General features: G+C 38.9%; 38 protein-coding genes (2 of these 38 cut by a window edge). 28 read left to right on the top strand and 10 right to left on the bottom strand.

Features of this window, described 5'->3' with window-relative positions:
* Nucleotides 1-2,354, bottom strand: partial view of a chemotaxis protein CheB gene (locus R2Q70_RS17610; protein ID WP_316808858.1) — the start only. The gene continues 2,473 nt to the left of window position 1, outside the view; 2,354 of the gene's 4,827 nt are visible here — the first part of the coding sequence; it begins with the start codon at nt 2,352-2,354; its stop codon lies off the left edge, out of view.
* Between the two features lie 4 nt (nt 2,355-2,358).
* Nucleotides 2,359-3,888 carry a GAF domain-containing protein gene (locus tag R2Q70_RS17605; RefSeq protein WP_316808857.1) on the bottom strand — a complete coding sequence of 510 codons (1,530 nt, stop codon included), beginning with the start codon at nt 3,886-3,888 and terminating at the stop codon, nt 2,359-2,361.
* Nucleotides 3,889-4,168: 280 nt separating this feature from the next.
* Between R2Q70_RS17605 and R2Q70_RS17600 the strand changes: the two genes are divergently transcribed.
* On the top strand, nt 4,169-4,942 hold the full coding sequence (locus R2Q70_RS17600) for a glucose 1-dehydrogenase (RefSeq protein ID WP_316808856.1): 774 nt from the start codon (nt 4,169-4,171) through the stop codon (nt 4,940-4,942).
* Between the two features lies 1 nt (nt 4,943).
* Here R2Q70_RS17600 and R2Q70_RS17595 read toward each other — a convergent pair whose 3' ends face one another.
* Together R2Q70_RS17595 and mnmA are read right to left on the bottom strand one after the other, a co-directional pair.
* On the bottom strand, nt 4,944-6,761 hold the full coding sequence (locus R2Q70_RS17595; RefSeq protein WP_316808855.1) for a glycoside hydrolase family 15 protein: 1,818 nt from the start codon (nt 6,759-6,761) through the stop codon (nt 4,944-4,946).
* 147 nt (nt 6,762-6,908) lie between these two features.
* The gene (mnmA, locus tag R2Q70_RS17590) at nt 6,909-8,000 is read right to left on the bottom strand and encodes a tRNA 2-thiouridine(34) synthase MnmA (RefSeq protein ID WP_316808854.1); all 1,092 of its coding nucleotides are present in this window, start codon (nt 7,998-8,000) and stop codon (nt 6,909-6,911) included.
* Nucleotides 8,001-8,629: 629 nt separating this feature from the next.
* Here mnmA and R2Q70_RS17585 point away from each other — a divergent pair.
* Nucleotides 8,630-10,915 carry a GH92 family glycosyl hydrolase gene (locus R2Q70_RS17585; protein ID WP_316808853.1) on the top strand — a complete coding sequence of 762 codons (2,286 nt, stop codon included), beginning with the start codon at nt 8,630-8,632 and terminating at the stop codon, nt 10,913-10,915.
* A gap of 159 nt (nt 10,916-11,074) precedes the next feature.
* Here R2Q70_RS17585 and R2Q70_RS17580 read toward each other — a convergent pair whose 3' ends face one another.
* Nucleotides 11,075-12,262 (bottom strand): DUF1624 domain-containing protein, encoded by a 1,188-nt coding sequence (locus R2Q70_RS17580; RefSeq protein WP_316808852.1) that lies wholly within the window; start codon nt 12,260-12,262, stop codon nt 11,075-11,077.
* 444 nt (nt 12,263-12,706) lie between these two features.
* On the opposite strand from R2Q70_RS17580, the gene R2Q70_RS17575 reads away from it, so the two are divergent.
* The 18 genes from R2Q70_RS17575 to R2Q70_RS17490 are packed head-to-tail and all read left to right on the top strand — an operon-like array spanning nt 12,707 to nt 40,214.
* On the top strand, nt 12,707-13,315 hold the full coding sequence (locus tag R2Q70_RS17575) for a DUF4255 domain-containing protein (RefSeq protein ID WP_316808851.1): 609 nt from the start codon (nt 12,707-12,709) through the stop codon (nt 13,313-13,315).
* Entirely contained in the window at nt 13,312-14,418 is a 1,107-nt protein-coding gene (locus R2Q70_RS17570) for a hypothetical protein (protein ID WP_316808850.1), read from the top strand. The genes R2Q70_RS17575 and R2Q70_RS17570 overlap by 4 nt, the downstream gene beginning before the upstream one ends.
* Nucleotides 14,419-14,436: 18 nt before the next feature.
* Nucleotides 14,437-16,215: a phage tail sheath family protein gene (locus tag R2Q70_RS17565; RefSeq protein ID WP_316808849.1), complete on the top strand. Its 1,779-nt coding sequence runs from the start codon at nt 14,437-14,439 to the stop codon at nt 16,213-16,215.
* A 3-nt stretch (nt 16,216-16,218) separates the two neighbouring features.
* A complete protein-coding gene (locus tag R2Q70_RS17560; RefSeq protein ID WP_316808848.1) occupies nt 16,219-17,649 on the top strand; it encodes a phage tail sheath family protein in 1,431 nt (476 codons plus the stop codon).
* Between the two features lie 21 nt (nt 17,650-17,670).
* The gene (locus R2Q70_RS17555) at nt 17,671-18,105 is read left to right on the top strand and encodes a phage tail protein (protein ID WP_316808847.1); all 435 of its coding nucleotides are present in this window, start codon (nt 17,671-17,673) and stop codon (nt 18,103-18,105) included.
* A gap of 8 nt (nt 18,106-18,113) precedes the next feature.
* A complete protein-coding gene (locus R2Q70_RS17550) occupies nt 18,114-18,569 on the top strand; it encodes a phage tail protein (RefSeq protein WP_010602701.1) in 456 nt (151 codons plus the stop codon).
* A gap of 4 nt (nt 18,570-18,573) precedes the next feature.
* Nucleotides 18,574-18,735, top strand: a complete 162-nt coding sequence (locus tag R2Q70_RS17545) for a DUF5908 family protein (RefSeq protein ID WP_316808846.1) — start codon at nt 18,574-18,576, stop codon at nt 18,733-18,735.
* Between the two features lie 2 nt (nt 18,736-18,737).
* Nucleotides 18,738-19,460, top strand: a complete 723-nt coding sequence (locus R2Q70_RS17540; protein ID WP_316808845.1) for a hypothetical protein — start codon at nt 18,738-18,740, stop codon at nt 19,458-19,460.
* 3 nt (nt 19,461-19,463) lie between these two features.
* Nucleotides 19,464-21,191 (top strand): type VI secretion system tip protein VgrG, encoded by a 1,728-nt coding sequence (vgrG, locus tag R2Q70_RS17535; protein WP_316808844.1) that lies wholly within the window; start codon nt 19,464-19,466, stop codon nt 21,189-21,191.
* Between the two features lie 2 nt (nt 21,192-21,193).
* Nucleotides 21,194-21,469 carry a PAAR domain-containing protein gene (locus R2Q70_RS17530; RefSeq protein WP_316808843.1) on the top strand — a complete coding sequence of 92 codons (276 nt, stop codon included), beginning with the start codon at nt 21,194-21,196 and terminating at the stop codon, nt 21,467-21,469.
* A gap of 2 nt (nt 21,470-21,471) precedes the next feature.
* Nucleotides 21,472-21,891, top strand: a complete 420-nt coding sequence (locus R2Q70_RS17525; protein ID WP_316808842.1) for a GPW/gp25 family protein — start codon at nt 21,472-21,474, stop codon at nt 21,889-21,891.
* Between the two features lie 3 nt (nt 21,892-21,894).
* On the top strand, nt 21,895-25,200 hold the full coding sequence (locus R2Q70_RS17520; RefSeq protein ID WP_316808841.1) for a hypothetical protein: 3,306 nt from the start codon (nt 21,895-21,897) through the stop codon (nt 25,198-25,200).
* Nucleotides 25,200-29,138, top strand: coding sequence for a hypothetical protein (locus R2Q70_RS17515; protein ID WP_316808840.1), 3,939 nt, complete (start codon nt 25,200-25,202; stop codon nt 29,136-29,138). The genes R2Q70_RS17520 and R2Q70_RS17515 overlap by 1 nt, the downstream gene beginning before the upstream one ends.
* Nucleotides 29,139-29,150: 12 nt before the next feature.
* The gene (locus R2Q70_RS17510) at nt 29,151-32,819 is read left to right on the top strand and encodes a hypothetical protein (protein WP_316808839.1); all 3,669 of its coding nucleotides are present in this window, start codon (nt 29,151-29,153) and stop codon (nt 32,817-32,819) included.
* 10 nt (nt 32,820-32,829) lie between these two features.
* Nucleotides 32,830-34,314 (top strand): contractile injection system tape measure protein, encoded by a 1,485-nt coding sequence (locus R2Q70_RS17505; protein ID WP_316808838.1) that lies wholly within the window; start codon nt 32,830-32,832, stop codon nt 34,312-34,314.
* A complete protein-coding gene (locus R2Q70_RS17500; protein ID WP_316808837.1) occupies nt 34,281-35,660 on the top strand; it encodes an ATP-binding protein in 1,380 nt (459 codons plus the stop codon). Before R2Q70_RS17505 ends, R2Q70_RS17500 begins: the two co-directional genes overlap by 34 nt.
* A gap of 3 nt (nt 35,661-35,663) precedes the next feature.
* Nucleotides 35,664-39,650, top strand: coding sequence for a DUF4157 domain-containing protein (locus tag R2Q70_RS17495; protein WP_316808836.1), 3,987 nt, complete (start codon nt 35,664-35,666; stop codon nt 39,648-39,650).
* Nucleotides 39,651-39,653: 3 nt separating this feature from the next.
* Entirely contained in the window at nt 39,654-40,214 is a 561-nt protein-coding gene (locus tag R2Q70_RS17490) for a hypothetical protein (RefSeq protein ID WP_316808835.1), read from the top strand.
* A gap of 38 nt (nt 40,215-40,252) precedes the next feature.
* Here the strand turns inward: R2Q70_RS17490 and R2Q70_RS17485 are convergent, their stop codons facing one another.
* On the bottom strand, nt 40,253-41,251 hold the full coding sequence (locus tag R2Q70_RS17485; protein WP_316808834.1) for an SH3 domain-containing protein: 999 nt from the start codon (nt 41,249-41,251) through the stop codon (nt 40,253-40,255).
* A gap of 486 nt (nt 41,252-41,737) precedes the next feature.
* Here R2Q70_RS17485 and R2Q70_RS17480 point away from each other — a divergent pair, with 486 nt between their 5' ends.
* From R2Q70_RS17480 to R2Q70_RS17465, 4 genes are all read left to right on the top strand, one after another.
* Nucleotides 41,738-42,814 carry a glycoside hydrolase family 76 protein gene (locus tag R2Q70_RS17480; protein ID WP_316808833.1) on the top strand — a complete coding sequence of 359 codons (1,077 nt, stop codon included), beginning with the start codon at nt 41,738-41,740 and terminating at the stop codon, nt 42,812-42,814.
* A 12-nt stretch (nt 42,815-42,826) separates the two neighbouring features.
* Nucleotides 42,827-44,251 (top strand): glycoside hydrolase family 125 protein, encoded by a 1,425-nt coding sequence (locus R2Q70_RS17475; protein WP_316808832.1) that lies wholly within the window; start codon nt 42,827-42,829, stop codon nt 44,249-44,251.
* 157 nt (nt 44,252-44,408) lie between these two features.
* The gene (locus tag R2Q70_RS17470; RefSeq protein WP_316808831.1) at nt 44,409-45,596 is read left to right on the top strand and encodes a GAF domain-containing sensor histidine kinase; all 1,188 of its coding nucleotides are present in this window, start codon (nt 44,409-44,411) and stop codon (nt 45,594-45,596) included.
* Complete coding sequence (locus tag R2Q70_RS17465; protein WP_316808830.1) at nt 45,593-45,784, top strand: hypothetical protein; 192 nt, start codon at nt 45,593-45,595, stop codon at nt 45,782-45,784. The genes R2Q70_RS17470 and R2Q70_RS17465 overlap by 4 nt, the downstream gene beginning before the upstream one ends.
* Before the next feature lies 1 nt (nt 45,785).
* On the opposite strand, the gene R2Q70_RS17460 is transcribed toward R2Q70_RS17465, so the two are convergent.
* The gene (locus tag R2Q70_RS17460) at nt 45,786-46,139 is read right to left on the bottom strand and encodes a nuclear transport factor 2 family protein (protein ID WP_316808829.1); all 354 of its coding nucleotides are present in this window, start codon (nt 46,137-46,139) and stop codon (nt 45,786-45,788) included.
* Nucleotides 46,140-46,254: 115 nt separating this feature from the next.
* Between R2Q70_RS17460 and R2Q70_RS17455 the strand changes: the two genes are divergently transcribed.
* Together R2Q70_RS17455 and R2Q70_RS17450 are read left to right on the top strand one after the other, a co-directional pair.
* Complete coding sequence (locus R2Q70_RS17455) at nt 46,255-47,472, top strand: sterol desaturase family protein (protein ID WP_316808828.1); 1,218 nt, start codon at nt 46,255-46,257, stop codon at nt 47,470-47,472.
* On the top strand, nt 47,462-48,154 hold the full coding sequence (locus tag R2Q70_RS17450; RefSeq protein WP_316808827.1) for a lysoplasmalogenase: 693 nt from the start codon (nt 47,462-47,464) through the stop codon (nt 48,152-48,154). The genes R2Q70_RS17455 and R2Q70_RS17450 overlap by 11 nt, the downstream gene beginning before the upstream one ends.
* Before the next feature lie 237 nt (nt 48,155-48,391).
* Here R2Q70_RS17450 and pbpC read toward each other — a convergent pair whose 3' ends face one another.
* Together pbpC and R2Q70_RS17440 are read right to left on the bottom strand one after the other, a co-directional pair.
* Nucleotides 48,392-50,770, bottom strand: coding sequence for a penicillin-binding protein 1C (gene pbpC, locus R2Q70_RS17445; RefSeq protein WP_316808826.1), 2,379 nt, complete (start codon nt 50,768-50,770; stop codon nt 48,392-48,394).
* A gap of 167 nt (nt 50,771-50,937) precedes the next feature.
* The gene (locus R2Q70_RS17440; RefSeq protein ID WP_316808825.1) at nt 50,938-56,529 is read right to left on the bottom strand and encodes an alpha-2-macroglobulin family protein; all 5,592 of its coding nucleotides are present in this window, start codon (nt 56,527-56,529) and stop codon (nt 50,938-50,940) included.
* A gap of 79 nt (nt 56,530-56,608) precedes the next feature.
* On the opposite strand from R2Q70_RS17440, the gene R2Q70_RS21915 reads away from it, so the two are divergent.
* Nucleotides 56,609-56,668, top strand: a complete 60-nt coding sequence (locus tag R2Q70_RS21915; RefSeq protein ID WP_410478387.1) for a hypothetical protein — start codon at nt 56,609-56,611, stop codon at nt 56,666-56,668.
* 161 nt (nt 56,669-56,829) lie between these two features.
* Nucleotides 56,830-57,252 carry a nuclear transport factor 2 family protein gene (locus tag R2Q70_RS17435; protein ID WP_316808824.1) on the top strand — a complete coding sequence of 141 codons (423 nt, stop codon included), beginning with the start codon at nt 56,830-56,832 and terminating at the stop codon, nt 57,250-57,252.
* An 85-nt stretch (nt 57,253-57,337) separates the two neighbouring features.
* Here R2Q70_RS17435 and R2Q70_RS17430 read toward each other — a convergent pair whose 3' ends face one another.
* On the bottom strand, nt 57,338-57,671 hold the 3' portion of the coding sequence (locus tag R2Q70_RS17430; RefSeq protein WP_010602288.1) for a hypothetical protein. 71 nt of this gene lie beyond the right edge of the window; the window shows 334 of its 405 coding nt (coding positions 72-405); its start codon lies off the right edge, out of view; the stop codon is at nt 57,338-57,340.

Below are 57,671 nucleotides of genomic sequence, written 5' to 3'. Positions count from 1 at the left end.
ACCGATTGGATATCGAGGTTAAGATTTTCAGCCTTAATGTTATTTGAAATGTGTTCAATGGAACGGCCAATGTCGGCTTCAATCAAATTAACCATGCTGATTGCTGCGGCATTAAACTTCCGGATGAACATGCCCGAATCAACGAAAATCTGACCGATATCCGTGCTACGGAAATAATTATCTAAGTCATCGTTTAGCTCAATTAATTCTTTAATTTTTACCTGATGCTCCGTATTTAAAGTGTGCAATTCTTCATTCAGCGACTGAAGTTCCTCATTGCTGGATTGTAACTCTTCATTGGCAGAAAGTAACTCCTCATTGGTAGACTGGAGTTCCTCATTAGTGGTTTCCATTTCCTCAACCGCCAGCTGAAGGTTATTCCGGGTTTCATTTAGTTCAGCCTCCAGCTCAAAAATGTATTCATTTTGGTCGCCATCAGGATAAGCCACCATGCCCAAATCATCCTTATCTGGAATCGTTTCCAGGGTGCTTTCCCCAAAAATAATCATGGTAGAACCGCTGGTGTTTTTCTCTTCAGGCGGTTGTATAGAAATATTTAGGTAAGTTTCTTTACTTCCGTTCGTGAATCTAACACGTTTAAGGTGGGTACTCTTGTTGTCTTTCCAGGCTTTTCTTAATGCCGTATTCAAAATGATCGAAATTTCTTTCGGCACCATTTTTAAGATGTTGAGCTCGATTTTATCTTTAGGCAAGGAGAGAAATTGCCGGTAGTCGCCAATCGCATCTTGCATGATGTAAGATTTATCGACATATATGCCCACGTAACCCAAGTCTCTGGTTAGAAATTGGTTGAATGATTTTTCAATCGGACTAACAGAAAAATCGTTAGCATGGGCATTCTTTTTATCCTGAACAGAAAGCGATCTCGACCCTGTATTGTAAGTGTTGTAAGTAGAATAATTGATCGTTCCAGTTTTCTGGTAAATCTTCCATTTGCTCGAAACTTCTGTTAACCCCGCTTTTAATGATGATGCGGTTTCGCTCGAACCCAACATTAAGTAACCGCCAGAAACCAGAGAAAAGTGAAAAATAGAAAGGATTTTTTCCTGCAAAATGCTGTTTACGTAAATAAGCATATTGCGGCAGGTTACCATATCATTTTTGATGAATGGCGGCGATTTAATCACATCATGTTTGGCAAAAACTACCTGTTTACGTATGGAAGCAACAACGCCGTAAAATTTCCCATCCTGAGCGAAATATTTTTTAAAGTATTTCGCAGGAATCTCTTTACTGATATTTGATGGATATTGGTTTCTTGAGGCAATTTCGATACTTTTTTCATCAATATCAGTAGCGAAAATTTTAATGTCTATTTTCTTTCCTGATTTGGCAACACTCTCATTCGCGATAACGGCAACGGTATAGGCTTCCTGGCCGGTACTGCAGGCACAAACCCATATTTTTAAAGTATCACCGTCTGATTTTTGTTCAATAATTCGGGCAATCTGATCTGCAAATGCCTCAAAGGCACCTTTATCTCTGAAAAATTTTGTTACGCCTATTAAAAAATCCTGGCCCAAAATGGCCACTTCTTTTTGATTGGTTTTTAAATATTGAACGTATTGGTCGAGCGTTTTAATGTTATGCTCATTCATCCTTCGGCCAATCCTCCTGATGATGGTTGGCGTTTTGTACAAGTTAAAGTCGTTTCCGCTTTGCAGATGAACCATTTTGAAAATTTCATCTAAAAGCTGCTCGTTTATTTTGCCATTTTCAAGCACCTTGATCGGCTCTTCATTCACATAGTTAAAAAGTTCATAGTGCATTTCTGGAGCAGATAATACATGATCGACATTGCCTGATGAAATGGCGCTGTTTGGCATGCCATCAAACTTTGCGGTAGATGGCTCCTGAGCGATGACCATACCTCCATATTCTTTTATCGCCTGGATGCCTTTTGTGCCGTCCGTCCCGGTTCCGGAAAGAATGATTGCAATTGCCTTCTCTTTTTTATCCTTTGCAAGCGTATACAAAAAGTGATCAATAGCGGTATTAGGAGCCTTAATGTGCGACTTCTCTGCCAGTTTTAAACGGCCCTGGCTTACCGTCATTAATTTATTGTTAGGAATGATGTAAACACAATCCTGCTGAATGGCCATGTCGTTTGCAGCTTCAAACACCTTCATGTGGGTATGTTTAGCTACGAGCTCAACCAATAGACTTTTATAATCTGACGACAGATGCTGAATAACCACAAATGAGAAACTCGCATTTGTAGGCATATGATCAAAGAATTCATGTATGGCTTCTAAACCACCCGCCGAAGCTCCAATTGCAACAATGTATTTATCGTATCTTTTTGACGTCGCTTTAGTCACCTGATCAGTCATTCGTTTAGTTGTAAATTTGTTTTGCCTTAAATTCAAATAAGAAATTTCTTAATGATTCGGCCATTTCAATTTCAGTTTTTTTCCAATCGTCTGATTGGCCATAAATGGTTTGCAACCAAAGTTTGAAAGAGTTACGCGGATGGTAATTTACCCCGTCTTTTTCAAATGTTATTGCCTGGTTTGGATCACCTCCCCATTTAATGTTCTGGATTACTTCCGGTCTGAAACATAATAAAAAGTCGCCTTTCCCTGCATCTATTGGAATTGCTAACAGCCCACTTGCTACTTCTGGATAGGCCTTCGCTTCTTCATAAGTTTCGCTTAAATTCTGGCTTGCGAATACCTTATTTATGCCTTTTCCTTCAAGCCATAACACCAGGTTTTCTAATTGGTCCATTTCTGGTACAATTCCAGTCGTTTTAATTTTGCCATTTAGGCTTAGTGCTGCACCAGTAGCATTAAACAACGAAAGTAGGTTTTGGTTTTCGTCAGAAAATATTCCCTTAGCAATATCATCTTCAGCGTAGATGAAGTCTGTGAGCACCGTACGTTGTTGCAGCAACCGCGTACTGCTCGCTAATTCTTCGTGTTTGATAATAGCGGATATACGATAAGATATTTCCAGACTTAACCAGTCAAAAATTGACCGGCTTTCTACGCTTAAATATTTACTTGTGATGTGGTGACAAGAGATTAAACCCCATAAAACGCCGTCGATAACCACCCGAATTGACATTGATGCGGTTACATTCATATTGGCCATATATTCCAAATGTACCGATGCCACGCTGCGCAAATTACAATCAGACAAATCTAAAAAACCATTACTTACCGGATTAATTACCGGAAAAAGCTTAATGGTTTTGTAATTTCTGTTCGGAATTAACCTGAAAGGGTTTTTAAGATAGAGTGCCCTGGCTTGCTTGGGCACATCAGATGCAGGAAAAGTTTGCCCGAGATAACTTTCCAGTTCTCCTGTTATTTCTTCAGCGATAACCGTTCCGTTCCAGTTTTTGTCGAAACGATACATCCTGATCCCATCAAAACCCGATATTTTACGGATTTCTTTAATGCTGGCCTCACAGACTTCTTGTAGGCTTTCGGTACTTTCTAAGGTTGAAATGAACGATCTCACCCCCTGAAACACCGCTGTGAAACTACGTTCAGGTTCCTCATCAACCTTTTCTATTTCTAAAATGATCAAATCCTTTTTTACATGCGCAAGAATATTCACTGGGATTGTAGCCGAAGCAGCAATTAACGGAAATTGAAAAGGCAACCGGGTTCTTATGCCTTTGCTGATTTCGAGCTTAAATTGACTTAGGTTTTCTGAAGATAAATAATCTTTAAAGTTCGTTCCAATACTTTCTTTCGCAGGTTTTGCAATAATCGACTCGATATTTTCGCTCACCTGGATAATATCGAGTGATGCAATTTCCAGAACGATTAAAAATCCGAAATCCTGTATCGAGTTGGTTTGATGAATGGCAAGATTTCCGCAAAATTCTGCATCGTAGTTTTTATTTTGAGTCATTTTTAATTTTTATGCATTTCAAATTTCAGCACTAATCAATCATGTATTTACTATTGAGAATATGCAACTGAAAAGAGACATTGCAATAGCCAAACGAAAATAGGGATCAGATTATCTAAACGTATAAAAATATACAAAACCGAAATAAAAACCATTTTTTATAACGAAAATGCTACTCCTTTCGCGTGGTAAAAAGCAAATGCATCATTATCCCAGGCATTTAGTTTTATATCCGTTAAAACATTCTTAGCTAAAATAACTTTTATTCTTAAAAAACTTTATGATGAATCGTTTCGAAAATAAAATAGCATTAGTTACAGGAAGCAGCCAGGGTATAGGCGAAGCTTGCGCTTTACGCTTGGCAAAAGAAGGCGCAGATATTATTCTTAACGGGCGCAAATTTGATGAAAGGGGTGAGGAATTAATCGCAAAGATTGAAAAGATGGGTAGGAGAGTTAAATTTTTAGCTGCCGATGTAAGCAAAACCAAAGATGTAATCAAACTTGTTGATGATGCCGTTGAGGTTTTCGGGTCGCTTGATATCCTCATCAATAATGCGGGACTGGAAAAGAAAGCAGATTTTTGGGAAGTAACCGAGGAAGATTATGACATCGTAATGGATACCAACCTAAAAGGTGTTTTCTTTGGTGTTCAGGCTTTTGTGAAATATTGCAAGAGGGAGAAAAGAGCAGGTACAATTATTAACATGAGTTCGGTACATGAGGAAATTGTGTTTCCTCACTTCGCGGCATATTGTGCAAGCAAGGGCGCCATGAAGATGTTAACCCGAAATTTGGCTACCGAATTGGCACCATTAAATATCCGGATCAATAACGTTGCTCCCGGTGCTGTCACTACACCGATCAATCAGGATCTGCTAAATAATAAAGAGCAGTTAGAAAAATTGTTAGAGAACATCCCAATGAGAAGAATGGGTAAAGTAGAAGATGTTGCTGCGGTAGTTGCTTTTTTAGCATCAGATGAGGCTGGTTACGTTACCGGATCAACCTATTTTGTAGATGGCGGCTTAACCTATCATTACGAAGAACAGTAAGTTAAAGCTTACTTGTTCTTCGTCCAATCTGTTTATTTAATTCAACAGCCGCACTAATCAGTGCAAGGTGGGTAAATGCCTGAGGGAAATTGCCCAAATGTTCGCCTTTTTTGCCAAGTTCTTCGCTAAAAAGCAGCAGGTGATTGGAATAGCCAATCATCTTTTCGAAGTTTTCTACAGCCCGTTCCACTTCTCCGCTTTTGGCCAATGCCTCGATAAACCAAAACGAACACATGTTAAAAGTGCCTTCCTCTCCATCTAAACCATCAATTTTGGTCATTCCGTTGTTATAGCGGTAAACCAATACATCTACTAAAAGTTCTTCATCAATCGCCTTCAAGGTTGATAACCATCGTGGTTCAATAGGTGAGATGAAATGCGTAAGTGGCATCAGCAGAACGCTTGCATCAACATGTTCTGCACCTTTGTACTGCACCCATGCGCCTCGTTTTTCGTTCCAGAAATTATGATAAATATCGTTATAAATATCACTTCTAACCTGGTGCCATTCGTTCTCCGGATAAGGGAAGGAGCGATGTTCAGCAATTTTAATGGCCCGGTCCATGGCTACCCAACACATTAACCGGGTGTGCAGAAACTGTTTTTTCTCACTTCTGATTTCCCAAATGCCATGATCAGGTTTTTTCCAGTTCTTAATGACCTGAACAATCTGTTTCTCTATCAGCGTCCAGAATTCATAGGTAATAGGCTTATAAGATTTGTTATAAATGTAGATGGTATCGATCAACTCACCATAAATATCGATTTGCAACTGCGTGGCTGCCTCGTTGCCAATTCTTACGGGTTTTGAAGCACGATAACCTTCCAGGTGTTTCAGTTCTTTTTCATGGAGTTCGGAATTTCCATCAATCTGGTAAACAAGCTGCAAATCAATGTTTTGGCAGAGGTTAAAAATCCAGTCGATAAAGGCTGTTGCTTCATCAAAGAAGCCCAATTTCAAAAATGCATACATGGTAAAGGCCGCATCACGAATCCAGGTGAAGCGATAATCCCAGTTTCGATTTCCGCCAATCGCTTCGGGCAAACCAAAAGTAGGCGCAGCCACCGCAGAGCCAAATTCCGCAGAAGTAAGAAGTTTAAGCGTAATCGCCGAACGCCGTATTAACTCACTATATCTTCCGTCATAACTCGTTTTGTTAATCCATTTCACCCAAAAATCTTTGGTTTGATGGTAGGCATCCTGCTGATAAAATTCCAGCGCTTGCCCTTGCTGATCTTGCGGTAAAAATTCCAGAACGATTGTAGCCACTTCGGTTTCGTTTAAGGTAAACTCGGCGTAACCATTCTTTTTTCTAACCTTAAGTGCTTTATCAGATAACATCTTGATCTGAAGTTTTTCTTCGGCAGATGTAAATCTGATTTCTTTTTCAAGGCATTCAACTTCGTGATCACTTTCTGAATAACCAAATCGGGGAACACAGCTCACTTTAAATTTAATGCTTCCCCTAACGGTTTTGATTTGCCTCACAATCGCACTGGTTAATTCCTTATTTCCTTTTTGAATGGGCATGAAATCGGTTAGCTCCGCTATGCCCGAATCAGAAAAATATCTCGTCAGTAAAATTGCCGTTCCCGGTAAATAAAGTTGTTTGCTGGTAAAGTTCTTTAGTTCTGGTTCTACTGCGAAAAATCCTCCACGCTGTGAATCCAACATCGTAGCAAATACAGTTGGCGAATCAAATTTAGGCGCACACATAAAATCGATTGATCCCTGCAACGAAACCAATGCAACGGTTTTAAGGTTTCCGATAATTCCGTAATTCTCTATGGGTTGAAAGGGCCTGCGGGTATGATTCATGTAGTATTGCTTTTAAACTTTCATTTATAAAGGAAATTTTAAAGCTTTTTGTTTGATGAACTACAGAATAGGTTAGCGCAATATAGAATATGCAGGCAAAAAAAATCCCAACCGGTTGGTTGGGATGTATATGATTTATTGCCATACTTAAACCAGGAATCCGCCTCCCAGTAAATCGTTGCCTTCATAAAACACAGCCGATTGGCCAGGAGCAATCGCCGATACATTGTGATCAAAAACCACACGCATCCTGTCCTTTTCCTGAACAATGGTACTTAACATACCAGCATCTTTATAACGAATTTTGGTTATTACATCGTTCATTGGCTCTTCAATACTTGCATATTTAATCAGGTTAATGTTACGAACCATGGCTTCTTTGCGTTCCAACTCTTCGGCTCTGCCTAAAACAACCGTATTGCTTTCCGGTAAAATTTGGGTCACAAACATCGGTTCGCCAAAAGCAACGCCCAAACCTTTACGCTGACCAATGGTATAAAAAGGATAACCTTTATGTTGACCTACAACCATTCCATTACTTAAAATGAAATTTCCGCCGGCAACCTTATCTTCCAAATCTTCAACTTTGTGTTTCAAGAAAGCCCTGTAATCATTATCGGGTACAAAACAAATTTCGTAACTCTCTGATTTTTTTGCCAGTTCTTCCTGCCCCATATCCAAAGCCATCTGCCTGATCTCTGATTTCGCAAAACTGCCTAAGGGAAATTTAGTACGCGAAAGGTTTTCCTGAGAAACACCCCACAGCACATAAGATTGATCTTTGTTTTCGTCTTTACCTTTAGAAATTACATAACGGCCGCTATCTTGCTGGCGAATGTTGGCATAATGCCCTGTTGCAATAAATTCACAGTCGAGTTTATTGGCACGTTTTAGTAAAGCTTCCCATTTAATATGCGTATTACATAATACGCAGGGGTTTGGTGTTCTGCCTGCTAAATATTCATCAACAAAGTTATCGATTACATAATCGCCAAATTCATCACGAATATCTAAAATGTAGTGCGGAAAACCGTAATTTACCGCAAGTGTACGGGCATCATTTATACTATCTAAAGAGCAACATCCGGTTTCTTTGCTACTGCCGCCGGCACTGGCATAATCCCAGGTCTTCATGGTTAAGCCAATAACTTCATAACCTTGCTCATGCAACATTACAGCTGCTACCGAACTATCAACCCCGCCACTCATGGCAACCAGAATTCTACCGTGTTTACTCATTTTAAAATAATAGGATGCAAAAATAAGGTTTATTTACCTGAAATTATTTAAAGCAAGTCAGTTACTTGTAAAAAGCTAAAGCGAGTTTTATTGTAAAGCAGCACCTGTGTCGTTATTAATGTTCGTCCAGCTTTTCGCTCATACGCCTGCAGGCCTTATGCTCATGGGCCGGTATCCGCTTCAATCTGGTTTATTGCACAAAAAACTGTGCTATAAACTTTCTTTCCTGGCGATCGTCATTGCGAGGTCCGGTTTTTCATCGGAACGCGGCAATCTCTTTTTAGTAAATGATCGTGCAAATAAAATTGCTTGAATCGATGAGAATCGATTTCGCAAAGACGGCTTGAATGAACCATATCATGATGTGAATATCATTTAGGGCGATCGTCATTGCGAGGTCCGGTTTTTCATCGTAACTCAGCAATCTCTTTTTGGTAAATGATCATGCAGATAAGATTGCTTCAATCGATGAAAAATCGATTTCTCAAAGACGGGTTGCGTGACGTGTCTTATCGCAACTTTGTATTTTTTATGTTGGTTAAACGATTTAGTCAAAGTTTATATGCACATTCGCATTTTAATTAATACCTTAGAATTTTCAAACAAAATACAATCAATTTTTTCAGAATATGATTAAAAAAATTATCCTGCCTTGTCTTCTTTTGTCATCATTCGTGGCATCGGCTCAGCAGAATTTGGTCCAATATGTTAAACCAATCATTGGAACTTCGAAAATGGGACACACCTATCCTGGAGCAACTGTTCCTTTTGGCGCAGTACAATTAAGTCCTGAAACAGATACTTTATCTTACGAAGTAAATGGCAAATACAATGGTGATGTTTACAAATATTGTGCAGGTTATAAGTATGAAGATAAAACCATAACGGGTTTCAGCCATACGCATTTCAGCGGAACCGGTCACTCAGATTTGGGCGATTTTCTGATCATGCCTACACAAGGTAAACTGCAATTAAACCCAGGCACTGCCGATAACCCTAAAGGGGGTTACCGTTCGGCCTATTCACATGCCAATGAAAAAGTTGAAGCTGGTTATTACAAAGTAAAACTTGATGATGATAACATTACAGCTGAATTAACAGCTACCAATCGTGTTGGCATGCATCAGTACACTTTTCCAAAATCAGATCAATCACATATCATTTTAGATTTGATGGCTGGCATTTATAACTATGAAGATAAAACGGTGTGGACCTACGTTCGCGTGGTTAACGATACCTTAGTAACTGGTTATCGCCAAACCAATGGATGGGCAAGAACCAGAACGGTTTATTTTGCCATGAGTTTTTCGAAGCCATTTAAAAGTTATGGCAGAAAAAGTTACGATGCCAAACAAGCTTACCGAGGTTTTTGGGGCAAGTTTAACCAGGATCAAAACTTCCCGGAAATTGCTGGTAAAAAGTTAAAAATGTATTTTGATTTTGATACGCAGGAAGGCGAAAAAGTGAAAATCAAGTTTGCACTATCGCCGGTGAGTCAGGAGAATGCTTTGCAAAACATGCGTACCGAAATATCTGGCTGGGATTTTGAGAAAGTGAAAACGCAGGCTCAAAGCACCTGGAACAAAGAGTTAAATAAAATCCAGGTCAACACCTCAAACAATAATAAGATTAATTTCTACACAGCGCTATACCATTCATTTATCAACCCAACAACCTATACCGATGTAAATGGAGAATACAAAGGTTTAGATCAGGGCATACACAAGGCTGAAGGTTTCACTAATTATACCACATTTTCTCTGTGGGATACTTACCGGGCGCTGCATCCTTTCTTTAACATCACACAGCCAGGCAGAAGTAACGATATGGTAAAATCGATGATGGCGCATTACGATCAAAGCAGTTTGAAGATGTTACCGATTTGGTCGCATTATGCCAACGATAACTGGTGTATGAGTGGTTATCATAGTGTTTCGGTTTTAGCTGATGCAATTATTAAAGGAACTTACAATGGCGATGCCAACAAAGCATTAGATGCCTGTGTAACGACAGCGAAGCACCGCGACTATGAAGGAATCGGTTATTATATGGACAAAGGATATATCCCTGCTGAACGAAGTGGTGTTTCTGTTTCCAATACGCTTGAATATGCCTATGATGACTGGGCCATTGCACAGCTGGCGAAAAAACTGAACCGCATGGATGTGTATAATGAATTTATCAAACGTTCGAATAACTGGAGAAATAATTATGATAGTGCTTCAGGCTTTATGCGTCCACGTTTGGCAGATGGTACTTTCAAAAAAGCGTTTGATCCGAAGGATACAGAAGGGCAGGGTTTTATCGAAGGAAATAGCTGGAACTATAGTTTCTTTGTTCCTCATGATCCGACTTCTTTGGTTGAGGTAATGGGCGGGAAAAAGAAATTTGCAGCTCGTTTAGATTCATTGTTTAGCATGCATTTGCCGGATGAGTTTTTCGCCCATACAGAAGACATTACACGTGAAGGTATTATTGGTGGTTACGTTCATGGAAATGAGCCGGCACATCATGTGGCCTACCTTTACAACTGGACAGATGAAGTGTACAAAGGTCAGGCTCAAATCCGCCACATTTTAAACATGCAATATAAACCTACTGCCGATGGTTTGGGTGGAAATGATGATTGCGGCCAGATGAGCGCCTGGTACATGTTTTCGGCAATGGGATTTTATCCGGTTGCACCAGGCTCTGATGTATATTCATTAGGTAGCCCTTTGGTTAACAATGCTGTTATCAATTTAGAAAACGGAAAAACATTCACTGTTGAGGCAATTAAACAAAGCGATAAGAATGTTTACGTTCAAAAGGTTCTGTTAAATGGAAAGGAAATTACCAACCATCAGATTAAACATGCTGATATTACCAATGGAGGAAAGCTTACATTTTACATGAGCGCAAAACCTAAAAAATAATATTTCAAATCATCCCGATTGAGGTATCAAACCGCTGGCATTTGTCAGCGGTTTTTTTTTGTATTTGAGGAGCATATCGCAATCCTCAACGCTTATAAATTTGCTGTTATTTCCGTTTAGCTTCAATCTCGAGAAAGTTATTGAAGATTTACGTCAAGTTTAAACGTACCGTAACCACCACTGCTTATGTGTTTCCTTGTATTTTTTAAACCATTTGCAGGGTAAATAAAGTGCTGCAACAACGGCAATCCAAATTAAATAAACCATGGTTAAACTAAACCCAAACGCAGTTGGGCGAAACCAAAACGGAACCTGAACGATTTGCGCATTAATGAAACCTGTTGCATAAAAGGCAATGACTAAAATGGTGTGCAATAGGTAAAAGTGAATGACATAGTAGAAGAAAGGCACTGCTCCATAAACCGCTGTAATCCGAGTAAACAAATTGCTTACTTTCTCTGTGAAAGCCAGAAATAACATTGCAATACCGATGGTCATGGCGGTATATTGTAATGACGGCGGGTATTTACTCACGTTAAAAAATGACATTAGGTTTTTAAAAAAATCATGATATTCTTTTCTCGGAGCAGGGTCGCCGTATAAATTAATGAACCTCAGAAAAAGAAATAGAAAAATAGTCAGCGAGCCAGTAATCATCAGATTTTGTTTCCTGGTTTCTTCCGAGTATCCCCGTTTGTACCAGGCACCAATGCTATAGCCGATGAACATAATTCCTGTCCAGGGTAAAATGGCATAAAATACCCCAAGTAGATGGTTATTATCTAGAGGAACAACTGTTCCAAAAGCGGTAAAGAATACTTTAAGTAGCAAAGCCAAACCCTCACTTTCAGGTGGCGGAAAAAGGTTGAAAATATTGTGTCCGAAAACAAGTATCAATCCAATAATTAAAACTGCTTTATAGGAAATTCGGCTAATTAAGCCCAAAAGGATCATGCTCCAGCCAATTACCCAGATTACCTGCAAAATAATAAAGTTGTAAAAGGGATTAAACGTTAAGCCTAGCGAAATGATAACAATTTCAACTATGATTAACCATATACCACGTTTTAACAAAAAAGCATTTGCTTCGGCAGGTGTTTTATGCTGAGATGACAAATATGCAGATAAGCCAGATAGAAAAACAAATATCGGGGCGCAAAAATGGGTGATCCACCTCGTGAAAAACAAAATCCCCGTTGTCGTTTGTGGATCAAGCGGATTTGCCGTCATGGCTTCAATGTGAAAAAAATCACGGGTATGGTCAAGCGCCATAATGATCATTACAATACCGCGTAGAATATCGATCGACAATATACGCTTTGATGGGAGGGATGAATCAATAGTCATGATATCAGTTTTTCTACGATAAAGATAACAAATTGGATTTTTTAATTAGTGCGATTACACACTTAACTACAACTAGCATTTCATTGGCATATAATCCATTATTTAAAAAAATGTATGTATAGTTATACAATTAATCTATTGATTAATAGATGGTTAACGGCTGGTTTTGTCGTTTTATATTTTTACTTCAAAAATTTCGCCTATAAAATTCGATAGTTTGTGTGTTCATTCTTAATAGGAATAATTTTTCAAGTTGTTGATAACTAATATTTTAATTGATTTGTTCTATTTGAAAATATTGCAATAGTATCCGGATTCGAAGATTTTGCAGTTCCATTTCGGTTGATAACTTTTTTTTAATTTGTTAATAACTATTGTCGGTTTCGTGTATAAGTTTATGATAATCATTTGCTTAACTGTCTAACCTACAATATTTTTTCGTTTATGATTAACACCGCTCTTGATTTTATTTCGAAAGAAATTAATGGCTATTTGAACAATATTGCCGGAACAACTAATGAAGATTTTATTGTTGTTTCGAGTATTGTTTATGATGGTAAATTAGCTATTCCTGATAAAACCCTGGGCTTAACCCTAATGAACATCGAGGAAGACAGGGCAGCAAAAGATCAACGGGTAACTGTACGAAATATGCAAGGCGATATTGAAACCCGTAACCCTGATATTTACCTCAATCTTTTTGTACTCATCTCTGCAAATTTCCATTACGAAGAAACTGAATCGCCAAGGCTGGATTATCTGGAAGGATTGAAACGCCTTTCTCAGGTTATTTCATTCTTTCAAGGGAAAAGTGTTTTTACGCAAGCAAATTCTCCATTACTTGCACTTACCGATAGCAAAATAGAGCGATTAAGTGCAGAACTTTTTAGTTTCAATTTCGAGCAAATGAACCATTTCTGGAGCATTATTGGTCATAGCTATCTGCCATCGGTACTCTATAAAATACGGATGTTAACCATTCAGGAAAATGTACAATTGGCACCTGACGGAATAGTTGAAAATATTGTATTACAAACCAAAATAAGATCATGACGGTCTATCGTAAACTATTTTCCGTTAATGTGCTTCACAACTATTACGAAGATGGTTTGTGTCAGGATCTGGACTTTATACCAGCCAACAGTTCGCGTGTACTCATGCGAAACCAGCGTTGGATATACAGGGCGTTTGATGCCGGCTTTAATCTAATTTGCGAGCTGAATGAAGATGAGAGGGCGAAGATTAAGATAGAGGAGCGCAATCTATACTTCGGAATTAGTTTAAAACAAGCCGCTAAGTTTTTAGCCGTTACAAATTTAGATGAGGCAAGTCCACAGAAAAATTTTTTAAGCAATAAGAAGATTTATTTAACGAATAATGGATTAAATACAGGTCTTAATTACAGCATTCTTGATGCAATTGCTGGCGATTTGCTAAATTTTAGTTTTGATTTGCCAGGCCCTGAAGAAGTCACATTACGGTTGAATTCCGTTTCAAAAAACAATTTAATAATTGATTACGATAGCAACGGAACGCCCATAGCAAGTCCATACAAAATCAAAAAAAGTAAAGATGGAAGCTTTGGAAAGTTAATAAACCTCTCAAAACTGCCAGATGGATTGTACACCATTTCGGTAAAAAATGCAGCCGATTCTGGAAGCGACTTATTGACGTATAAAATTTTTAAAAGCGCTGAACTTCAAGCACAATCTACTTTTGGCGTTTTGGATATTAAGCTACCAGCAATTGATGCAGTGATCGTGGAGACAAAGTTTTCAATCAGTTTTACCAGGAAAGAAACCTTCTGGAAATACTATGTGATCAATCAAAGTGGTATTGATTTGGAAGATTTCAACCTTTTTGTAAAGGATAAAAGTGCAGATGGCGATACAGGCGGTAATCCGGTTTACAATAATTACACTTTCGTTGGAAAGCCAGTTCCAGCTGATGACCATGATCCCATCAATAAAATAGCTGATGTACCCATTGTGCTGTTCAAAAGCAATATCAAGATTCCGTTTTTCGAGAAAGTAAAAACGGGTTTGGAGTTGAGTAAAAAAGATGGTTCAACTGAAGTGGTCCTTTCCAAAAATTTGCCTAATCCAATGCCTGAAAAGCAGGCGGGAGAGGAGAGTAAAGTTTATGTATATGTTTAAAAAATAAATCATTAAGATATGGCGCTAACATATAAACATCCAGGGGTTTATGTTGAAGAAATTTCAACAATTCCTCCTTCCATTGCACAAGTAGAAACTGCAATACCGGGTTTTGTTGGTTATACCGCAAAGCGAGAAAAAAACGGAATTCCGTTTGATGTCAATGTGCCATTGCGCATCACCTCCTTACTGGAATTTGAACAACATTTTGGCGCTGCATATCCAGAAGTACTGGAAATAACGATAGAAAACCCCGAAAATGGCTCAGCATTACCAAAAATTGTAGTTTCCCCAGCAAGCACATTATCAGGCTATTTGCTTTATTACCACGTGAAAATGTTTTATGAAAACGGTGGTGGCCCATGTTTCATCATTTCTACCGGAACTTTTAAAGCGGTGCCTGCGTTGGATAAATCAGAATTAAAAAACGGATTAGATGCTTGCGAAAAGGAAGATGAAATAACCTTATTGGTTATTCCTGAGGTTGTAGGTTTATCTTCTGCCTCGCAAATAAAGGAACTAAATGATGCCATGCTCGCCCAATGCGCCAAGCTGCAAGATCGGTTTGCCGTTCTTGATGCACCACAGGCAAGCCTAACTACACCAATTTCGGTGGCTGATAAATTTAGGAGCGACTTTATCAGTTCAGATAATTTAAAATACGGTGCGGTTTACTATCCGCAAATACAAAGTGGTGCAATCTACAACCGTACTGCTGATGAAAATATCGTAATTACAAAGGATAACCGTGGCGGTGACAACGCAGGTATTTATAAATCTTCAGGAGATACAAAAAAGCCCATTACCGATGTGGTTAAACCTGCAGCGCAAGTAGCTATCGCAGCAACTACAAAAGTCACGATAGATGCTGTCCCGACAGAAAACCAGTCGATTAGCATCGCTGGCATCAGCCTAACATTTGGAACGGATGGAATCGCGATCGACGGCAACACAACGGCGACAGCAAAAAGTTTAAAGGATGCCATCGTTGCGCACAACGATCTGAAGTTATTGGTTAATGCCGAATCAGTAGGTAAGGTAGTTACCATTACTGCTTTAGAAGCTGGCACTAGCGGAAACAATATTTCAATCGTGTATGACCCAAAAGGCGGAGCAATTGCTGTGAAATTAGATTCACCAACCTTAACCGGAGGTTTCGATAATGTGGATTTTGTGCTGTTTAATCAGATCAAAGCTGCGTTAAATGCGTATACGGTTCCGCTTTATCCGTCCGGCATGATGGCAGGTGTGATGGCCAGAGTTGATAACGAACGTGGCGTGTGGAAGGCGCCTGCAAATGTAAGTATCAGAACCGTAGATAAACCTGTAGTATCCATAAGCGATGAAGAACAAGACTATTTAAATATTGATCCAACCGGAGGTAAAAGTATCAATGCCATTAGGAAATTTGCAGGAAGAGGCACTTTGGTTTGGGGCGCCCGAACCTTGGCGGGAAATGACAACGAATGGCGATATGTTCCGGTGAGGCGACTTTTCATCATGGTAGAAGAAAGCATTAAAAAGGCAACCGAGTTTGTGGTGTTTGAACCAAATGATGCCAAAACCTGGCTGCGGGTGAAAACCATGTGCGAAAACTTTCTGAATCAGTTATGGCGACAGGGAGCGCTGGCCGGTGCAAAGCCTGAACATGCCTACTTCGTCAACGTTGGTTTAGGCATCACCATGACCTCGCTCGATATTCTGGAAGGCAGATTGATCATCGAAATTGGAATGGCTGCGGTTCGTCCGGCAGAGTTTATCATTTTGAAATTTTCTCATTTATTAGCAAAATCTTAAAAAATGGCAAAGAACTATAAAACCCCAGGCGTTTATATTGAGGAAATCAGTAAACTTCCTGCATCTGTGGCTCCGGTTGAAACGGCTATACCAGCTTTTATGGGTAGAACAGAAATTGCTAAAGATGAAAATGGAGACGATATTTTCCCAGGTGTAAATAAACTTCCTACACCCATTCGGATTACTTCTTTTTTAGATTATCAAAAGTATTTTGGTGGGCCAAATTCAGAGGCTGAAGTATTTAAAACAACTGGTTTACCCACTATACAGGATGTGATTGTTGATGGCAAAGTACAAAACAGAGCGATTACCTGTAATGCCAGAAAAGAATCGGCAAGTGGCATGTACATGTATTATACTTTGCAAATGTATTTCGGAAATGGCGGCGGCCCCTGCTATATTGTTTCAAGCGGAAGCTATACCACAGATTTTGATAATCCAGAAGGAAGTGCTTGTTTGGCGGCAGTTGCAAAGGTTGATGAGCCAACATTACTGATCTTTACCGATCGACACAAAAAAAATACTGCTTCCAAATCGGGGTATAAGGATTTGTACGATAGCGCCCTGGCTTTATGCAATAGGCTGCAAGATCGAATTGCCATTTTCGATGCCTGGAAGCTTTCTTCAGTTCCACATGATGATGCTAAAATTATCAGGGATGATGTGAGCACTGCCGATTTAAAATATGGTTGCGTTTATTATCCATGGTTACAAAGTACACTGAACTACGGTTACAATGAAAATGATATCCTCATCAAACACAATGGGGCTTATGATGGGAAAAGTTTATCAGCCATAAAAGCAATCGACCTGAATACCTATCGGCTTTTAAAAGCTGAAATTGATAAGAATTTTATCGATTTACCTCCATCGGGGGCAGTAGCTGGTGTAATGGCCCGGGTTGATAGTAACCGTGGCGTATGGAAGGCACCCGCAAATGAAAGTTTAAGGATGGTTACTGGTCCCTCGGTAAGGGTAACCGCCGAACAGCAGGAAAATTTAAATATCGATCCGACTACAGGAAAATCAATTAATGTAATCCGTTTTTTTACCGGCAAAGGAACTTTGGTTTGGGGTGCAAGAACACTTTCAGGAAATGATAATGAGTGGAGGTATATCTCGGTAAGGCGCTTTTACAATTTTGTGGAAGAAAGTATCAAAAAAGCAACTGAATTTGTGGTATTCGAACCTAACGATGCCAATACATGGCTACGGGTTAAAGCCATGTGCGAAAATTTCCTTAATCAGTTATGGCGGCAAGGTGCGTTGCAAGGAGCAAAGCCTGATGATGCATTTTTCGTTCGAATAGGGCTAGGCATTACGATGACTTCACTTGATATACTTGAGGGAAGAATGAATGTCGAGATTGGTATGGCAGTGGTTCGCCCGGCAGAATTTATCATTCTGAAATTCTCACATAAATTACAGGAATAACCTATTATAAATCTAAATATTATGGCAAATAATTATCCATTGCCGGTTTTTCACTTCCAAGTGGAATGGGGCGGCTCAAGAATTGGCTTCACGGAGGTTAGTGGTTTAACGGTAGAAACGCAGTCAATCGACTACCGTGAAGGTAGCTCGCCAGAGTACCACGTTACCAAAATGCCTGGCATGCAACAGTATGCAGCAATTTCAATGAAAAGAGGCATTACTAAAGGTGATAATGAACTTTTTCAATGGTTTAATACCGTAAGCTTAAATAAAATTGAGCGTAGAGATTTAACCATCAGCCTGCTTAACGAGAGCCATGAACCTGTTGTGGTTTGGAAAGTACGAAACGCATGGCCATCAAAGGTTGATGGGCCCACGCTTAACTCAACAGGGAATGAAGTGGCTATAGAAACGGTAGAGCTTGCACACGAGGGTTTGAGTATTGAATTTACATAGCAGTTGTTATGGTTGCGAAATATCCTCCGGTAGGTTTTCATTTTTTGCTTCGTATTGAAGGACTTGAACTTCAGTATCCGGGAATGCCGGATATTGGTTTTACAGATGTAACAGGTTTGGAGGCAAATATTGCCACAGAGGAATATAAGGAGGGTGGTGAAAATCGCTTTGCGCATAAACTACCAACGGCAATCACCTATAGCAACCTCACCCTTAAACGAGGCATGTTGATCGGTTCTTCAGCGATGAAGTGGTTTAAAGAGAGTGTTGAATCTTTTACGTTTAAACCCAGAGACATTACGTTAATCCTTTTAAACGAAGACCATACTCCGCTGCAGGCCTGGAATTTTGTAAATGCCTACCCAATAAAATGGGCTGTTGAAGGTTTTAATGCCCAGCAAAACGGAATCGTAATTGAAAGCATTGAATTTGCCCATCAATATTTCAGACGAATAGATATTTAAAGATATGCCAGTTGAAATAAGAGAACTTAACATTACGGCAACGGTGACCAATAATGTTGCCGGCTCAGCACCTGCAAGCCCATCAGGACAAACAGCTACCGACCGGAAAATGAAAAAAGCACTGGAAGAATTGAAGCAACAGGTTAAAAATAAAAACGAAAGGTAATTATGGCACTTAGTCAGCTTTTTGGAGAACTCGGTAATTTGGAAAAACTCATCATTGATGTTTATCCCACCGATAATTTTTCAGGTTCGCCCGTAGAAAGTTTTAAGGTTTTGTACAACCCAAATACTTATTTTATTGAATATAAAAACGAGTTGGATAATAGTGCCCCTGCGAATGCTGCTGATAGTGTGGGTCAATTTAAATCTTCAAGAGGAAAGGAATTAAAACTCGATTTATTATGGGATGCAACTTCAGCATCTTATTCAGGTAATTCTGCTTTTCAATCTGATATCCAGAGAGATAAAACGGTACACAAGGTGATAGAGAAATTTATAGATACCTGTTTTAAAATTAAGGATGATACGCATCAACCTAACTATTTAAAAATCCATTGGGGAGAATTGACTTTTCAGGGCATGCTCACTGCGGTAAAGGTTACCTATACGTTGTTCGATAATACGGGTAAGCCTTTACGGGCGAAAACAGATTGTACTTTTACCAGCTACACGTCATTAGTGGAGCAATCCAACGAATTGCAAAGAAATTCTCCAGATTTAACACATTTCAGAAATGTTGAAGGCGATAGTCCGTTGCCATTGATGACATACAACATCTATAAAACCGATCGATATTATTTGGAGGTTGCCAGAGCGAACAAATTAAATAATTTCAGAAAGTTAAAACAGGGACAGCGTATTTCCTTTCCACCGATTGAAAAATTTTAAGATATGCCACAAAACATGGGAGTGCAGTCATTTAGTATAAAAATCGGAGGCCAGCCATTATCTGATGCTGTTGGGATATTGGAAATTACAGTCACCAATATCGTAAATACTATTCCTAAAGCCAGGGTGGTTGTAATGGATGGAAGTGCTGCTGCACAAAATTTTGATTTAAGCAATGGTGCAGATTTTGTTCCCGGTGCCGAAATTTCAATTTCTGCAGGTTATGATGGTAAAGATGAGTTGATTTTTGCGGGTTTGATTATCAGTCAGACGATTAAGGCTAATGAAGAGGGCAGCATCTTAGAGATAGAATGCAGAGACAAGTCGATTAAACTTACTGCCGGAAGAAAAAATAAAATTTGGGAAGAAATGAGTGACGGCGATGTGATCGAAGAACTTTTAAGCCAAAGCGGACTCACTTATGAATTAAATAATCTGCACTTAAAGCATAAACAGCTGGTTCAGTTCAATTGCAGCAATTGGGATTTTATAGTTACCCGGGCTGAACTAAATAGTGCTTTGGTTATTGCAGATGCTGGAAAGTTAGTCATCGCCGGGCCTGATGTGAATCAAGCGGCAACAGCAACATACACCTATGGTAGTAATATTTATGATTTTGAGGCACAGATGGATGCCAGGACGCAATACCCGGAGGTGATTACACAAAACTGGAATTACACCAATCAGGAGATTACAGAAAGCACCTCAAATGCTAAATCCTTGCCACAGCAGGGGAATTTTTCTGGAGATGAATTGGCAGAAGTACTTGGATGGGAAAACAGCAGTTCCTTTCATTCGGGGAATCTGTCAGCCGAGGAATCAGCTGAGTGGGCAACTGCACAATTATTTAGGAGCAGGCTCAATCGAATAATTGGAAACTTTAGGGTTTTGGGCGATAATAAACTCAAGCCAGGAATAATTGTGGATTTGAAAGGAATAGGCGATCGGTTTAGTGGTAAATGCCTGCTAACAGGTGTCATTCATTCATACTCGGGCGAGGCGGCCTGGTACAGTCACGTACAGTTTGGACTGGATAAAGCCCTTCATCATTATAAGTTCGATGATGTGGTGGAAAAACCAGCCACCGGCATAATTCCGCCAGTAAATGGTCTACAAATTGGAGTGGTGACCCAGCTGGAACAGGACCCGGAAGGAGAAAGTCGCATTAGGGTGAGACTGCCCACAGTTGAAAAAACCGGAGATGGTATTTGGGCAAGATTAGCTACGGTTGATGCTGGCAAAGATCGTGGCTGGGTTTGGAATCCTGAAATTGATGATGAGGTGATCATCGGTTTTATCAATGATGATCCCCGAGATGCGGTAATTTTAGGCAGATTATACAGTAGCGCACATCTGCCTCATTTGAAATACCAGGATGATAATCATGAAAAAGGCTTAAAGACCAGAAGCGGCATGACGATGTTATTCGATGATGATAAAAAAATCATCAGCATTGAAACACCGGCTGGAAACAAATTTACACTCAATGAGGATGAAAAATCAATTACCGTTGAAGATCAAAACGGAAATAAAATAAAAACTAGCGATAGCGGTATTACCATCGAAAGCAGTAAAGATTTACAGTTAAAAGCTAGTGGTGATATTAAAATAGAAGGTAGCAATATATCGCTAACCAGTAATGCACAACTTAAGTTAGAAGGAAGTAGCGGAGTAGAGTTGAGCTCTTCAGCGGTTACAAAAATTAAAGGAAGTATGGTTCAAATTAATTAGAGATGCCAAATGCAGTAAGAACAACAGATGTAACCAATCATGGCGGTTTGGTAACAGGACCTGGAGTAGCAACCGTATTGGTCGGGGGCATGCCGGCAACGGTAGTTGGTGATATGCATACCTGCGCTATACCGCCACCAGGCCACATACCAGCCAGTCCGTTTGTAGCAGGCAGTGCAACGGTAACGATTGGCGGCAAGCCTGCGATTAGAACCGGAGATGTGTGCGGCTGTGGAGCATCGGCTGTAGTAGGTTGCCCTACAGTAACCATTGGATAGTTATGGAAAGAGAAAGTAGTTTTTTAGGAACAGGTTGGGCTTTTCCACCTAAAATTAACAAGTATGTCGATTCAGACCGGTTTACCACAAGTATGGCAAGTGAGCTTTTGGATATTAACCAGAGCCTTGAAATACTATTTGGAACAGCGGTTGGCGAGCGTATAATGCAGGCAGAATATGGTTGCAACCTGGATGATATGCTGTTTGAGCCAATAAATGTAACATTGGTTACCCGGATAACGGAACGAGTAAGGCGGGCGATAATCTATTATGAACCCCGGATTAAGCTAGATAAACTGGATGTGTTTAAAAACGAAGAAAGTGGAATTATTAATCTGGTTGTAGAATATACGATCAGGAGCACAAATACGAGGAATAACATCGTTTACCCATACTATTTAAATGAAGGAACAAATCTTTAAAAAATGAGTAAAAACTGCAACAAAAATAGCGCACCAAGAAACGGCACAAACCGTTTAAATCGCTTGCCCAAAGCGTTGGATGCTTCTTTTGTTGCCATTGATGAGCGAAGTAAATCAGCGCTTTATCAATTTGCAGAGCGATTAAGCGCTTATGTGAATTATCATTACTATGATGAGGTGCCGCATCAAAGCAATTGGAAAACAGTTTTTAACATCAATGAAATAAGAGATGATGGTTTAACAGCGCCACACTTAGCGCTTTTTGACGCATTTTTAGAGCTGTATGCTATCGCACAGCGGGATCTCAACCAGTTTACGGCCAAACACCTTAATTATTTTTACGAAACCGTTTTAGGCTTCGAAAAGAAACCTGCCTCGCCTGATAAGGTTTATTTAACCATCGAACTGGCTAAACACATTTCGCAACATGTGCTAAAGGAAAAAACTGAATTTAAAGCTGGGAAAAACAAGGATAAAAAAGAGCAGTTCTATCAATTGCTGTCTGAGTTTAGTTTCAGCCAGGCGAAAGTCGGCAGTTTAAAATCGATACGAGTTGATTCTGAAAAAAGTAATATCTGGATTTCGCCGGTTGCAAATTCCGGAGAGGGTATGGGTGGCGAAATCATCAATCAGGATAAAAGCTGGAAAGCATTTGGAAACAGTAAAAGAGAAAAAGAACAGATCGGATTCGCCATAAGTTCACCATTATTCAGACTGGCTGAAGGTCAGCGCAAAATTATAATTACCATCACCTATGCAGCAGGCAATACGATAATATCAACACTCACGAAAGCGAATTTTAAAGCTTTGGCAAGTGCGGAGAAAGGATGGGAAGAAATTAGTGTAGATTCAGTTAACATCACAAGTAAATCCCTGCAACTGGTTTTGTTTGCTAATGAAAGCCATCAAAAAATCGTTGATTATAACCCAAAACTTCATTTAGAAGCATACAAAACAATTTATCCTGTCATCCAAATACAGCTGAATCCAACTGATGGGCTTTACCAATCATTAATGTTTGCTCCATTGGAAATGGTTCAGATAAAAACTGATGTAAAGGGCGTTAAGCATCTCTTGGTTCAAAATAGTTTGGGAAAACTCGATGCCTCGAAGCCTATGGAACTCTTTGGGTCAATACCAACCATTGGTGCAAATTTTTATATTGGTAATACCGAGGTATTCCAGCATAAACTCTCAAGCTTAAAACTCAATTTTGAGTTTTTGAATTTGCCGGCCATGGCGTTCAATAATTATTACAAATCATACGCTGAACCGGCAAAATTATTTGAGTTTCTGCCTATCGTGACGGTGCAAAATGCTTCATTGGCATCGTCTTCCGATAAAAAAGAAGCCGCTTCACAAATGCAAAACGAGTCAGTCAAATCTGTGATGGATGTTCAACCAGTTTCGAAAACACTAAGTGCGAATGTTTCAGTTGGCAATCTTTCAACGCAAATGTATAGTATAATACCTAAATATTGGCAGCAGCAAGAAATCCAGAAACTTTTCAGCAACTATGTAAATAACTCCAGTTTCAAAGCCGAAATTACCTTTTTAGATTATAGGAGTTGGATTCCGCTAGCGCCAAATACACCTCAGAAAGTTAATCTTTTTGGTGCAGGAGATTCCAATGCTCCTGTTGCGCAGTTTAATACGGATATAACCATTCCCAGTGAACTGAAACCCAACTATAATACTGATGCCGGAGGGGGTTATGATTTGAATACGGAACGTGGCTTTGTAAAATTGAAGTTTACTAATGGCAAATTTGGGCATGCAGATTATCAACTAGCCTATAGCCGTGCCATTTTAAATAACGTAAAGGAAGATTTATCAAGCATAGAATTGCCTAATTCGCCTTACACACCGCTTATTCAGAATTTGAGTTTAGATTATACTGTTGAAGCCCAGATAGATTTAGCTGCAACGACTCAAGCTGGTGTTAATCAAATTCACAAATTATTCCATATCGCACCATTTGGTCAGGCTGAAGTACTTCCAAATGCAGACCAGGGTTTAGCTTATTTATTGCCAAGCTTAAAAAATGAAGGAGAGTTATATATTGGGCTGGTTGATGCCATTGCGCCACAAAATATTAGTTTGTTGTTTCAGGTGAGTGAAGGTAGTTCGAATCCTGACTACAGTAAAGCCATTGTAAAATGGTCGTACCTCCATAATGATGTTTGGCGAGATTTTGAAAATTCTGCTGTTCTCAGAGAACAAACAAACGGGCTGTTAACCACTGGTATCATTACCTTAAGGATTCCAGCAACGGCAAATAGTACCAATAGCTTGATGCCTGGTGGTTATTGCTGGTTACGGGCAAGTGTAGAAAAAGATGTATTGGCAGTTTGCGACATTATCTCAATTACCGCTCAAGCGGCAGAAGCACAATTCAATTTATATGATGATGTGATTCCCGAAAAGCTTTCCATTGAACCAGGAGTAATTAGTAAGCTAAAAGAACCAGATGCTGCGGTCAAGAAAATAATGCAGCCCTTTGGTTCATTTAATGGTAAGCCTGCCGAACAAGGTAATGACTATTATTTAAGAATTAGTGAACAACTACGGCATAAGGGAAGGGCCATCACGTTGTGGGATTATGAACGCTTGATTCTGGCGAAGTTTGCTAACGTTTACACCGTAAAGTGTATTGGTCACACCATTTTTAATGGCAATGTTGCTGGTTATAATGCTTTGTCACCAGGTGCTATCACCATTATTGCTGTTCCGGATATTTCCGTCACGAATGCCCCAGATCCGCTGCAACCCAAAGTTTCGAAAAACACCCTTGACGAAATTAAAAATTTCATTAATCAGAAAAAATCAGCCTTTGCGCAGGTGCAAGTTCATAACCCCATTTATGAACAGATCAAGCTGCACTTTCATGTTAAACTGAAGGATGGTTATGCAGATAATATCTATTTACCACGCCTAAAGGAAAGAATAAAATCATTATTGGCACCATGGACAAATGATACAGCTATGCAGCTCGAATTTGGCGGGAAAATTGAAAAATCGACTCTGATTTATCAGTTGGAAAAGCTGAGTTATGTAGATTATATTACCTGTTTTAAGATGTTCTTAATCAGGCCGGCAGGCTTAGAAGATATCTCTACAAAAGATATAGAGCGGGCTGAAGCTGCAACGGCTGCAAGCATTTTAACTTCTTTTTCTGATCATAGTATTCTAAATATCAATGATTTATCTGGTTTTGAAAATCCTGATTGTTCATGTGCTGACTGCGATGACAACTTGATTAAATCGAATAAACAATTTGTTCCGATTAATGAATGTGGATGTAACTGATGAATGATTTAAAAACCATATCGAAAAATGATCTGCCTTTGGAAAGCATGCAGTTTGACAGGCTGCGGGAGATTGGTTTGGAAAGGATTCAAGCACTGAGCAAAAACATCTGGACAGATTATAATTTGCATGATCCAGGAGTAACCACACTCGAAACACTTTGTTATGCCATTACCGATCTGGGTTATCGCTTAACTTTCGAGATGCAGGATTTACTGGCGAATGATCCGGAAACCGAAGGCGATGTTGATTTTAAGAATTTCTATACTGCGAGGCAGATCTTGCATAATGCTCCTGTTACCTTAAAAGATTTTCGTAAGTTGTTAATGGATGTTGCGGTTGTGGCTGATGGAGAAATACTCGGGATCAAGAACGCCTGGGTTATGCCTGCCACAGATTCAGAAATGAAACTCTATGTAGATAAGGTTAAAGAAAAACTCGATTATTCCCCAACCGTTACAGATGAAGATGGTTTTTTTGTAAAAGGATTATACAATTTTTTGTTTGAGTTTGATCAATCCATTAAACATGGCGATTTAAATTCAAATGCACTATCTGGAACTTATGTAGTGCGAGATTTTATTGATCCATTATTAGATGGTGTGGAAATCAGGATCACCATTCATTTTCCCCGTTGGGATGATGTGGGCGTTGATTTTAATAACGATCCATCTATCATTTCGAATATAAAAAGTTTAAAACTCGAATTTGATGAACTGCCAACAGGTTATTTGCTTTGGAATAGCAACATTGATGGTAGCGCTGTAACCTTAAAAGGTATTAAAACTATTGCTGGCGTTCCGGTCGATATACCTGATTTGAATCAGCTCAATGATGCAATTGATCACTTTATTTTTACGCACCCTAAAGGCGTTGTACAACAATATAAATCGAAGATTGCCATTATCAAAAGCATTATCAGAAAAGCAGGAGATCGCCTGAATGATAATCGGCCACTTTGCGAGGACTATTTCAATTCCCGGGCATTAAAGGTAGAGGGAATAGCCATTTGTGGTGACATTGAGATTGATCCTTTTGCTGATGCAGCAACCGTTGCAGCTAAAATTTACTTTGAAATCTCCAGATTTTTATCACCTGATGTGTATTTCTACAGCTTGCCTGATATGAAAGCAAAGGGGAAATCAACAGAAGACATTTTTGATGGACCAGCTTTGGAACATGGCTTTATTGATGATGATGAACTAGATGCGTCAGAACAAAAATGCACCATTCGCGTGAGCGATATCATTCAGATCATTATGGATACGGAGATTGATGGTAAAAAAGTGGTGCGTTCTGTTAGTGGCTTACAACTGGCTAATTTCCCTGAAGATGATGATGGTGCAATTGCGCAAAAAAGTGTTAAATGGTGTTTGTCACTTGCGGTCGATCAATTTTATGTGCCTAGGCTATCAACAAACGGTTCAAATTTATCGTTCTACAAGAGCAGCCTTCCGTTCGCTTTCGATCAAGATGATATGCAGGTAAAATTAAACAAATTATTTTCAGCAGCCCGAAAACGTTACCCAGCAAATCCGGTGTTAGACAGATCTTTGCCAATTGGAAATTGGCGAGAAACAACAGACTATAGTTCCATTCAGCAGGATTTTCCTTTGGTATATGGAGTAGGGATTGAGGGTATTCCAAACTTGCCGAAAGATGAAGCAGCTAGGCAAGAACGACTAACCAACGCAAAACAATTTAAAGGTTTCCTCTCCTTTTTCGATCAGTTACTTTATGGTTATCTTCAGCAGGTAAATGGCTTAAAATCTTTGTTTAGTTTAAATCAGGAGCTTGATGAGTATGATCAGCCTTTGCTAAAAAGATCGTATTTCAGCGAGCCACTGAATTCGGAATTAAATGAGGTGGTGCCAAATGCGAAAGACCAGGAAATATTCACATCAGATTACGCCACTAAACTGCAGGCAATTACCGAAAGTAAAGGGGAATTTGAAGAGAGAAAAAATCGTTTTTTAGATCATTTACTGGCCCGTTTTTGCGAACAGTTTAGCGATTACGCACTAATAGCTTACACAATTGATGGTCAAAAAGCAGGGGCAGAGTTAATTAAAGACAAACTTTCCTTCCTAAATGCTTATCCAGAAATTAGCCGGAACCGTGGCAAAGCTTTCAATTATAAAAATGAATTATGCTGGTTTTACCAAAATGTATCCGGTTACGAAAAACGGGTGAGTTCACTTTTAGGAATCGATCCGAAAAAAGTAGATGATTTACATTTTTCTGCCTCATTCAGAATTTTAAAAGGCGTAGTTAATTGGACTATAGATACTAAAGTTGGCTCCAAAATTCATTTTCAAGGTGCCAGTTCTTTCATAGATGAACGGTCTGCCAAAGCTGAAATGGAGAAAATGATTTGTGCCGGTGTTCATCCAAATAATTATAAAATTGTGCCTGGCGCAGCTACAAATAAATATAAAGTTGTGCTATTTGACGATTTGGTCGCAGAAAATACAATTGCGGTTAGTAAAAATACTGCTTTATCAATCACCACTGCTAAGGCGTTAATCAACGATCATATCTTATTATGTAGTAACGAATTGTATCATCATAATTTGTCGAATCGTAAGAACTTAACACCGCCAATCAGGAGTTATTTCGAAATTTTGTCGCACACTGTGGTAACCACCACAAACCCTTATCTGCATAAAATTAAATATCAGTTATTCGATAAACCGAAGGAAGATCCGAATAGAAAAGTAATTCTTAAAGGTGATTTAGAGGGGCCGGAAGTTCGTGGCCTTGATGATGCGGAAACCACCCATAATACTGAAGAAACCCTGCTCTGGAAATTGATCCGTTTTGCTGCTGATGAAGACTATTATCGTTTCGAACCTCAAAATATAATTAATTATGAACCGAACTATCACTTTGAAGTATTCGACATCTATGGCAATACCATTGGTAAACATCAGGAGAAAAATTACAATCGGCCGTTAGCCGAAATTATTGAAGATAGTGCTTTTACTCCAGCATTACGCGTAGTTGATTCCTTATCAAACAATGGAACTTATACCGTAAAAAATACAGTTGCTAGTGGCCCCAATATTAAAATTGAGATCAACGAAACATTTCCTAATAACTACCCTGATGGAAAAATATGTTTTACAGAAACTTTTGATGCGTTAATAAGCGATAATGGCAGAGAATTGGTTTTTGATAATATCGATTTAACTTCCAGGATTGATGTTGGTGATAAAATGACTTTTGTAAAATCTCCCGTGATTTTAAATGATTTTAAGGTATTGAAAATCACCTTCGATAATAACCAAACTACCATTGTTTCATCTATAGTATTAAATCATAAAGGTGATGCTAAAATATTAATTAACAAATATTTTAATATAAAAAGTATTTCGCCCAAAACGGTGATAATAAGGGCAGGTCAGGAAAAGACAGCAGTGCAAAAAATGGTTCATTTTTTTAATCGGGTGTTTATTGATAGGGAAGGAATCCACTTAATAGAGCATTTGCTACTGCGTCCTAAAATGCAATTTTATGATAAGTTGCTTAATATTCATACCGATGTAGACTGCGAACAATGCAAAATTAGTGATACCTACAGCTTCGTAATGACTGCAGTTTTGCCATATTGGCCTGACCGGTTTAGAGACCGGAATTTCAGGTTATTTATTGAAAAAACCTTGCGTGAAGAAAGTCCGGCACATATTACGATGAACATTTGTTGGGTGAGTCCTTTACAAATGAGTCAGTTTGAAAAAGCTTATAAAAACTGGCTCATGCAAATCAATACACCGAGCATTGACGATGCTAACAGGGTAAAGGCGCTTGATGATTTTATGAACATAATACAGCATTTAAGAAGCGTTTATCCATCAGGCAAGTTGCATAGTTGTAACGAAAACGAAGCCCAAAAAAATACGCTTATCCTCAATCAAACTAACATTGGCATTTTTTAACTAATCTAAGCTATGGAACTCATTAATACCACCACCGTTTTCGAAGAAAATCAAGTGCTAACCGCTGGGCAGCTTAACACCATGCAAGATTTTCTCTTACAGGAAAGCAGGCTTACCAGAACCAGATTAATCGGGCGTGGTATTGCTTATGGACTTGAAGTGAATGTTAATTCAAATGTTGTTAATATTGCTAAGGGTTTGGGCGTTACGTCATGGGGTTTTTTGATTTCTTTAGGTGAATGTGCATTAACGCATTATAAGGAATATAAACTCCCGGAAGGATTAATTTATCCATACTTCATGGATTCGACTGGTAACGATGTAACATTCATTGAGTTGCTTACCGCAGAAAATGCAGCTGAAACCGGAGCTAAACTCATTGATCCGGGTTTGATTTTGAGTAATTACATCGTTTTACTTTTTTTAGAACCAGCCACTAAAAATCTTCAAAGTTGCCTGGGTAAAAGTTGCGATGATTTAGGTGTTGAGAAAACTTTCACCGTAAGAAAATTACTGGTTACGAAAGAAGATTTAAACAAAATCAATACCGCAAATGCCAATCGTGGCGGAGCAATGTATCCAGCTTTATATCATCTCGAAACTATAAATTATCCAAGAGCTTTGGTTACAGCGCTTGAGGCTAAAAATTATGCAGATTTAATCAACTGTTATGTAAGCCCTGTAGCAGCAATTTTAGGAAATTTACTGAAACAACTTGAAATAATTTATAAAGAACTTCCTGTGCTACAACAGCATTTCGAGGGTTTAGATTTTGGCGCTATTAATTCAGCATGGGAAAATAGGCTAATTGACCTTTCTACAAAGTACCTAAGCGGAACTGGTTATGGTTTTCAGTATATCTACGATGCTTTTGAAGATGTTATCAAATCATATGAAGAGCTTCGTTGCGCAGCCATGCACCTAAACAGCTCGCTTTTGCCAAATGCTGATGCTTTTCCAATGCATCTAATGCTGGGCGCTTCAGATTGTCCTCCTTCGGTTTATCGTCAGGAATTTGAATACTCGCCATTTTTCAATGAATATAAAGATTGGAGTAAAAAAGTGGTATGCATTTTTGGAAGAACTGTAGCCATGCTTAATGGATATTTAGATCCGCAGGATAGCAAAAGCAAAAATGGTGTTTTGGTAACACCGAGTAGGGAAAAGTGGCAAAATATTGGAAAAAGAGCATTTCCCATTTATTTCGACCCCAACAATAGCAGTTTCGATAAATTTTGGAATGAATCACTATGTCATGGTTGCGACAACGGCAAGCCTCTGAGCTATCATGGTCAGTTACCAATTGAAGCCCAGGAATATGGTTTAGGCAAGTTAGCTGCACCTTTATTTTATAATCTCAATGATCAGAATTTTTTTCGGACGGAAGGCCATTTAGCGCTTGATCAGGCCTCCGCTGTGCTACAATACAAACGTTTGCAACGTAAGTTTAATTTGCCTTTCAAAGTGCGTTCAATATTTATGGGGGTTGGAGCTCAAGTAAGCAGTAATTGTCGCTACCCTGATCTCGATTCTCAGTATTTGGCTTGGCGAAACCTTATGTTATTTTATTTGGATAACCTCATTAAATACAGCAATATCGCCGAAAGCATGGCAGGAAAATTTGATGATGTGGTGGAAGCTGCAAAGGATGCTTTCGATAATGTAATGGGGAACGAAAAGGTTGAAACACCGCAGGCAACAGCCCCGGAGCCTGCTCCATCAACCTCTGATACTACAAACGAAAGGCTTAAAACCTTTACTGCCCTCAATAAAAATTTCGTGAAGTTCGGAACAGTTTCAGAAAAAATCAACCGCACAGATTATACGAAAATTACAACCGTAAAAGTTAAAGCTGAGGACGCTCAGGATGAAATTGAAAAAGATGTTTTAAATTGGATTGCCAGATTAAATAACAATATTGAAGAAATTATAACTTTTTTGCCGTTGGAATTTTTCGATTTCAAAGAGGATGAATTTAAGAAGCGTTACACCGGTTTTCTAGATTTGTATGTAGATGCCATGAAAACGCTTGTTACGATCATAAACCGAGAAAAAGACAGGGAATTGTTATCCTATTTGATGATTGGAAGTTTAATTCACCGGGCTTTGAACGTGCTGATGATGCGTCCTTATGTTACAATTGGTACAATAACCGATGTGAGGAAACAGCGTAATTCCAATATTAAGGTCAATAAATCGTTGGCCGATTACCTGCAAGATGCCGCGGTAGAGCATTTGGCTGGAGTGGAACGAGGGAACACTTTGTTGTTGCTTTATCATACAGGGAAAGAAGCTGAGCTCATTACCAGGCCGCCTGTTTCTTTAGGCAATAGTAAGATCGAGAAACTCCACGAGTTGAAGTTGGCCGAAGATGCGATACACGCAACCTACAAATTAAAACTTCAAACCATTAAGGATGTAATTCTGACAAAAAATGAAGACATCAGGCGGGCAGAAGTGGAAATAGATAAAGCCCTAGAAGTAAAAGTAGCTGAGGTAAAAAATCGCATCGTTTTAAATGATGTACAACTTAAAAAAGCAGAGGATGACCTCAATTCAGCGTTTGTTGTTAAAAAACGGACGCTATTTAGAACAACCAATAGCGAAACTATTGCCAAAGCAGAAGATTCACTTAACAAAGAATTTGCCGATAAGATTAATGTTTTACGTAAGAGTGCAGTAAAAGACGAAACAAAAGAAATTAACGAAGTTTCGAGGGCTTTGAAGATTGATTTAGAGCACAAACGTAAGGCCATTACCGAAGAAATTGACAAGCAAACAAAAGAAGAAGTTGAAATTCAAAAAGAATATCAGGGGCGTCTTGATTTGCTTGGCCTAAAACGTAAAGCCATTGAAGATGAAAAAGAAGGTGCGCCTGAAGAAATGATTTTAACATCGAAAAGAAAGATTCGCGATCGTTTTCTAAATGATTTTGAAACCAAATTTAATAAGCAGTTTGATGCTTTAGCAGCTAAAATTGGAGATAGTGGATTAAAAAACCTGGGCTCAAATCTAATTGCCGACTTTACGGTTTACGAAGATGATGGCTGCTGCGACTGCAACCCGAAAGACGTTACGCATAGGGAATTGACCCCACTTGCAGTGCCAATTTCAAGAATTGTAGCCTATAATCAAAATCGGGAAACCATTTCTAAAATTCAGATTCTGAATAATTTATACCATCCCGATTTTTACGAAATTGCAATAAAATCTGAACCAAAATTTGGTTCGGTAAAGTTCGAGGAAGAAGTTTATGAACCCCTGCCAGACAAGAGACGACAAGTGCTGGTTTATACTTTAGATCCAAAAAAAATTGATCGCAAAACACTAACACAGATGATTGCGCTAGATGAATTTGATTACGTAATCAAAGAAAAAATTAGCGGGGAAGAGGTGGGTACTGCGAAATTAAGTTTCTTCATTGCCATTGGCAGTATTGCAAAACAAACTTACACTTTAAGCGGCAATGTTCGTGGTGCCAAGGCCTATACCATAAGCGTGAGAAGTGGTAAAGAATTAATTAAAGAACAGTCTTTCACGGTGCGAACCTATAGTTTTGAGTTAGCGCCGGGTAATTACGAGGTTACCGCAAAGGTCAATGATAATCTGCTGAGAACAAGTCAGGTAACAATTGTTGATGATGAAGAATTTTTAAATTTTGATTTCCTCTCAAGGATATAATATAAAAAATATGAGCAACCACATCATCCATTCACAAAAAATGATGCTTACGGTCGAAAGTCAGCAAGATTGGTCTATTGTACAAGCTCAAATTGGAGAATTTTGTAGCCGTGAATTGCCTGACTTGTTCAATTCGGTTTTCGATGAGGTTTCGTTATCTGAAACCATTCGTATCGATGAATTAAACTTAAATCTTGGAAATGTTCCGTTAAATAAACTAACAGCGGTAATGAAAGAACAAATTCTATCTCAATTGTTTAATCAATTGAAAGAATATAAGTTACGAAGACTTACCGATGAGTTTTATTTAAATAAAAAACAGCTTCGGTTTCTTAAAAACGCAGGACAATTTACGCGAAAATCGATGCGAAGTCACCACCTGATTTCTGATCGGGTTGAAACGCATATCGATGATTATGAAGCATTGGTATATTATTGTGAAACGGGTTTAAAACCTTGGTGGATTTCATCATCCAAAGCATTTCAACCTGTAAAAATTCTTCTAAATTTATATAAGTTCGATACCGTACTTTTTGAACAATTCATCAATTCGGTTAAGGATGATGTGTTTACTTATCGTCGCTTAAAACAATTGATAAACAAATCCACTTTTTTCGATCAATACCTGCTTTTAAACCGAACTGATGAATTTGTAAATTATTTTAAATCTACCGTTAAACCTGCTTTATTTCGAAAGATGGTTGATTTTTTGTTAAGCGAAATCGTTACAGTTCAGGCTAATATTGAACAGCATTTCGGGAATTGGTTAATTAAATTTGTTAATAGTGACGAAGCCATTAAACCAGAAGTAGCTGAAATTTTCAGTCTTTTTGTTGCAAAAACACCGAAATCAAAAAAAACAAACGAGCATCTAGCGGTTTTATCTGATTTTTTGTTTTCAGCCATTAAAAGCAATGACCAGAAGTCAATTCCTCTCTTGGAGAAAAAGCTCAGCGTTGATTCACAGCAACCGATTGCTAAAAAGCTTTTATTAGAATCTCTGATAATTGAAAATGCAGGGTTAAGTATCATTCATCCTTTTATTAAACCACTTTTCGAAAGCTTGAAATGGCTTGAACGGGATGATTTTAAAGATGATATTTCGCGGCAAAAGGCAGTTGTTTACCTTCATTACTTGGTGTATGGGCAATATCCGGAGGATGAAAGCCAGCTTTTGTTTAATAAAATTATATGTGGTCTAGCGCCTGAAGCTGTTATTGAACTCGATAAGCTTACTTTTTCTGCAGAGGAAATTGAAGAATCTGAAAACTTAAAAAAGGCAGTTATTTTACATTGGAATGCACTTGGAAATACTTCATCCAGCGGTTTGTCAGAGAATTTTCTAATCAGAACCGGAAGTTTGCATTATAAAGAAAGCAACTGGAATTTAACTGTGGAAAGGAAAGGTATCGATATTTTATTAGATCGATTGCCTTGGGGATTATCAATGATAAAATTACCATGGAACAACTATTTAATACAGGTAAATTGGTAAAGCTGGGTTTACAAGCCAATGCTGCAGCTATTCAAACTGAGTTGATTTGGTTTGAACAAGTGTTGCAACTTCGCAGTGCCATAAACTTTGGCAATGTTCCGGTAGGCACTTCTGTTTTTGATGTTAAACCACCTGATTTAACAGAATGCCATTCAAAGTACGGTCAGTTTATAGCTGATCATCAGTTTAGTTTCGAAGAACGACTATTACTTTTTCTGGCGATGGTAAGTCAGGTTAAACCCCAGTGTCTCGATATTTTTCTCGTCCAGAATTCAGTTACCGGACAGATATTTACAGAATTTGGTGGAAGGAAAGGCAATGTTTTTAGTGGCTTTTTACCTACCGCAGAAACTTTTTTGTTTATCATCGCTGCAGATGATTTGGCACTTAGATTTGATTTATTAAGACTTTTTGATGCCAAACATCCACTTTTTGCCTTGGATGTTCTGGAATATGAACCGCTTCCGCCTGGTGAACCTGTTTCCAGTATTCCGCTGCATATTAATAAAAATTGGTTTGAAGAGTTTACAACCGGAGAGAGGAGCAGGCCTCGGTTTTCAACAGAGTTTCCGGCGCAGCTCATTGAAACTCAAATGGAGCCTGATGATTTGGTTTTGCCACTACATACTTTAGATCAGCTTGAACTAATTGAAACTTGGCTAGCACATAACGATACGATGATGAACGAATTTGCCTTAAAGCGAAAACTAAAACCCGGTTTTAGGGCATTGTTTTTTGGTCAGCCAGGAACAGGCAAATCTCTTGCGGCAGCACTGTTGGGTAAAAAGCATGGTTTTCCGGTTTATAGGATTGATTTGAGCCGCATTGTAAGTAAATACATTGGTGAAACGGGTAAAAATTTATCAAAGGTTTTTGATGCCGCTGAAAACCAGCAGTGGATATTGTTTTTTGATGAAGCAGATGCCCTTTTTGGCAAGCGTACCAATGTGAGCGATGCCCGCGATCGTTACGCCAATCAGGAAACCAGTTATTTATTGCAGCGAATAGAAGATCATAATGGTTTGGTTATCCTGGCTAGTAATTTTAAGCAAAATATCGATCAGGCATTTCTACGGCGTTTTCAATCCATTGTTGAATTTCCAATTCCGCATGTAGATCAACGGTTAAAGCTATGGAAACAAAGTTTTTCTGAAATGACCAAATTGGAGCCAAAAGTTAAGCTCAGTGAAATCGCCGATAAATATGAACTTTCTGGCGGGGTCATTATCAATGTAGTGCGTTACGCCACGTTGAAAATGCTAAAAGATGGAGCTACAGCAATCAGGCAAAAAGATATTTTAGAAGGCATAAAGATTGAGCTTAAAAAATCAGGACGAACCATGTAAACTATGGGCGCTGCACTTGCATATGGCAATCCATCATTTAAGTCGGTTACACACAACCGGCCAGGCGCCAGCTGTGTTCAAGCGAAGCTAAAGATTGGAGCAGTTAATGATCCTCAGGAGAAGCAAGCCGATCAGGTGGCCGAAAAAGTGATGCGAATGCCTTCAAATGCTGGCTTTGTGATGGGAGGAATTGGTAGTGGAGCAGCTATGAATGTTCAGCGTCAGTGCAAAAATTGTGAAAATGAAGAAAAAATCTCCCGTAAGGAAGAAGAATTAAAAGGGATTGATCAGCCTGAAATTTTACAAGCGAAAGCCGGCACATCATTTGCCAATGGCGGAACTGCTCCTGGTACGGTTCAATCTGGCATTGCTTCAACCAAGGGTGCGGGCTCAAATCTTCCAGCTCATGTAAATTCTGATTTGGGCGGTAAAATGGGTGCCGATTTTTCTAGCGTAAGAATTCACGATAATGCCCATGCCGCAAAAATGACAGCTCATGTTAATGCCAGGGCGTTTACCGTAGGTAACGATATTTATTTTAACCAGGGAGAATATAATCCCAATTCATCGAGCGGAAAATTCTTACTGGCGCATGAACTTACACACACCATACAGCAGGGCGCAACTGTGCAGCGAAAAACCGAAGAAAAAGAAAAAGTTTTGCGCAAGGTTGATGCACCAGAAAAAATTGACCGCTGTGCTTGTGGCGATGAAAAAGTACAGCGCTGGGATCTTGGTGATTGGCTGGCAGAAAGTGCCTGGGAAATTGTAGAAGAAATTGCTCCGGCAGCATTTGTACAATTGCTTAGGGAAATCAGCAGTAAAGGCATTTTAGGTTTCTTAAGGGAAAAACTCATGACGAGTTTGAATCTCCTATTCGATAGATTCCCGGCGGTTGGCAATTTTGTGACCAATTTAATTTCAGTATTCTCGCTGCTTTATGAGCGGGTTTCGGTTATTATGCAGGCACTAATTTCCGGAGATTGTGCGCCACTATTGGCTGCCGTAACTGAACTTAAAAATGTAATCACCACCATTGCTACCGATGCATGGGCAGGATTAACCGATTTTGTACGGCCTATTGGCGATTTCTTTTCTGGTTTATGGAGCTCATTTGGTGCACCTGTAGTCGATTGGCTCGGACAAACAGCCAGCGATGTATGGGCGTGGATGCAAGGTATTGGTCAAAGCATTTGGGATTGGACTTCGCCAGTACGTGAGTATGGTGCCATGGCTTGGGATTGGGTAAAATCTACCTTGGGCATCGGTGCGGATAGTTCGGGTGCCGAAAACTCCAATGGCATTCTTCAATGGGTAACAGGCAAAGCAGAGGAAGCGTGGACAGGAATAAAGGAAACCATTCGCCCGGTTATTGAGCCCGTACAGCAAATTGCTACCAGGGTAATGGATATTTTGCCACTTACAGCCATCATGAATTTGCGTGATAGCGTATCGAATTTTGCATCGGGTGTAAATGGTATGGCAAGTGCCATGGGCGATGATGGATCAGGAATAGCGGCACAGGCACAACAGGCCTCTTTAAGAGATGTTATCCTGCCTGCAGTGCAAACCAAAATTGTTGAAGTACAGCAGGGAATTAGCAATACGGGATTGTGGATTGCTGAAAATGTTGGCGGCTTTGTGAATCAAATTACAGGGTTTTATAGTTCAGTTGCCTCAAATTCTATATTTTCTGCAGCAGCACCGGCAATCGCATGGATAAATGACACGGCTTTGAGTTTGAGCAATTGGGTACAAACTGGAGTGGTTAGTTTGTTTAGTATGGCCAGCGACGGATTGGGCTACTTAGCAGGTTTTATTAACCCCATACTTAATGCGCTGCAACGCATTGTGGATACCCTTAGCGATTTGGCTGGCCGGGCGGGAGATTTTATCCTGGGTCCGTTTATGCTCATTCCCGAATGTATTCGAACCCCAATAAAAAACTTCCTGATAGCGCAAATTCTGAGCAGAATACCACTGTTTAGCCAGATTATGGCCATTGGTGATGTTTGGGCAAGGGCACAACAAATCGTAATGACAATCCTTTACCAGGTTTTTGTTGATGGTAATTTGCCGGGAGCTATGTGGACTTTCTTCAGGGAATTGTTAAGCCTGGTTGGTATTCCTCCCGAACTTGTGGTTTCAATTTTAGCCAATGCTTCGCAAGCCGTTGTTGATATTTTAGGAAATCCGGTTGGGTTTTTCATTAATCTACTCAGCGGTTTACAGCAAGGTTTTACGCAGTTTTTTGGAAATATCGGCACACATTTATTATCGGGTGTAGTCAACTGGCTAACCGCCGAAATGCAGGCGATGGGTATTACGCCGCCAACAGATTTTTCTTTCGGTTCAATATTCAGTTTCATCCTTCAGATATTAGGTATAACCATCGATAATATTTTTAATTTGTTGGCGACTAGAATCGGAGAAGAAAGGGCACAACGGTTACGTGGAATGTTGGATATGGCTACCGGAGCCTGGAGTTTCGTAGCCGATGTGGTGGAACGTGGACCAGCAGCAATTTGGGAAAGAATTCAAGAGCAACTGAGTAACCTCTGGGATACGGTAATTGGAAATATTGTAACTTTTATCAACGAACGGATCATGGCACAGGCAACGGCCTGGTTGTTAAGCATGCTTGATATATCCGGAATTATGCCTGTTGTAAATAGTATTTTGGCAGTTTATCGGGCTATTCAAAGCTTTACCGAATATTTTGTTCCTATCCTTCGGATTATAAACCAATATGTAACCATGCTGGCCGATGTTGCCCGGGGTAATATCGCAGGCGCAGCAAATTTCTTGGAAGGCATTTTAGCGAATTCATTGCCCATCATGATCGGTTTCTTAGCCAATCAGTTTGGCTTTGGAAGAATAGCCACCAGAATGCAGGAAATTTTGGAATCGGTAAAAGCCCGTATTGATGCAGGGATTTTATGGGTAATTGATCAGGCGATTAGGATTGGGGGAACAATTATGGATGCGGGAAGGAGCGTAAGGGATGCTGTTTTGGGATGGTGGAACAGGCGAAGATCGTTTGTTGCTTCCGACGGACAACATCACGAAATGTATTATCAAGGAGAAGGTAGAGCTGCAGAACTCTATGTAGCCAGTTCGAATCCAAGACCAGCTAATTTATTAATTACGCAATTACAAGCACAGTACGATGCTGAAACAACTGGAACAGGAGCAGTAAAAAAGCAAAAAGCAGCTGAAGCCAGAGTGCTTTACGATACCCAAATTACACCACTTCTAATGAATGTTAAATCCCTATCAGATGACCAAGCCCAAGAAAACTTAATTGAACAAAATCCAAATTATCAGCAATTACTTGTTAAAGAAGTTGAATTAATGGATATTTTAAGAGAAATAATGGGGAATGCTTCTTTAGCTGATATCAGGACTCGATATTTATATGAAGGAGCGGTTGGTACATATACAGGAGTGCCAACCCCAACTTATGATAGTGTTACTCCTGACCATCAACCTCAATGTGCAACTTTAAAAGCAGCAGCTGAAATGGTTTTTGGACCTACACGTGAAGATGTCTTCTTGGCGAATAATCCGATATTTCAACTTACCAATGGAAGTCATTGCAGCGGAGCCTTTGTAATAAATCTTCATAGCAATCGACATAATTTTGGTGTAAGTAGAACTTATGGTACAACTCCGCATACCAGCAACTTTGTAACCAGAACAAGGCCTAGATTAGCAATGGCTCCAACCAGAAATGCTGCTCAACAGATTGTGGTTTCGGAACTTCGTTCAGAACTTAATGCCGATGTTTCTGCAATACAATCTAATGTATTGCAAATGCCAATATCAGGCGGTGAAAAAAGGGTATGGAGAGATATTGATGCAGATGATATGAACGGTTTAACACTTAATCTACAAGATAAAACTTCTCTTTATAATTTTGTAAAAGCAAATATTACACAAGGAGAGCGACAAATGGCTAATCAACCTTTAAATAATTTAATAACATAACAAATGGAAGATATTGATCAACTTTTTGAAGATAAAAAAGCTTTCCATGTTTTGGATGCAATGTTTAGTATTTTTAAGCAGGTATTTGGATATTACCGCAATGCAGATGGAGATTTATTTTATGAGGAGCGGGTAACTAACAAGAATAATATTAAGTATTTGATGCATGCAAAATCAGGATCAATGGTTTTGCTCTACAATATTAAAGAAGAATCAATATGGGATAATGCTGTAGTGGTCGAAAGTGATTCTTCAGGTGAGCCAACTGCAATAGTTGCAAAGAATTTATCAGATTATTTAAGACTTTTGCATCAGGGAGATGGTTTTATATCAAAAGTTGTTACTGTAGCATTTTTGTATAAAATGGCGCCCGATGAATATCGTACGCCACTCGAAGCAGTTAATAATCTGAAAATAAACGCTATTATTGAATATACAGAATCGAGTATGACTAATTTTAATGACTTAAAAAAATACCTAAATGAGAACGGATTTTTTAAACTCGAAAATCCTGTTCAGCTGGTTTGGGAATCTATTAATCTAGAATATCCGATTACTATTTGATTTATAAGTAAATGTTTTTTTTTGCTTTCAGTAATAAACTACTCCAACTTCAAAAACTCCCTTTTAACCCATCTGTTATCTGCATTTATTTTGCTCCAGCCATTGTTTTCATCTCTAATAAAAACTTCCTGACCTTGAGTTAATGCGGCAACTTTTGGAAAAGTATTGCCTGCACCACTTCGTACATTTAATGTTGAAGCATTTACTGTTGCCCTGGTAACAGGTTTTGTAAAGCTGGCATTTACCCAATGTTCTTGCGAGCCAGAAATTTTATACCAACCGTCCTGTTCCTTAAAAACCCGAAGGATTGCACCTAATACAGCTGGTTCTCTATCGCTGGCTTTTTTGGCCTGTGCATTTGGTGCTTCTCTAATATTTAAGGTATCTGCAGTAACATAAACATACTTTAGCACATCTGTATGAGTTGTCGAAAGGGAAGGTATTGCGGCACCGTTCAATGCTGCACTTACCAAAGGCAGGAAATTCTGCTCACAATCAGCAACTTTATTTCCGCCGAAAAAATTTGTACCTGGACAGGTTTTATTGTTCTTAGTGCCATTATTTCTTACGCCGCTACTTAAATCGAACCAATGGTGATAAACAATTTTATTACTGGTAACCGCGATTCCAAATTTCCTGCAAAGTGCAGCCGTCATTCTAATAATGGTATCTCTATGTGCTGCGGTCATGGCATCTTTCCCCCTGTCAAAATTGCCCACATGTTCCATACACACAGAATTCGAATTAAAACCTAAAATGCAAGCAGGCGTTTTTTCTAAACTTCTTCCTGTTATAATTGACCCATCAGAAAATGTACTGAAATGTTGACCAATATCTGCCCATCCATTTTCTCCAACGTGGTAATCTTTCATGCTTTTTTGCATTTCAAATTGGTTATTGCCTTTAAACTGAATGTAACTCGGGCTCCAGGTATGGTGCTGTTGGATGTACAAAATCGTTCTTGCAACTCGTAAATTTGAAAGCCAATTTTCAAATTCATCGATGTTCATAAGCGTAAAGCCAAATTTAGTAGTCATAGTGGTTTGAGATTTAAGGTTAATTAAGGTGGCGATGAACAGCTGGAGACAAAGGATAATGGAGGATCTTTTTAACGCCAATTAAAGATAAGAAAAAATCAAATCATTATGTTGTATAACATTTTACAAATCAGTTAATTACTTGATTTTTAGTACTCGGTTTATGAGGTATTTGCAAAGATTAGTTTGTGGTAATGATGTTAGATCTTGGAGTGACATCGGAAGGTGAAAAAAATTAAAGTAAAATCCCTGATCGAAAACCGGATTTTAGCTTTATGAACCAAGTCAACCTATAATTCACGAAATTTTGCCCTTTGTGTAATAAATTGAATAGATATAAGAAAATCGATTTAGGAATGCTTTAATTGCCTTTTTCTATTTTGATGTTATCAAAATAATATTAATATTTGTTTTAGTGCTAACCGAATATCAGAAACTAAATAACCTTTAACCCATTGCATCAGGTTATAAATAATGAACTTTTAAATGCGACATCTGTTTAAATTATTGATTTATCTGCTTCTGATTACAGGGTTTGCCAGCAACTCGTTTGCACAGGTTACCAAAGTTGATTATCTAAAACGGATAGATATTATTGAAAATAATATTGAGCAATATTTTAAAGTAACAAATAAAGGCCTTTATCTCGAAAATATTGGAAAACATGAAAAACCGTATTCATATTTATGGCCATTGTGTGCTTTAATTCAAGCTACTAACGAAACTGAAACCATTGGGAAATCGAAAAGGATGGACCCAGTTGTTTCAGCGATCAATCAATATTACACTACGGAGAAGCCAGCACCATCTTATCAATCGTACATTGATAAAAGTTCCAGGTTTTATGATGACAACCAGTGGATCGCCATTGCTTATTTAGATGCTTATCAAAGAAATAAAAACGTAAATTATTTAAATCAGTCAAAAGAAATCTATCGTTGGTTGTTAACGGGTTATGATGAAAAAACCGGCGGAGGAATTTATTGGCAGGAAGATAAAAAAACTTCGAAAAATACCTGTTCAAACGGACCCAATATTTTGATCTCGCTGCAATTATATAAAATTACTAAAGAGAAGAAATATCTGGATACGGCATTATTGGTTTACAATTGGACAAATAAGATGCTTCGATCGCCTGAAGGTATATTTTATGATGCGATAAATGTCGAAAATGCAAAAGTTGATTCGGCTACCTATACCTATAACACCGGAACCATGCTGCAGGCCAATGCTTTATTATACCAGCTTACCAAAGAAGAAAGATATTTGAGAGAAGCTAAATTGATTGCCATCAACGCTGAAAAACATTTTTACAAAAACAATAAGCTTGGTGACCATTACTGGTTTAACGTTGTTTTTTTACGTGGATATCTGGAATTGTTTAAAGTTGAGAAAAACGCAGGAAGATTAGCCTTCTTGATTAACGAGGCAGAGCGAATCTGGCAAGAAGAGCGTGATGAAAATAATCTGCTGGGAAAACAAAAAAACAAATCACTAATTATGCAGGCTGCAATGTTAGAGTATTATGCTCGCCTTGCACAACTAAATTTAACCAAATCATAATCATCCATTATAATGAAAAGAAGAACATTTATACAAAATACAGGCTTGCTTGGCGCTGGCGTTTTAGCTTCAAAATTTTCACTGGCAACCGAATTATTTCCTGATTTTCCGGTAGTGAGGGTTGCTGCTGGTAAACGACATTTCCAGAGTAAGGCAGTTGATGCAGCCATTAAAACCTTTCAAGCCAAAGTGAAAAATCCGGAGTTGGCATGGCTTTTTGAAAATTGCTTTCCAAATACGCTTGATACAACGGTGTATTATGAAGAAAAAAACGGCAGACCTGATACTTATGTAATTACCGGAGACATTGATGCGATGTGGCTTCGCGATAGTTCGGCGCAAGTTTGGCCATACCTTCAATTCGTTAAAGAAGATGAGCCACTTAAAAAATTAATTGCCGGAGTAATTATTCATCAAACACAATGTGTATTAAAAGATCCTTATGCAAATGCCTTCTACGGCGATCTGAATAAAGTTGGCGAATGGAAAACTGATAAAACTAAAATGCAAGCTGGGGTGCATGAGCGTAAGTGGGAAATAGATTCATTGTGTTATCCCATTCGTTTGGCCTATCATTACTGGAAAAAAACCGGAGATAAAACACCATTTGATTTCGACTGGAAAAAAGGTATTGAGGCAACTTTGAAAACTTTTAAAGAACAGCAGCGCAAGGCCGATCAGGGACCTTATCATTTTCAAAGGGAAACCACACAACCAACAGATTCGCTACCGATGGCTGGATATGGTTTTCCAGTAAATCCGGTAGGTCTAATTTGTTCTGCTTTCCGTCCGAGTGATGATGCAACGATTTTTCCGTTTCTGGTGCCTTCTAATTTCTTTGCAGTATCTAGTTTAAAGCAGGCAGCAGAAATGATAAAAGCTTTGCAACCTGATAAAACTTTGGAAAGTAGTTTGCTAAACCTTGCTGATGAAGTAAATGCAGCACTTCAAAAACATGCCATTGTAAATCATCCTAAATATGGTAAAATATACGCTTTTGAAGTAGATGGATTTGGAAGCGCCTACTTAATGGATGATTCAAATGTTCCAAGTTTGTTAAGCTTACCGTATTTAGGTGCAATGAAAGTTGAAGATCCCATTTATCAAAACACCAGAAAATTTGCGCTCTCAAAGGATAACCCGTACTTCTTTAAAGGCACAGCCGCCGAAGGAATAGGAGGGCCTCATGTTGGTCAGGACATGATTTGGCCGATGAGTATCACCATGAGGGCTTTGACATCAAAAGACGATGCCGAAATAAAATATTGTATTGAGACTTTACGTAAAACCCATGCGGGCAAAGGTTTTATGCATGAATCTTTTCATAAAGATAATCCCGAAAAATTCACCCGTGCCTGGTTTGCGTGGTCAAATACCTTATTCGGAGAGCTGCTTTGGAAAACCTTTCACGAAAAACCGACTTTATTAAATGCTTAATCTAATGCCCAGTTTAGCGATAAACTGGGCATGTTTACGCTAACTTATATGTAATTTTCAGAAATCGGTTCAGTAATGTAAAACAACTGTTAGAAGATTGATGTATGTTTCTTTAGGAAGGAATTTTTTGTAAATTGTGCAATATTTATCCCAGACATTGCAAAACGAGAACAACAATATCCCTTTCGATCTTGAGTCGGTTAGTAAAATTCCAGCCATAACAAACATATTAGAAATTGTTTGTACAACTACTGGCATGGGCTTTTCTGCTGTAGCACGTGTAACCACCGATAGATGGGTAGCGTGTGCCGTTAACGATAAAATAAACTTTGGCTTGGTGCCAGGTGGCGAGTTAAATTTGGAAACCACCATCTGCAATGAGATCAGACAACATCAAAGCATTGTAGTCATTGATCATGTTGCTGAAGACGAACTGTTTGCCAATCATCATACACCATTGTTATATGGTTTCCAAAGTTACATTTCAGTTCCGATTATATTAAAAAACGGTTACTTTTTCGGAACACTTTGCGCCATAGACCCGAAACCTGCAAAACTTAACAATCCAACTACGATTGGAATGTTTAAAATGTTTGCAGATTTAATTGCTTTTCATTTAGACGCTTTAGAGCAACTGGCCCTTTCAGAAGAGCGGTTACAAGTAGAGAAAGCAACGTCTGAATTAAGAGAACAATTTATAGCAATATTAGGGCACGATCTACGCAATCCACTCAATGCCGTGTCAAATAGTGCGCAGCTTTTAGCTCGCATCAATCACGATGACCGGACGCAAAAATTGGTCAATATTATCAAAGATTCGTCTTTCAGGATGAATGGTTTGATTGAAAATATGCTTGATTTTGCCAGTGGCAGGTTAGGCGGTGGCATCAATATTTCCCCAACACCTGATGAGGATTTAGAAAAAGTGTTGTATCAGGTTGTGGAGGAAATTCATGCTATTTCGCCAGATAAAAAAATGAAACTGAATTTCGATTTCGTTCATCCTGTGGTGGCTGACGGTAAGCGAATTGCTCAGCTTTTTTCTAATCTTTTGGGTAATGCGTTGAGTTACAGTCCACCAGACTCGACCATTGAAATAACGGCTGCAACCACAGCAAAAGAATTTACGCTTTGCGTAGCCAATCCGGGGAAACAAATCCCAAAGGCAACATTAGAGCGATTGTTTCAGCCCTTTTCGAGGGGAGAAGTTGAACCGAATCAAAAAGGCTTAGGATTAGGTTTGTACATTTCTGCTGAAATTGCAAAAGCACACGGCGGAACATTAGAGGTAAGCTCTAACCCGGACGAGACTTGCTTTACACTTACTTTACCTGCTTTAAAATGATGGTGGACGATCAAATTCCGACATCTGCTTTGCTCGAAATTAAAATCGGTGATGCTATTGGACAGGATGCTGTTCACGGAAGAGTTGCGAAAATCGAAATTCAGGAGACTGATGAGTTCCTTCAGTTTCTTTTTAATATTGAAAGCGGAGAACAAATCGTGGTGAGGAAACTAAAGCAAATTTGTTAAATTATAATATTGGCCTCGGGTCAAATATCACCTGGAATGATTTGATCAGTTCATTTTCAACTTTATACCATCCTGCTGAAAAGATCGTTTTCTCGTCCATGTTAATGTTGTACCATATGGAAACATCATAACCGTCAACAAACACCTTCTGAATATCATATTTGAATTTCATCTTCTTCATATCCTCCATATAAACATCAGCACCATTACGTTCGCCCATCACCCCTTTAAAGGTCATATCATCCGCAAGTTGCTCACGGGCAACGTCATATTTCTCAGCATTTAATGCATTTATAAAATCCAGAACAACAACTTTTGAATTGTGTTCATTCAATTTTTGAGTTTGCACAGCCATAATGATTTTTATTTTAGAATAGTAACAGGGCAAGAACTATCTGGTTTTTGAATGTTATAATTTTTCGAAAATTTTCCTAAATTGAAATCTCTAACCAAATATATTTTTCATTTTTATGAAGGTAGATTATATCGCTTTATCTGTGCCCGTATTTTTTATCTTGATAGGGGTAGAGCTTGCTTATAATTTTTACAAAAAGTTAAATTATTATAGGTTAAACGACAGCATTTCTAACTTAAGTCAGGGAATTGGGCAGCAGCTGACGGGTATTTTTATGAAAACGGCTTTGTTTTTTGGCTACAAATACATTTTTGAGCATTGGCGAATTTTCGAAATGCCTAAGGCTGTTTGGGTTTGGATTCTTCTTTTCATCGGTGTCGATTTCTTTTACTATTGGTTCCATCGGATGAGTCATCAGGTAAATGCGCTTTGGGCAGCCCATATAGTTCACCATCAATCAGAAGAATACAATTTAACAGTAGCCTTGCGACAAAGCTGGTTTCAAGGTTGGTTTAGCTGGGTCTTTTACTTGCCTTTGGCTTTTGTAGGTTTCGATCCGATTATGTTTTTAACGCTAAGCTCGTTCAATACTTTATATCAATTCTGGATTCATACCAGAGCAATAAAATCAATGGGCTTTTTGGAATATATTTTAAACACGCCTTCACATCACCGCGTCCATCACGGTTCCAACCTTAAATATATTGATAAAAATCATGCAGGTACATTAATTATCTGGGACAGAATTTTTGGCACTTTTCAAAAAGAAGAAGAGGAAGTTTATTACGGCATCACAAAACCATTGGCAAGCTGGAATCCGGTTTGGGCAAATCTGCATTACTGGGATGACTTGATTAAGACAGCAAGAAAATCACCAAAAATAAGCGATAAAATTAACGTTTTTTTAAAACCTCCAGGCTGGTTCCCTGAGCATTTAGGTGGTTTTCAAAACGCTCCTGAAATTGATGAGCAGCATTATCAAAAATATAATCCAGCTTATCAATCAAAACTTACTGGATATGTTTTAATACAATTTATCATTGCGTTAGCTGCGGGTTCAATCATATTGTTTTCTTACACCAAAATGGATGCCTCATCACTAGTTTCAGGAGCTGTGTTTACCATTTGTACATTAACCGCCTGTGGTGCGCTGCTAGATCAAAAACCATGGCTCGTTAAATTCGAATATATTAGATTATTGCTGGCTGTGGTATTGATTCTGATATTAAATTTTCCAATCGGATATCAAGTTATATTTGCGGGCATACAGTTAATATCCGTAATTTGGTTCTTCAATTTGCAAAAGGAAAATCCTCAAATCAATGAAAACTAAATTATTCTCTTTTATTTTTGCGCTCGTTTTTATCATCCAGCTTTATGCTGAAACTGATGGTAATATCCAACTGCGTAATTTTTCCAAGCCTTTCATTGTACTTACGCTGTTAGCCTGGCTTTACTCGAGCACTAATCTGAAGGGACGATTTCATAAACGTATATTTACAGGATTGGTATTTGCATTAGCGGGAGACGTTTTTTTGATGTTGCAAGCCAATAATGCAAGTTTTTTTACCTTCGGATTAATCTCTTTTTTATTATGCCATATCTTTTACATCAGGGCATTTATTCTAGATCATAAATCGAACCCGGGGCTTAAAAATGCGTTTTTTCTGTGGGTTGTTGGGGCATTGATTATTTTTTGTGCGGGTTTGTTTTTCTATCTCCAACCGTTTTTAGGTAGCATGCAATTCGCCGTGTTGCTGTATGCTATTATTATTACTTTCATGGCCATAATGGCGGTGAACCGTTATGGGAAAGTTAATATTTTCAGCTACAAACTCATCTTATACGGAGCATTATTTTTCCTGTTATCTGATAGTGCACTAGCAGTAAATAAATTTACACAACCCATTCCTCAAAGTGGCGTCCTAATCATGGCGACTTATATGATTGCCCAGTTTTTAATCGTTTACGGAACGGTAGAAAGGAAACTGATTGTTACAAAAACAGAGATTTAGCGTAGTTTTTTTTTGGAAAGCGATGTTCTGCGGTAATCGGTTGCGATAGTCCTGCCATCGTTGCTCCAGATAAAAAATCGGGATCCACTGTATCTGGTTTATTAAACTCAGGATAACTTAAGAAATCCACAAGCTATATTGATAACCGTTGACTAAAGTTTACGGCAATGAATAGCGAGTTGGCTACTTATGTCTGCAATTGCATTCATTGCTCTCGGTTTCAACCAAGTGATTTGTTTAGTTTTTCTTCTGTTCTTTGTCCATTACAGTAAAAACCTGCACCAGTCTTTCGCCATTTTCATCTACCAATGTTAACGTATGTTTGCCGGGCATCGGGCTAATCGCGAACTGATGATAATTGATAGTTGTGGCAACGTATTCACTATCAATATGCCAGTGTATTTTAGCATTTTGATTGCGATGCGCTGCATTTAAAACTACTTTTCCTCTGGTTCCATCCAACTCTAACGGGATATAAACCACAGCGCCGTTTTTAGGGTATATCAATTCCATCACGTTATTTCCGCCAGATGTTTCGCAACCTGGCATAAATGGCGGCAAACTTTTATAGTCACTATTTTTAATTTTATAATAATATTCCATTGCCGGCGGTAAAATGAACCAGTTTTTGTGTTGCATGTTGGTCACGCTTTCACACTGATCGGTAACGCGGTAGGTTCCGGTTTTATCCAAATGAATCAACTTATGAAAAGGACAAACCGCGGTTTTTTCGCCGGCAGTTGGCACCATCTCATCTATAATCACCGGACAATTTTCGCCTGCTTTATAGCCACTTTGTTTGCAAATTTTCAGTTTTTTAAGTTTTGTAGCAGGCGTTTCAAACCATTTTCCGTTGGGTAATAACTTAAAAATATCGAATAAAACGGGGGCTGCTGCTTCAATGCCTACCAACCCCGGGCGACCTTCGCCATCGGCATTTCCAACCCACACACAAACCACATAATTCGGGGTTAATCCAACCGCCCAGGCATCGCGGAAGCCGAAACTTGTTCCTGTTTTCCAGGCAACCCGCTGTGACGATGAGAATTGTTCCCACAAACCCTCATCGCCGGGACGCATCACTTCTTCCATTGCATTAAATGTTGCCCAGATTGAACCATGATCTAAAAACGAATTTCTTTGATAGTCTTTTTCTTCTTTCTTTCCAGAAGTAAAATACGTGGCTGGCCTGTAATCTTCAGGATTGTATAAGCCTTTATAAGTGTTGAAATGATTCAGTGTACGAACCATTCCCATGTATGTATTGGCTAAATCCCACATGTTTACTTCGCTACCACCTAAAATTAACGATAATCCGTAGTGATCTGCAGGCTGGTTTAATGTGCCAATGCCTAGTTTTTTGAGTTTATCATAAAATCGCTCATATTTATATTGCTGCAACATTTTCACCGCAGGAATATTTAACGAGCGACTTAAGGCCTTGTCTGCCGAAATAGCGCCATCATAGCCCAAATCGTAATTCTGAGGAGAATATCCGGCAATTTGAGTCGGAATATCTGGAACCAGGGTATGAGGTAAAATAAAACCATCGTTCAGCATACTCGCATATAACAAAGGTTTCAGCGTACTTCCGGGACTTCTCGGCGCCTTAATCATATCAACATGGCTTTGTAAATCAGCTATTTCTGGTTGATAAATATTTCCTACATAACTTACAACCTGGCCATTTTTAGTATTTAAAACCAAAGCAGAAATATTGTTAATGTCATTTGCCCTGTATCGATTGTTGAATCGCTTTAAAATAGAATTTATTTTAATCTGTAAATCTTCATTTAAAGTAGATTTTATTCTTGTCGAGTTGATTTCCAGACTTACTCTTTCGGCTTTAAAACGGTTGAGCAGATGCGGTGCATTTTGAGGTAAGGGAAGTGGCTTACCTGGAACAGGTTCGAGTTTAGAAAGGTTGGCTGTTGATTGGTCGATGTATTTAAGCTTCGCAAGTTTATCCAATAAATCATTCCGTTTCTTAATTAAACGAGGGGAGTTTTTACCGGGATGAACTAAAGATGGACTATTTGGAAGAACAGCTAAAGTTGCCATTTCGCCCCAGGAAAGGGTGTTTGCATCTCGGCCATAATAGCGCCAGCTTGCAGCATCTAAACCGACCACATTACTTCCGAAAGGTGCATTGGCCGCGTACAATCCCAAAATTTCTTCTTTTGAATATTTAATTTCCAATCGCAAGGCCAGCAGCATTTCTAATAATTTCTGCCAGATGGTCCGGTCTTGCTTCCGAGATAAACGAATGACTTGCATGGTTAACGTACTGCCACCGCTAACAACACTTTTTGCTTTGAAATTTTGCCGCATGGCTCTACTCATCGCCAGAAAGTCAATCCCGATATGACTGTAGAAACGTTTATCCTCAAATGCGATAATGCAATTCTTGAATTTTACCGGAACGCTGTCAGCTACCGGAAAACGCCACTGGCCGTCGCTAGCTATTGCAGCACTTAATAAATTGCCATTACTGGCTTCAACTACAAAAGATGTTGGGGATTTAAAGAGCTTTGATGGCAGTAGCAATAAAAACACCGAAAGCAATGCAACGCAGCAAATATCTGAAATGAGGAATGCTTTTGATGTTTTGTTCATGACTAATCTTTTTTACTGTGGTTAATGTACTCACAAACCATTTTCAAGATTGCTTCGTTCCTCGCAATGACGGCCGCCATACACGTCATTGCGAGGAACGAATCAAGCTCAATAATTCGCTACACTACTGAGAGTTATCAAGTTGAGTAATGTGAAAACTGCATATCCTACCTCACTACCTGAACCCACTTACCAGCTTGCGTAGCAGAAATATCATTGTTATACATCGCTTCGCATTGAACCGCTGATAAATAATATCTACCTGTGTAAGAAGCATTCAATAATACTTTGTAAACCAGGCTTTCATTTTCTCTGATATTAAAGTACGTGAAAACCCTGTCATCTCTGATATCCTGATAAGTGAATGGTGATGATGCTAAAATACTTTGATTATCATTTACCCTTGTATTGATAATTTCCCAACCCGACGGGAAAATTTGCGTCAATGCCATCTGCTCGTAGTAGCCCATTCTTCCTGGATTCTTCACCGTTACTTCTGCGTAGAAATCAGTTCCCTGCTTTAAGGTTGTTGGATCCAGAATTGTACCATTTAAGCGCTTGTAAGTTACGTTCATATCTAAAACATCTGGTCGGTTTGGTAAAAAGTTATTCTGACCAGCCACTGGTTGCCCTTCTAATACCAAACGAACAAATAATACATTGTTACCATTATTGGTAACAGACGCCGTGCTGCCTTTGAAATTAACAGCTGTGCTATTCAGATATTGATTTGAATTTACCGGCGCTGATTTTCCATCCAGCACATATTGGTATTGCAATTTATTTGACGACTGGTTTGAACCACAAAACTTCCCAATGGCTAATAAACTGTAAGCTGTTGTTTGCGTACTATACCAGGTATTTTCACCCAGTTTAGCCGCTAAAGGCTGCAATAAACTAGCCGCTTTGGCTTTCTGACCAAGCAGGGTAAGGGTTTCCAGAATCATCGCCCCATCACGAACATCTGATCCATAAGTTCCACCAAGCTGTTTATAAGGTTGAATGGATGTATCCAGTCCGCTAATCATATTTTGAGCAACGCTGTTTTGTCCTGCCAGTTTGTAAGCCGCCGCCAAGCGCCATTTTGCTGCTACAGAAAGGTATTCAAAAGCTTTCAGGCGGTTCATGGCTGCCATTTCCGGTTTCTTGGCTAAAGCAAGCATGTACAAACGATAAGCCTGAGATAGATCTCCTCCATAAAAATTATCGCTGTTTGGCGCCCAGTTAGCTGCTTTTGTTTTTTGATAACGCAGCAATTCATCCAATAACCCGACAGGCAAGGTATAACCTGCATTCTGCGCTTCCACAAGGAAATGACCTGCATAATTACTTCCCCATTCATCAGAACTTCCTTCGCCTGGCCAGTATGATAATCCGCCGTCTGTAGTCTGGAAGCCTTTTAAACGCGTAATTCCAGCTTTAATATTCGATTCGGCTTTCGCTTTTTGCTGCTCCGTTAACGGACTTAACCGATCAAGAAATAATTGAGGGAAAACGCCTGAAGTGGTTTGCTCCACACATCCGTGAGGATACTGAATTAAATAACTCAATCGTTTACCCAGATTAATCGCAGGAATAGAAGAAACCTCAAGCGAACCAGAGTTTGTGCCCGCCATGCCAATAGGTTGGTAATTCACCGCCCATTTAGTATGCGGTTGTACCGTTGCAGAAACCACATTAGTGATATAAGGATTTGGATTTCGAATATCCATTTCCACATCGTAATCTGTTCTTTCGCCGCCACTTTGTGCAATTACTTTTACTTTAGCAATGCCCACTTTGTCAGGTGCTTTCACTTCAAAGTAAGCCATCTGTTCTCCGGTTTTCTGGTAGTAAAGTTGCTGTTTATTGGTGCCCTGAACAATTAAATTATTGGCCTGAAGCTGAACCGAAACATTTTTCAGGTTATTTTCTGTTGCAAAAACCGTAACAGGTAAAGTAAATGTTTCTCCTGGGCCGATTACTCTAGGTAGTGTTGCCAAAACCATTAAAGGTTTTTTAACCTGAACAGATTTTTCTGCGAAGCCATAAGCTGCATCTTGTCCGGCAACCACCATTGCCCGAACAGCACCAATATACTGTGGCAATTTAAATTTGTGTGTTTTACTTTCGCCTTTGCCTATCGTAAATGGTCCCATAAATTTAACCACTGCCTTAAAACGATTTGCTTTGGCAGGGTTTAGGTTTTTATTGATACTTCCATCTCCACCAATGCTCAGGATGCGTTCCAGGTTACCGCCCCAGGCGCCTAGTACGTAATCAAATAAATCCCAGGTTTTTACACCCAAACCTTCGCGGGCGTAGAATGCACCATGTGGATCTGGTGTTTTAAAACGTGTCAAATCCAACAACCCTTCATCTACCAAAGCAATGGTATACGTCATGGCTTTGCCGTCTTGCTCACCAATAGTGATGGTGTTTTCCGTTTCAGGTTTGATTTTATCCAACATTTTTATGGTCGGTTTCAAAATGGTTCGCGGATCTTCAACTGAAATCGGAATGGCACCATACATCCTGATTGGCAAATCGTTAACGGTTTGCGCATGAGGCTGCAGCAGCGTAACGTTCGCGAAAACGTTTGGAGCCATTTCTTTTTCTGCCTTGAATTTATACTGTGTTTGTCCGGCTTTAGTATCAATCCAGAAAGTTTTCAAAACCCTGCTTCCGTTTTCAATAGAAATTAATGCTCTTCCATCTTTACCTGTCGGGATGGTTAACGTTATGTCTTCCCCAACTGTAAATTTTTCTTTGTTAGCCGTAAAAGACAACATCGATGCTTCGGTAGGATTTGCACCCTGCTCACGCTGAGCCCAACCTGGCCAATCTACATAAACTGATTTTCCAGTTACGTGTCCACCATTTAAATCACGAACAAGGATGAGATAGCGTCCCCATTCCGGTTCATCAATTCGCAAGTTCCAGCTACCTTTACCGTTCGATAGGTTAACCTGGTGTGTTTCAACCAATTTATTGTACTGGTTTTGGGTGAAATTTGCATAAGTGTATTGATCATCTTGTTCCCACCACCAACGCCACTGTGTTTTATACACTTCTAGCTGAACGGTTTTGCTTCCGCCCAACAGTTTTCCATCGGTATTAACATTTACAATTTCGATTTTATGATCTTTTCCGGTCACTAGTCTGCCACTTAACTTATCTCCCTTAGCCGGACGAATGCCCAAATAACTGCTGTAAACATGATACGGAATGCTAAGATTATCGAGGCTGAAATTTCCTCCAGGTTCAAAAACCTTCGTGGTGAAATTTGCTCGTAAAACTCCCGGAGCTGTGTTATTTTCAATGAGGTTGGTATTAATTTGCGCAGTTCCGGCTCCATTTAAAGTCCCTTCGAAAATGGTTTTCACCTGCGACTCAAAATTTACTGTTGGATTATCAAAACTAAAACCTTCGAAACCTTTAAACTTGGTTTCAGTGGTATTTAAGTTCACATCAACCTTTGCTTTCAGATTTTGTGCCGGCGTACCAAAAAGCCATTTTGCCGATAGGGTAGCAGGTGATGTGCCAGAACTTAGGTACGTTCTGTTACCAACGTTAAAATCAATTTTCAAACGGTTAGGCATTACCGTTTCTATTTTTAATGTTTTAGTAAATGTTGCGCCACCAGCTTTTACTTTCGCCATCCAGTTTCCTGTAGGAACAGTATTTTCTGTTGCCGTTTTAAAACTGTAAAATCCGTTTACTGGTCTGCCGTTAATTAACCGTTTATAAAGCTGACCTTTTGGGTTATAAAACTCCATGGTAACGGGATAATTTGCCGGAAGTTTCTTCAGCTTATCTTCTAAAATAAACGATACAAACAAACTATCGCCGGGGCGCCATACGCCGCGTTCTCCATATATAAAACCTTTAAGTCCGCTTTGCACTACGTCTCCGCCAACATCGAAACGGCTTAACGGTAAAGAGCTACCATCATCTAATTTTAAATAACCTCGTTCCGAACCGTTTTTGGCAATTAGTAAAAACGGTTGGCGTTTCAAATCAAATCTGGCAAAACCATCTCCATCTGTTTTTGTGGTGAAGATAATCTGCTTTTGATAATCCATCAGTTCTAAACTTACACCGCTCATGGGTTTTGCAGTAAGTAAATCCGTAGTAACAATCAGCATGCTATTATCGTTTCCGCGTTTGGCAACGAGACCAATATTCGAAGCGATTAAATTTCTGCTTGCCCAGCGTTGATTGGTGTAAAATGAAGGTGTGCAGGGATTATCTTTATCTGACCAACGGTAGTTTTGAGGATAGTAATTGTTGTATCGTTGCCAGAAATCATCATCCTCATCAATCTTTTCCCCGTAATAGCCACCTTCTTCATCGTAATAACCCTCACCATCATCGGTTGCTTTTTCATCATTTGCCTTACAATTGTATGCATTATACTCCTGCCTAAACGCAATTGTTACCCGATACATTGCACCTGGTTCGGTGCGGATCATTTTATCCAAATCCAGTGTGAAGCGGTTTTTCTTATGCAGATTTAAGGCTTTATCCTCATCCAGCCGAACTGTTTTCTGTAAAATTGGTTTGGCTACCCTACGTAGCTCGTTTGCATCTTTATAAGTATTGGTTTGAAAAAACTGAGGAATATTATTTTCATAAATTTTAATTACAGTAACATCAACTGCTTTTAAATTAATGGCTTCAAAAGGTAAAACCAATTTGCCAGAATTTGGCAAAATGGTACCGCCACCTGCAATGGTAACAGAAGGAAGTTTATCTTCGAAAACCAGATTTGCAGTTTTTCCTCCTGATAAGGTTTTTCCGTTGATATTTTCTACACCGTTATTCACGTTTAAGGTGTAGTCGCCTTTCAATTCTTCGGCTGCGTAAACTTTTACCTGGCTGGCATCAATGGTATAACGTAAATCGCTCAGGTTGCCCAACGAAATCATTCCCGTTAAATCCTGGCCAACTCCAATAGGCTCCGAAAATTGCACTAAGGCGTAATCTTCTTCACCCTGGATGGCTTTCATATCCAAAATTTCAAATTTATTTAAAGCAGGAATTCTGATTTCTTCTTCACCCTTTTGTTCAGCATCAATGGCGTCGCCGTCCCATTCAATTTTTAAAGTTTGGTCGGTACTTTTCTTTTTTATACTATCTATGGTAAATTTTGAAATGTTCTTTGCCGGGTCATGCTGCCACTTAACCTTTAATTTCTGGTCGAAATCAAGCTCGATGATCTTTTCAATTTTTGAGGTTTCCTCCGCATCAGCAGTGGCTACTTCTCCAGTGAGTTTCATATAATCAAGGGAAGTATTGTTTTGAGAAACCAGGCCATTTTGAGAAAGCATGGCGCCAGGAGTGATCACTTTAAATTCAAAGTCGAAATCCTCTAAACCTTTTTCCGTGGCAGAAACTTCTGATAATTTAAATGATGCTTCATATTCCTTTCCGGATTTTAAGTTTTCGTCAGGTCTAAATTCCACAGTCTGCGGATCAATCCAATAAGTTTTTCCTGAGATGGAGGGTGAAAAATCGAATAGGTCGCGTGAATCAGGCTTGCCTAAATCCTGCATTCCGCTAGCGGCATTAGCCAGATGCACACGGATATAACTCTTTTTTGAGATTGTTCCGGAGGTATAGGCCTCAATATATTTCGCATAGGCCTGATTATCTTCATTCGATTTTTTCTTTCGGTTAAAATAAAAAAACAGTAAAGCTGCGATAGAAGCCGCTAGTAAACCGATAAAAATAAATTTCTTTTTGGATGATGATTTGTAGGTAGAGGGTTGTTCCATTTTTGAAATTCTGATTAGATGTGATTCAAAATAAACTAAAAATCCCGTTAAAATAACTTATGTTGAAAATTAGCGTGTTGTGGGGATTTTGATTTATAATATTAAACCTATTGATTTTATAACAGATATTTTGCCTTAATGTATATCTGTTTATAGTTTCCTTTTTTTTGCCGGTTCTTATCTATTATTTGTATTTGTGGTGGAAGAAGTACAGATCAAAAATAGCCAATTGAGCAGGTTATATTTGTTCCTTTGCAATGATTTGGATAAGTTTACAGATCAATCCCAATTCAACCAGATATGATTAAGAAATTATTGATTTTTTCGAGCCTGATTTTAACTTATAACCTCACTTTTGCGCAGAAAGCAGATGTTGAGCAAGCGGTAAATAAGCTAACCAGGTTGATGATTACTCCAGATAGTTTAGCTTTAAATCAATTGGTTTTGAATGATTTAAGCTATGGACACTCAAGTGGTAAAGTAGAAACTAAGCAGGAGTTTTTGCATGCATTGCTTTCTAACTCTTCTGATTTTGTTGAGATCAACTTAACTGATCAAAAGATTATCGTTCAAAATAAAACAGCCTTGGTACGCCACACATTAAATGCGAAAACAAATGATAAAAATGTTCCTGGTGCAGTAAAGCTACATGTTTTGCTTATTTGGAGTAAGGAAAAAGCAGGATGGAAGCTGTTAGGAAGACAAGCGGTTAAAGTGCTTTAATTTCTATCGTCACTCTGAATTTATTTCAGAGTCTAAATAATAAAGATGCTGAAATGAATTCAGCATGACGACTTGAGGTGAGTGCCTATTTTATCATCACCCCGGGGCGGTTAACCAATGGGATTTTTATCAAATTTGAATCAATAATACTTTCAGGAAGGAAGATAAATTTTTTGTCGTAAATGGTGGAGCCAATGTAATAGCTTAACCAATATTCATTTGTCAGGCCAAAAACTTCGGGGTCAATCGCTTCAACACCTTTAAAATCATTGGCTTCCATGTCGCCAATAAAATGCCTTAAAACAGATGTTTTAACTTGTTTGCCATCTTTCTCGCCGTAACCTTTTGAACTAATTAAAACGTTTGTAATTGGCTCATTTTTTAGATTCACGAGATAAACCGTCCAGTTTTTTACTTCA

The sequence above is a fragment of the Pedobacter agri genome (genome assembly GCF_032678665.1).
Lineage (GTDB): Bacteria > Bacteroidota > Bacteroidia > Sphingobacteriales > Sphingobacteriaceae > Pedobacter > Pedobacter agri_A.
This window is presented reverse-complemented; position numbering and strand designations above follow the sequence as displayed.

What these genes read in the sequence shown, in the direction of transcription:
- R2Q70_RS17555 (WP_316808847.1), top strand. Translation starts at nt 17,671, where the DNA reads ATGGCAAATAATTATCCATTGCCGGTTTTTCACTTCCAAGTGGAATGG.
- R2Q70_RS17440 (WP_316808825.1), bottom strand. Translation starts at nt 56,529, where the DNA reads ATGGAACAACCCTCTACCTACAAATCATCATCCAAAAAGAAATTTATT.
- vgrG (WP_316808844.1), top strand. Translation starts at nt 19,464, where the DNA reads ATGCCACAAAACATGGGAGTGCAGTCATTTAGTATAAAAATCGGAGGC.
- R2Q70_RS17530 (WP_316808843.1), top strand. Translation starts at nt 21,194, where the DNA reads ATGCCAAATGCAGTAAGAACAACAGATGTAACCAATCATGGCGGTTTG.
- mnmA (WP_316808854.1), bottom strand. Translation starts at nt 8,000, where the DNA reads ATGAGTAAACACGGTAGAATTCTGGTTGCCATGAGTGGCGGGGTTGAT.
- R2Q70_RS17485 (WP_316808834.1), bottom strand. Translation starts at nt 41,251, where the DNA reads ATGACTACTAAATTTGGCTTTACGCTTATGAACATCGATGAATTTGAA.
- R2Q70_RS17525 (WP_316808842.1), top strand. Translation starts at nt 21,472, where the DNA reads ATGGAAAGAGAAAGTAGTTTTTTAGGAACAGGTTGGGCTTTTCCACCT.
- pbpC (WP_316808826.1), bottom strand. Translation starts at nt 50,770, where the DNA reads ATGAACAAAACATCAAAAGCATTCCTCATTTCAGATATTTGCTGCGTT.
- R2Q70_RS17480 (WP_316808833.1), top strand. Translation starts at nt 41,738, where the DNA reads ATGCGACATCTGTTTAAATTATTGATTTATCTGCTTCTGATTACAGGG.
- R2Q70_RS17585 (WP_316808853.1), top strand. Translation starts at nt 8,630, where the DNA reads ATGATTAAAAAAATTATCCTGCCTTGTCTTCTTTTGTCATCATTCGTG.
- R2Q70_RS17580 (WP_316808852.1), bottom strand. Translation starts at nt 12,262, where the DNA reads ATGACTATTGATTCATCCCTCCCATCAAAGCGTATATTGTCGATCGAT.
- R2Q70_RS17435 (WP_316808824.1), top strand. Translation starts at nt 56,830, where the DNA reads ATGATTAAGAAATTATTGATTTTTTCGAGCCTGATTTTAACTTATAAC.
- R2Q70_RS17565 (WP_316808849.1), top strand. Translation starts at nt 14,437, where the DNA reads ATGGCGCTAACATATAAACATCCAGGGGTTTATGTTGAAGAAATTTCA.
- R2Q70_RS17475 (WP_316808832.1), top strand. Translation starts at nt 42,827, where the DNA reads ATGAAAAGAAGAACATTTATACAAAATACAGGCTTGCTTGGCGCTGGC.
- R2Q70_RS17450 (WP_316808827.1), top strand. Translation starts at nt 47,462, where the DNA reads ATGAAAACTAAATTATTCTCTTTTATTTTTGCGCTCGTTTTTATCATC.
- R2Q70_RS17595 (WP_316808855.1), bottom strand. Translation starts at nt 6,761, where the DNA reads ATGAATCATACCCGCAGGCCCTTTCAACCCATAGAGAATTACGGAATT.
- R2Q70_RS17495 (WP_316808836.1), top strand. Translation starts at nt 35,664, where the DNA reads ATGGGCGCTGCACTTGCATATGGCAATCCATCATTTAAGTCGGTTACA.
- R2Q70_RS17490 (WP_316808835.1), top strand. Translation starts at nt 39,654, where the DNA reads ATGGAAGATATTGATCAACTTTTTGAAGATAAAAAAGCTTTCCATGTT.
- R2Q70_RS17545 (WP_316808846.1), top strand. Translation starts at nt 18,574, where the DNA reads ATGCCAGTTGAAATAAGAGAACTTAACATTACGGCAACGGTGACCAAT.
- R2Q70_RS17500 (WP_316808837.1), top strand. Translation starts at nt 34,281, where the DNA reads ATGGAACAACTATTTAATACAGGTAAATTGGTAAAGCTGGGTTTACAA.
- R2Q70_RS17550 (WP_010602701.1), top strand. Translation starts at nt 18,114, where the DNA reads ATGGTTGCGAAATATCCTCCGGTAGGTTTTCATTTTTTGCTTCGTATT.
- R2Q70_RS17600 (WP_316808856.1), top strand. Translation starts at nt 4,169, where the DNA reads ATGATGAATCGTTTCGAAAATAAAATAGCATTAGTTACAGGAAGCAGC.
- R2Q70_RS17575 (WP_316808851.1), top strand. Translation starts at nt 12,707, where the DNA reads ATGATTAACACCGCTCTTGATTTTATTTCGAAAGAAATTAATGGCTAT.
- R2Q70_RS17520 (WP_316808841.1), top strand. Translation starts at nt 21,895, where the DNA reads ATGAGTAAAAACTGCAACAAAAATAGCGCACCAAGAAACGGCACAAAC.
- R2Q70_RS17560 (WP_316808848.1), top strand. Translation starts at nt 16,219, where the DNA reads ATGGCAAAGAACTATAAAACCCCAGGCGTTTATATTGAGGAAATCAGT.
- R2Q70_RS17460 (WP_316808829.1), bottom strand. Translation starts at nt 46,139, where the DNA reads ATGGCTGTGCAAACTCAAAAATTGAATGAACACAATTCAAAAGTTGTT.
- R2Q70_RS17505 (WP_316808838.1), top strand. Translation starts at nt 32,830, where the DNA reads ATGAGCAACCACATCATCCATTCACAAAAAATGATGCTTACGGTCGAA.
- R2Q70_RS17540 (WP_316808845.1), top strand. Translation starts at nt 18,738, where the DNA reads ATGGCACTTAGTCAGCTTTTTGGAGAACTCGGTAATTTGGAAAAACTC.
- R2Q70_RS17570 (WP_316808850.1), top strand. Translation starts at nt 13,312, where the DNA reads ATGACGGTCTATCGTAAACTATTTTCCGTTAATGTGCTTCACAACTAT.
- R2Q70_RS17465 (WP_316808830.1), top strand. Translation starts at nt 45,593, where the DNA reads ATGATGGTGGACGATCAAATTCCGACATCTGCTTTGCTCGAAATTAAA.
- R2Q70_RS17605 (WP_316808857.1), bottom strand. Translation starts at nt 3,888, where the DNA reads ATGACTCAAAATAAAAACTACGATGCAGAATTTTGCGGAAATCTTGCC.
- R2Q70_RS17510 (WP_316808839.1), top strand. Translation starts at nt 29,151, where the DNA reads ATGGAACTCATTAATACCACCACCGTTTTCGAAGAAAATCAAGTGCTA.
- R2Q70_RS17515 (WP_316808840.1), top strand. Translation starts at nt 25,200, where the DNA reads ATGAATGATTTAAAAACCATATCGAAAAATGATCTGCCTTTGGAAAGC.
- R2Q70_RS17455 (WP_316808828.1), top strand. Translation starts at nt 46,255, where the DNA reads ATGAAGGTAGATTATATCGCTTTATCTGTGCCCGTATTTTTTATCTTG.